The sequence below is a fragment of the Gilliamella sp. Gris3-2 genome (genome assembly GCF_001690345.1).
Lineage (GTDB): Bacteria > Pseudomonadota > Gammaproteobacteria > Enterobacterales > Orbaceae > Gilliamella > Gilliamella bombi.
Window position 1 is genome coordinate 1 of record NZ_LZHB01000049.1, and the last position, 52,686, is coordinate 52,686.

Here is a 52,686-nt window from a genome sequence, read left to right on the forward strand (position 1 = left end):
GTATAGGAAATATGACGGAAGCATATAATCTACCTCCCTTAGATAATTTTTTTAATTTTTTTAATGAATTGAAAAATGTTAAGAAAATAGATTACTATGTTTCTTTATTTATTACCAAATTCCCACAGTTTTATATGGAGGATAAAAAATGGGATTATATCTTATCAATTTTAAATATCAGTCCAAAAGCGAAATCAGAAAGAAATTTTTACATTGAAATAAAAAAGATTTTAAATCGTAATGAATGCATTCCAGACAATTACTTAGATAAATTTATAGCTTCTTTTGAAAAAATGTATAATAAAGCTAAAAATGATTTTTACAAAAATGATTATAAGGAAATACTTTTGAAGTTAAGTAAATTAAAATGAATCTTATAAATTATATATTTATATTGGAATCAGAAAGATGGATAGACCTGTAATTGCTATGATATTTAAGTCTTCAGTTGAAGTCAAAGCTAAAGAAATCAGAATTCCAGGGAAATGTGGCGGCGATAAATGAGAAAATTATATTTCCTAAAATACGGTGATCCTCGCCAAAATATTAGACAGTGCCCGCCTCTATCATTTTTCGTTTTGGTAATATTGTTGTTCATATTATTCAGGTGATACCCAGCCATTGGCTGAATGACGGCGTATCCGATTATAATAGATTTCAATATATTCAAATAGTGCTTTATTAGCCAGTTTCCTCGTTTTGTAGTAATAGTCATGAATAATGTGTGTTTTGAGTGTATGAAAAAAACTTTCAACAACCGCATTATCAAAGCACTTTCCTCTTCGACTCATGCTTTGCCTTAGCCCATATTGTAACAATAATTGCTTGAAATCAGCACTGCAATATTGGCTTCCTTGGTCACTATGAATGAGTACATTTTTAGGAAATTGACGCCGAAATAAGGCTTGTTTTAATGTATTACACACTAAATGGCGGTCTATGTAGTGTGGAATGACCACACCTGTTCAAACAACAAAATTAAGGGGTAGCTATTTGTTAAATTCTACCTCAGGCAAATAGCTTAACAAGGCGTTAGTTTTGTTTTCTTATATATATTCCTTACAGTAGCTTCTCAAATTACTGTAAACAACGCTAGTAAATCCTACAAATAAAGACTATTACACCTTATGATATCAATTTGCATTTAAATTAAGTTTTTATTCAAATAAGCAAGCATCCTAGAAAGAGCTTACCAAATTATGATAGAATCACGTCCCATGATGCAAAATAATGTATTTGTTATAGCAATCATGAAATAAATAGCAAGCAAACAAAACACCATTATCATGAATAAACATGTAATTCCGATCTTGTCGATAATGTAATGAATACTAATAATAGAGTTATTAAATACCATAAAAAAATGAAAATTACTTTAGTAAGTAAAATAGACGAGAATTTAGTAGAGTTCAAATCTGATTTAGGATGTGGTGTTGCGATTTGGGACAATAGTAAATCATTATCAAACACATATTATAATATTGAATTAGAAATCGATGATTTTTTTGAGTGGGGTAAGAATATAACTCTTGAAAAAATACCTGGGTATGGCTTTTATTTAATTAATAACAACATGTTTTTCAAGGCTAAAGTGATATCTTGTGAAGATACAGGTATTTTAGTTTTGTCACTAGGAAGAGATATTATTTTTATAGAAACATCTGGCACATGCGAAATAAACAGCTATGTATCATTTTTTACAACTTCGGATAATGTTATGTTATTCTCGATAGAACTGTAATATTTGAAAATTGGATACTATAAACTAATTCTGCTATCCATTTCTGCATACTTTACCTGACTCAAGCAAAAAATTATGTTGGATGGCAACAAATTTTTCAGACAATATAAAAATCTACGAATGATTTTGAAAAGTTATTTTGTTCCATGCTGTGTAGCAATAAAAAATGAAAGATAAAGACAAATATTCTATAGAATTGCTCCGCTTAAAAGAGTCTGAAAAAAAATTATTTTCTGCTAAATACTACTTCAAAAAATCAAATCTGTATTTTGATCAATTATTATTTGCTCTTAAAATTCTGTCAGAACAAGGAACAGCACTAAGGTTTGTAAGAGATGAAGATTTTGACGACAAAGAGTTAGATAATTTAATTCCTATTGTCATAGAAATATCAATAGGCGGCAATATAGATCATATTCCAATAGCTAGAGATATATTATTCAAATATAGACATAATAATATTGTAAAGAAAACACTACCAAAAATGGTTTTAAAATATCTCGATTCTTCTGATGATTTCATATATAGAAGAATTGCAGAATTGCTATTAGAATTGAATTACAAAGAGTTAAAAAACTCTTTTATTAACAAATGTAAAAAGAGTGAGAATAAAGATATAGTTGAGATATATAACGATTTTTATGAAAAATATAAATGAAGTTATTCTCATAAAGGAAAACCAATGGCAGGGTTAAAGAATTCTAATTGATGCTTTGCAAAAATTTGATAATTCATATTATAGATTTTGAAAAGAAATAACAAACGCAACTGAAACAGGCAATTTTATTAATTATGTGGATATCTGAAAAGCTACTGTAAATACCAAATTTTTAGCACAAAACTCACGTAGAAAATTACACTGCCTGTTATCGTGTTTAAATTCAATAGGCGTCATATTATAAATATCTTGTTGCTTTATTAGATTACATTTTAATTCTTCTACTAAACTAACATTAATTTTCATTACCGCCAAACTTTTCTGATTATTAATAAACTAACCCAATATTCATCTAACTAATATCAGCCTTTATTTCCCACTATTACAATTAGTCGGTATAATGCCAGCAATTTTATTGTTAAGTGGATTATGCATGAAAACGCTATTTGCCAGTACATCTCGCGGGCTTGAAGAGTTATTAAAAAAAGAGTTAGAACAAATTGGTGCAATTAATTGTAAAATTGCACAAGGTGGTGTTTATTTTGATGCCGATGACAAAACGCTATATCAATCATTATTATGGTCGCGTTTGGCATCTCGCATTTTACTACCTATTGCCGAGTTCGACATCTATAGCGATTTGGATCTGTACTCTTGTGTGTTTAATATTAAATGGCCAGATATTTTTGCTGTTGATAACTCTTTCGTGATTAATTTTGTTGGCGTAAACGAATTTATCCGTAATAGTCAATATGGTGCGCTAAAGATCAAAGATGCTATTGTTGATCACTTTTTGCGTCATACTAATGAACGTCCTAATGTAGCAAAACAAGATCCCGATATTCGACTTCATGCTTATTTAAATAAAAACCGTGTCACACTATCTTTAGATCTAAGTGGTAATAGTTTACATGAGCGTGGTTATCGAGAGCAAACAGGGAAAGCCCCACTAAAAGAAAGCCTAGCGGCAGCTATTATTATGCGTTCTGGTTGGAAAATAACTGAGCCATTGCTCGATCCGATGTGTGGTTCAGGTACATTACTAATTGAAGCGGCAATGATCGCATCACAAATCCCACCCGGTTTACATCGTAAACAGTGGGGATTTTTTGCTTGGAAAGGCTTTAACCCGACACTGTGGAACGAATTGCTTTTCACTGCAAAGCATAACGTATCCAAAACAAACACACCATTTATCGGTTATGATAATAATGCGACGGTACTTGAACGAGCTAAACAAAATGCTCTTCAAGCAGGTGTGGGGGATTTAATTACATTTTCGATGCAAGATGTGACACAACTGACCAATCCATTGCCAACTGAAACGGTAGGCATGATCATCAGTAATCCACCTTATGGAGAACGCTTAGAAAGCGAACCTGCGCTTATAGCTTTGCATACGGCACTTGGTCGACAAATCAAACAAAATTTTGGTGGATGGCGTTTATCATTATTTAGCGGTGCACCACAATTGTTAGATTGCTTACAAATGAGAGCAGAAAGACAATTCAAAGCAAAAAATGGCCCTCTTGACTGTATACAAAAAAATTATGTCATTGCTAAGCGTAACACTGAAGAAGCAATCACAAATTTTACTATGCCTGCGGCTGATTTTGCTAACCGATTACGCAAAAATAAACAAAAGTTAGAAAAATGGGCTGCTCAAGAACAACTGGAATGTTATCGACTTTATGATGCAGATTTGCCTGAATACAATGTCGCTATCGATCGTTATAAAGATAAAATAGTGATGCAAGAATACGCAGCACCGAAAAACATCGATCCACAAAAAACTCGCCAACGACTTTTTGATATTATTAACGCCACCATGTCAGTGCTTAAGCTTACCGCCGATCAGTTAGTATTAAAAACAAGAGAAAAGCAAAAAGGCAAACAGCAATACCAAAAGCTAGGACAAAAACAGGACTATTTTTTAGTCCATGAATACCCGATTAATCAGCGCAAAACCGCATTTTGGGTTAATGTGACCGATTATTTAGATACAGGATTGTTTTTAGATCATCGCTTAGCACGAAAAATGATTGGTGAAATGAGTGCAGGAAAAGACTTTCTAAACCTATTTGCCTATACAGGTAGTGCAACGGTTTATGCTGGACTTGGCGGAGCAAAATCAACCACCACGGTCGATATGTCTCGCACCTATTTGGAATGGGCAGATCGTAATTTAAAACAAAATGGTTTAACAGGTAAAAAGCATCGATTAATTCAGGCGGATTGTTTGCTCTATTTATCTCAAGCTGATGAGCAATTCGATTTAATTTTTATCGATCCGCCGACATTTTCAAACTCGAAACGGATGAACGATACCTTTGATGTTCAGCGTGATCACTTAAAATTGATGGCCGATTTAAAACGCTTGTTACGCCCTAATGGAACAATTATCTTTTCGAATAATAAGCGTGGTTTTAAAATGGATAGTATCGGTATGCAAAACCTAGGGGTAACCTATCAAGAAATTACCAATAAAACGCTATCGCTTGATTTTAAACGCAATAAACAAATTCACTGCTGTTTTATTGTAAAACATCAATAAACACAAACCGCCATAAGGCGGTTAATTTATTAAAATTATGACAAAATAAAACATTCAACAAAATTAAACCATTTCAGCTGGGTTTGATTTGCTAAATAATATATAAGCAGTAATCACTAATAATAAAATTCAATCTTGTAAAAAAGTTTCAGGTAACTATACGTTTTAGTATATTTTTCTCTTACCACCTTCCAGAAGAGTGATCTTAATCACAAAAATAAAAAATAGACCCATTTTAACAATGTGATACTCATCACACTTATCAATTTTTTTTAATGAATTGAATAACTAAATCCTTCTACAATAACAGCATGATGATTATACAATCAATAAGGAAAGTTTTATATTATGACAAGTTCAAACATCAAATTAAAAGTTCAAAATTTTGGACGATTTTTAAGTAATATGGTCATGCCAAATATCGGCGCATTTATTGCTTGGGGATTTATTACCGCTATTTTTATTCCAACGGGCTGGTACCCAAACGAAACCATTGCCAAGTTAGTTAGCCCGATGATCACTTACTTATTACCACTGTTGATTGGTTATACTGGCGGTAAATTAGTTCACGGTGAACGAGGCGCCGTTGTCGGTGCAATTACGACAATGGGGGTCATTGTTGGTGCAGATATTCCGATGTTCTTAGGTGCTATGATAGTCGGACCACTTGGTGGCTGGGTAATAAAACAATTTGATAAAACCATAGACGGAAAAGTCAAAAGTGGCTTTGAAATGTTAGTCAATAATTTTTCAGCTGGTATTATTGGCATGCTACTTGCGTTGCTTTCTTTTTTTGCAATTGGACCTTCTGTCGTTGTTGCATCAAGTAAATTAACTCTTGCTGTTAATTTCCTAGTTGAGCATAACTTACTACCTTTAACTTCAATTATTATTGAACCTGCCAAGATTCTTTTCTTAAATAATGCAATTAACCACGGTATATTCTCACCATTAGGTATTCAACAAGCGGCAGAGCATTCTCAATCTATTTTCTTTTTAATCGAAGCAAATCCTGGCCCTGGATTAGGTTTATTACTTGCTTATATGTTGCTTGGTAAAGGTTCTGCAAAAAGTTCAGCCAGTGGTGCAGCAATCATTCATTTCTTTGGGGGAATTCATGAAATTTATTTCCCATATGTATTAATGAACCCTCGCCTTATTATTGCAGTGATTTTAGGTGGAATGACCGGAGTATTTACTTTAACACTATTTGGTGCCGGTTTAAGTTCACCAGCATCGCCAGGATCAATCATCGCCGTTCTTGCGGTCACTCCAAAATCATCAATGTTTGGCGTAATTATTTCTGTCATTGCAGCAACAATGGTTACTTTTATCGTTTCCGCTATTTTATTAAAAACCACCAAAGAAGCAGATAAAAGCCTTGAAGAGGCAAAATCGAATATTTCTGAAATGAAAAATGAATCAAAAGGAATTGTAAATGGTACACTTGATCTTACTAAAGTTAAAAAAATTATAGTGGCTTGTGACGCAGGAATGGGCTCAAGTGCTATGGGCGCAGGAGTATTACGCAAAAAAGTTCAAGATGCAGATTTGGATATTTTTGTCACTAATGTAGCAATTAATAATCTGCCTGATGATGTTGACATTGTTATTACACATAAAGACTTAACCGATCGAGCAAAACAACACGCACCAAATGCACATCATATTTCATTAACTAACTTTTTAGATAGTCAATTATATAGCCAACTCGTGGCGGATCTTTTAAGCTCTCAAGCAAATAATGAAGCAAGTGAAACAGTGCCTATAAGCAATCAATCGACTGATAATATTCCTCTATTTAAATTATCACAACAAAATATCTTTTTAGGGTTAACCGCTAAAAATAAAGAAGAAGCAATTCGTTTTGCAGGGCAAAAATTGGTTGATAATGGTTATGTCACACCAACTTACATTGAAGCAATGCTAGAGCGTGAAAAATTAACATCAACTTATTTAGGAGAATCAATAGCCGTTCCACATGGCACTATTGAATCAAAAGACGATGTTATTAAAACTGGTATCGTATTTTGCCAATACCCTGCTGGGGTTCAATTTGGTGATGAAGAAGATGATAAAGCAAAAATTGTGATTGGTATTGCTGCTCACAATAATGAACATCTTGATGTCATAGCAAAACTGACTAATGCATTAGATGATGAAACTATTATTGCAAAATTAGCAACGACAAATAATATTGAAGAAGTTTTAGCAATACTAAGCTAAGTTAAATTAAGTTAACCTATTTCTATTTCCCGCCTTATACGGGAAATAGAGTGAAATATTTAAAATTAAATTATAAAGTTAAGGATTATTATTATGCAAGCACTACACTTTGGCGCAGGTAACATTGGGCGAGGTTTTATCGGCAAATTACTATCCGATGCTGGTGTACAAGTTACATTTGCGGATGTCAATCAGGAAATTATTGATGCCATCGCCACTCGTCATGAATATCAGGTAAATGTTGTTGGCGAGCAATCTACCACTGAAATAGTTAAAAATGTTGATGGAATTAATAGCACCTCTAATGAAGTGATCGATTATATTGCCAGCGTTGATTTACTCACCACTGCCGTTGGTCCACAAATTTTAGCGCGTATTGCTCCAACGATTGCCCAAGGAATTATTGCAAGACATAATCGAGGTAACAGTAAGCCACTTAATATTATTGCTTGTGAAAACATGGTACGAGGTACCAGCCAATTTAAACAAGAAATCTTTAAAGCGCTACCAGAAGAAATTCAGCAATGGACAAACACCCATATCGGTTTTGTCGATTCTGCGGTGGATCGTATTGTACCACCTGCAACATCAAAAACAGGCGATATACTAGAAGTGACTGTTGAGACTTTCTCGGAATGGATTGTTGATGAAACACAATTTGTAGGCATTATTCCAACCATTAAAGGCATGCAACCCGTTGATAATTTAATGGCTTTTGTGGAACGTAAGTTATTTACACTTAATACTGGTCACGCAATAACTGCTTATTTAGGATTTTATAATGGTATTGGCACAATACGTGATGCAATTCTAGATGAACGTATTCGTTTAATTGTACGCGGAGCCATGGAAGAGAGCGGGTTAGTACTTATCAAACGTTACAATTTTGATGAGCAAAAACACATGGCATATATTGAAAAAATATTATCCCGCTTTGAAAATCCTTATTTACAGGATGATACTGCACGTGTTGGGCGTCAGCCAATTCGTAAATTAGGTGCAGACGATCGTTTAATAAAACCATTACTTGGCACCTTTGAATATCAAGTTAAAAACACTAACTTACTAATTGGAGTTGCTGCTGCGCTTAACTATCGTAATAATGATGATGAGCAAGCAGTTAAACTAAAAAAACTCATTACTGAAAAAGGCGTTAAACAAGCTTTTTGTGAAATCTCTAGTATTGACGTTAATAATTCTATTGTTATGAAGGTTGAAGAAATTTATACTGCAATGCAAGATCATCAATTTGTCTAATTCTCAATGCCAGAATCGATATTACAAGAAGATATAATATTAGAAAAACTCAACCAGCAAGCTGATATTCACAGCTTGCTAAAAGTTGCCATTAAATTAATTAATGATAATGTCAACAAATTGATTCTTAAAGTCTTCCGAAAAGAGCCTCACGCCATTAAATTTGTTATTCCCTCATTGGTGGGTAAAAATGGACCTCTCAATGATACCTCAGTGTGCCTAAAACTGCTTTATGTGTTGGGTATTATTTCTCGTGAGGATTACGAAGATATAGAGCTACTGATTGCTGTTTTGGACGAACTAGAGCTAGACGACAAACAATACACTTATTTAGATGATGAAATTTTAGGTCCTATTAGCTTATTACATGATATGGTATTACCACCAAGCTGGGAATCGCAACACGAAAAAGTAAAACAATCAGGTATTGTCGATACTTTAAAATCTTCCATTTACCAAAATCGCTATCAACAAATGATACGCTCGGCACTCATCATCGCTATCACAGAGTTAACGGTTCGAATCATTAATAAACAAAAGATTGACTATTTTCCATAATAATATTGATTGTATATTTTGTTGATACGTTAAATTTACTCTGCTCGTCACTTATATCTATTTAAAGAAATGATTCGCAATTTAAAAAAAATAATTTAACGAGTAAAAACATCGATTAATTTAGGCGGATTGTTTTGCTCTATTTATCTTAAGCTGATGAACAATTCAATTTAATGTTTATCTTTCCGCCCACATTTTCAAACTCGAAACGCATGAATAATACCTTTGATGTTCAGCGTGATCACTTAAAATTGATGGCCGATTTAAAACGCTTGTTACGCCCTAATGGAACAATTATCTTTTCGAATAATAAGCGTGGTTTTAAAATGGATAGTATCGGTATGCAAAACCTAGGGGTAACCTATCAAGAAATTACCAATAAAACGCTATCGCTTGATTTTAAACGCAATAAACAAATTCACTGCTGTTTTATTGTAAAACATCAATAGACGTAGCTGGAAAACAGCTAGGTAGAGTATTAATTTTATTAATGTTTTTTTAACAACACCAAAAACAAAAAATTAAATAAAATCAATACTCTACCTGAACGATTTTATAGAAATACGAAAAATAAAACAAAATAGCTAATCCATCCGAATATCAATATAGAAATGATCACTGAAGTTTATAACACCCGAAACCTGTAATTCTAAATATTTAAAAAGAATTCATTTGGATATTCACCTAATTTTATTTAATTTTTCAACAAAACTTAATCATCCTACCTAACAACTAACACCGAAGTTTTAGCACCACGAACCACCCCAGAAGCATTAGATCCTAAAAGATGAGTTGAGATATTAGGACGACGTGAGCCTAGAATAATTAAATCGGGTTGAATTTCTTCCGCTAAACGGAGAATCTCATCCCTTGGATTACCAAATGCAATAGAAAAGGATACATTTTCACGCGGTAAATCAATCGAGTCAATAAGTTTATGCAAGTCTTTTTCCGTTTGTACTGTAGCTTTATCCTTAAATTCGTCAAAACCAAATGAGTAAACATTCACAATGGCTGAAGCGACTGGTAATGTATGAAAAAAGATAACTTGGGCATTAGACAGTTTGGCTAAGCACTCTACATGTGGAATGACTTTTTTAGTTAATTCATCTTCAAGCACATCGATAGGAACTAAAATTTTTTTGTACATAACTCCCTCCTTGCTTTGTTATAGATTAGATTATATATTCAGCGAAACTAAAACAGGTTTTACCTAGCTAGTATGATACTAATTTTAAATGTAATCCTTAATTGTTTTTATTCGTTTTATGATGGAGATCAACATGAATTGCATTATTTATCGTTCTGATGTCAAACCGACACTAGAACAAGCCACCACCCTTTATCGTCATTGTTCATTAGGCAAACGTCGTCCACTTACCGATACCTTACGCTTTCAAGCTATGTTAGATAATGCGAATTTGGTGGTAACTGCTTGGCATGATGATAAATTGATTGGCATTGCGCGTTGTTTAACGGATTTTGTTTATATCACCTATTTGGCAGATCTCGCGGTGGATGAAAATTATCAACGACAAGGCATCGGAAAGCAATTAGTTAGAGAAGTAAAAAATAATACAGGCAAATCATGTTCAATTACTCTGCTAGCAGCGCCACAAGCAGTTGATTATTATGGCCATATCGGTTTTAATGCGCATCCTTCAGCTTGGATTTTAAGAGATAATTAAAATGAGAATCATATTAGCATCAACATCTGTATCCCGTAAAAAAGTGCTCGAAAAATTAGCTATCCCTTTTGAATGTGTACCGCCTGTATGCGATGAAACCCCGCTAGTCGGCGAATCAGCTCAGCAATTGGTGGTTCGACTAGCAAAACTTAAAGCCCAATCATTAGCGACGCAGTTTGCTGATAGTTTAATTATTGGCTCTGATCAAGTTGGTGTGTTAGACGGTAATATTGTTTGCAAACCGCATACAATTGATAATGCCCGTAAACAGCTTCGACAAAGCAGCGGTAAAGCTTTCTATTTTTATACTGGTATGACAGTAATTAATACCAAAACACAACAACAAACCACTATTTGCGAACCATTTAAGGTGACTTTTCGGCATTTAACTGATTCAGAAATTGATGCTTACATTAGCAAAGAGAAGCCACTACAATGTGCTGGCAGTTTTAAATGTGATGAACTGGGCATCACCCTGTTTGATAAACTTGAAGGTGATGATATTAATTCATTAGTTGGGTTGCCATTATTAAAACTCAATAAAATTATGATCGAAATGGGTTGTAATCCACTTTTAATATAACAATTCAGTTAATAAATAAACCCATTAATCAATAAATCGTCCAGCTGACATTTTCATAACTTTTTGGCTATAACGGGCAACATCATGATCATGAGTGACAATTAATAACGCTGTACCTTGTTGATGAATTTCAGACAGTAATCGCATGATTTCAGTTGCGCTTTCTTCATCAAGATCACTGGTTGGCTCATCAGCAATAATGATTTGTGGTTTACAAATCAGTGCTCGCAATATCGCAATACGGCGCATTTCACCACCTGACATATGGGCTGGATATGCATCTTGCAAATAGCTTATTTTAGCTTTTTTAAGCAGACTTTTGGCTTCATTTAGGGAATTTTGATTTGCTCGCTTGGTTAAATAAAAAGGCAGTCGAATATTATCAATTACTGTTAAATTAGGCAGTAAACTGCTACCTTGAGGAATATAACCAATATGCTGATTACGAAAGGCGGATACTTGCTGATCATTAAGCTCAAACAAATTTGTATTATTAATAGTGATTTTTCCTTGTGTTGGCGTAAGTAAACCAGCAATCATATTTAGTAAAGTGGTTTTACCACTGCCTGATTTTCCCATAATGCAAATAAAGTCATCTTTTGCCATTGAAAAACTAACATTATTCACAGCTGAAAAGGTTTGTTGCCCTCTTATGTAATCTTTACGTAGATTTTTAACATTCAGTAACATTATTCGCCCTCTCTAAGGGTGCTATAAGTATCAAATTTAGTCATTGATAAGGCACTATAGGAACTTGATAAAGGTCCTATAATTAGCGTAAGAATAAAAACAACAATTGCATATAATAATGCATCAAATAGTGAGATATTTACACACGGCAAACCAATAGATTGGCAGATCAATAAGCTAAATGCATAAAGTAATACCGAGGCGATAACAATGCCACTAATTCCACCTAATGCACTAATAATTAAAGATTCACGAAGCAACATTTTGACTAAATCACGCCGTGAAGCGCCTAATATTCGTAATAAGCTAATTTCACGCTTGCGTTCATTTAAGCTTGAAGAAAATATCACAAAAATCACAATAATAGCTAAAACCCAAAAAATAGCCGATAGGCTATATACAATAGTTGAAAAGCTAGTTAACCATTTTGATATATTACTTAACATACCTTTGGTCATAATAAAATCAATATTATAGTCAATGGCGTATCTGGGCATAATTTGATTAACAATATCTTTAGGTTGATAATCTGAATTGACCTTAATGAAAATCGACGAGGCATAATCAGCAAAATGGTCGACATCCCCTTCAATTAATTTTGCATTTTTCATTAATGATTGGGCTGCCGACATAGTCATAAAGACAGAGGTATCAAATCCCATCCCTGTGCTATCCATTTTAGCAATAATTTTAAAAGGATGATTAAAAAATAAGATTTCATCGCCCACATCAGAACTAATTTTAGAACCAACAACGACTTGATTATCAGTCAATGGCTCTGAAAGTTGTGATTGTAACCAAGGCTTAATTATAAAATCAGTATGCTGTTCAAAACCAATTAATTGGACTTTAGACGAACAACATCCTGCATTTAATGAAGCAATAAATAGCTGAGGTGAAATGGCCTCAATACCTTTGATACCTTTTATTTTATCAATCAAATCTACTTTTAAATAAAAAGTACTCGGTTCACCACGCAATAAGGCAACTTCCATATTTTTTTCGTAACCATTAGGCACAATAAGAATATCAGCACCTAACCTGTTAGCCATGCCTGAAATACCAAGGCTGAGATTTTTCATCAGTATACTTCCACCAAACAGCGTTGCCGAAAAAAGCGTAATGATGATAATCAAACAGCAACTTCTAAACGGTCGCCGCTGAATATTTCGCCATGCTAAATTTGCCATGGTGATCGGTTTTTCGCACATATTGACTTCCCTGCTTGTTGGATTTAAATGTTATACCTATATCTGGTAAAGATAAGTGTGGTCTTTGTTTGCTAACAAAACTCTATCAATTTTTCGTTGTTTTATTTAAGTAATAGATGTTAATAACAGCGGCAATAAATAATAAACCTGATAATAAAACTAAGGCCGGTTTAGATCCCATATTGCATCGCATCATTTCATTACCGCAAACACCAATTAGAATTGTTGGTATAGCCGCTACTAATAAAGAAATACACGCAAGTGCCATACTTAATCCCATTCGCACAAAAGCAGTACGGCTAGTTAGTAGCAATGCACCAATGGCTATCACTAAACAACCAATGCCAATTTCAGCTCTTGCTGTCCAAAAACATTTCATGATTTTTCCTGTGCCACTATGTATATGTCCGTTATGTGCTACCTCGCTACTAGCGTGATTCAATGTATCAATGGGCATGGTTACAACATCTGGAAGAGGACAAACTGGCAATATATATAATGGAAATAAGATAATTAATACTCCAATAATAATAAAGATACTTGATGAAATAAGACGGTTTTTCATATATAACAACCTTCAGTTGATTAATTATCAATTACACGTGCAACCTTGCCGTGCTCCAGTACTACGGTAGTTTGTGCATGTTTTGACACTTCTAGTGAGTGAGTAACTACAATAATGGTACTGCCTTCTTTGTGCAGTTCATGTAATAAATTCATGACCATCGCTTCGTTGCTTTCATCTAAATTACCAGTTGGCTCATCAGCCAAAATCAGTTTTGGATAGTTAATCAATGCTCTAGCAATACAAACACGTTGCTGTTCACCACCTGATAACTGCCTAGGTAAATGTTTAGCTCGAGCAGCAAGCCCAACACGTTCAAGTGCTTGCATAGCCTCTTTTTCGTCAACCATACTATGATAATATTGAGCAAGCATGACGTTTTCTAGTGCGGTTAAATACGATACTAAATGAAATTGTTGAAAGATTAGACCTATCTTATCTCGACGTATTTCGGTTAATTCTGACAAAGAAAGCTGAGTAATATCTTGCCCGTCTAAAATAACTGAACCAAGTGAAGGTTTATCCATACAGCCTATGATATTCATCAAAGTTGTTTTACCACTACCAGAAGGTCCCATAATCGATAACCATTTACCTTCTTCGACTGTTAAATTCACTTCAGAAAGTGCATGAAGAGAACCATAAATTTTAGACACATTTTTTACTTCGAGCATATTCATACTTTATATCCTATTCACCGCGTAATACTAACGCAGGCTCTACTTCAAGAGCTCGTTTTACCGGAATTAAACACGCAATTACCGTTACTATCACTGAGATAATGATAGTGGTTGGGATCAGATAAAACTCAATAATAATTGAACGTCCAAACACATTGGTACTAATAATTTGAGCAAAGATAAGCCCGCATATCGCCCCAATAATGCCACCAATAACACCTAAAACTAATCCTTCAGCTAAAAACTCTTCTGCAATACTTTTATTGTTGGCTCCTATCGCTTTTTTAAGACCAATTTCTTTACGACGCTCCATTACCACTGTCATCATAGTGGTAGCTACACAAATCATGGTAAGAACGAGTACAACAAAAGTAACTAAATAGAGTAACGAGGACAGTTTGCCTAATACAGATGCTTCTGACTTTGTCACCCATTTAATTAAATGAGGTTCTACTGTTGTCATTTGTTTTTTTATTTTTTCAATGTACTGTTTTAATTCTGTTTCCGTGGCGGCAATGCTTACTTCAACAACTTCGGCTTGCTCGCTTTCTTCAAGTAATTCTTCTAAATCGTGCAGATCAACAAAAATAAAGTTATCTTCGGAACGTCCAGTTTTAACAATACCTGTAACGGTGAGTTCTTCATCAAAACGAGAATCTTGTTTAGATTTGCCGGAAATCGGCATAGTGCTACCAATGTTTAATTTAGCAAAGTTAGCAATATCAGTACCAATCATTATTTCATGTGAATTTTGTGGTATTGAACCTTCAATAGACCAATAAGGACTGGTTTTTACAACTTGTTTAAAGTCGGTCCCCACAATAGTATAAGGTTGCTGATTACTACGAATTGAATTATAACGAAATGGGGTAACACCAAGTAATTTATCTTCTGGTAAAAAGGTAACCGCTTTATTAACCTCTGTCATTGCTACCGTTGATTGATTATTGGCAGGTAGTAGTAGAAGATTGGCACCATAAGAACGGAATTCTTGTCCCATTTGCCGTGGTATATCATAACAAAGTGTGATCATACCAAGAAGAACCGTTGCTCCAATAGCAACGCCAAGCAAGGCGATGGCAATGCGAGAACGGCGTCGGATAAGTGAACTTAACACGGTTTTAATTATAAAGCGCCTATTTTTATTGATCATGAGACTTACCTTTCACCTTATCGACCATGTAACACATCAGTTGGACGCAAAAACATCATAATACGCAATGCTGGTAAACTACCTAAAAAGGTAATTAAAATCACCATAATTAGGGCTAAAGGAATAATTATCATCTTAGGCTCAACAAAAGAACCAAACACTGTATGACCAATAATTTGCGCAAAACCAAAACCAATAAAGTAACCAAAAACTCCACCAAGTAAGGCAATAATAAAGATTTCAGTTAATATTAGCATTGCAACAGCTGTATTAGTTGCACCAAGCGCTTTTAATAGGCCAATTTCGGTACTGCGCTCTATAACGTTAGCAGTAACCAAATTCGAAATAGCAAGCGCCGAACAAATCAATGATAAGATAGTTAGTAATAACATTAGTAATTGTGTTTTTTGTAAAATGGAGCCTTCTGACTCAGCAACTTGCATAATAGCTTTCACACGCACATCAGGCATTAACTCTTCTAGCTGGTATGCAATTGAGCTAATATAAGCAGTACAATACCATGTATCCCATTCTGTTCTAGATAAACTGTTTGGATCTTGCGCTGCTTTACGAGCTAATTCGTTTTCTGGAGTGGTTAATGCACTAACCTCAACACGTTCAACTAGTCCTTTTTTATCGGCAAGATCTTGTGCAACTGGTAAAGAGACATAAATTTGCGTATCTTCAGCACCACCACTATGAAAAATATTGTTAATAGTTAATGTAAACTTTTTGTTTGTTTTCGTTGAAATTATATCTATCGTATCGCCTAGCTTTAGATTCCACTGTTTGGCTACAGATTCACCCACCATAGCTCCTTGCAAATTATCATCGGTCATGGTGTTTCCTTCAATTGTCCACCATGATTTCATGGCTAACATGCCCGTATCAACCTGATCACCTGTTGGAATATTAAGATGTTTATTAAACCAAGTACCTACCACCGTAATTGGCTTATCATGAAATGTCGCTTGAGTTGTTAGAAAAGGTGCAAAATCAACAATATTATAAGCCCAAAAAATCATCTTAATTCTAACAAGTTCTTCTTCTTTAATATATTGCACAGCTTGCCCACTATCATTGTTATCAAGCTGGTACATTTCATTAATGACAGCACTACCACGAGGAACGATATTGAGATTAGCACCATAGGCTTTTAGCTCTTGATTCACCTTATCACCTACGTCAAACATTACATTTAGCATAGCAGTAGCAAGCGAAACACCCAATGCAACCGTTAAGGCAATAAGAAAAAGTTTCTTTTTTTGGCGAATTAAAACACTTAATAACATTCTACAAAACATACAATATTCCTTTTAATACGCTTTTATTTGAAACGACTTTTTTCTGCTTCAAGGTTAGCTGGACGAATCACCATATTGCCGTCAATAATTTCGTATTTAAGTGGAACTGGGTTACATCCTCCTGAAAATCCAATCGTTGCAATGTTCATTACTACATCGCACAAAATACAAACGACTTGATCACCGCGTTGGTAGTAACCACTTGCACCACAAATATCGCAAGCATCAAAACCTACACCATAAGCATTATCGCTTTTTTTAATAACAATAAAGCGAACTAAAGTTCCATCTGTTGCCTGATAACCATAACGATGTAAATTACCGTCGTTCACTTTATCGAGAGGGATAACAATTAAGCCATCAGCATTAGTCAATATAGGCTCTGCCGGTGTAAGTTCTACGCCTTTTTCAAAAATGTAACGTGCGCGCGTCACAGTATATGCGGTTATTGCTGTACCAGCCATAATCATTAGGGCAGATCTTCTATCGCTACGTAATTGTGCTTTAAGTTTACGAATTTGAGCAGGGTTATTACCCACTAACGAAGTTGTTTTTGATTTGATATACAAAACATTGGCTAGACAAAGCACAATTGCCATGAAAATAAAGATAAAGAAATTAACATGACCAAGAATAAAAATAATCAACTCCATCATCCATGGTTGGGATGAGATAAAACGCCTAACAATCAAAATTTGTAGAATATTAATACTATTTTGAATAGTGAAAATAATAATTGACAGTGAAGTAATAGCAAAAATAAATTTTGTCGATAATCGTCCACATATACGGAAAGTAAATAGCCCAGTTAACAAGATTATAAGTAAAGCAAATCCATAACCAACCCATTTAAACAAGTAATCATTATTAAAAATAGAGTCCATTCCGACAGAAAATTCGAATGGATAGAGCATTAAATTAGGTAAAGACTGTGCACTTATCAAACCAATACTTAGCACAAATAACATTGTAAAAAAGAATTTACCAGTTCGATTATGGGTGGATTTTTGCAAGCAAATAGCAACAATCAACGGTATAGCAATAATAACCCAAGGTATGATCACTCCAAGATCATAATATTCACGAACAGCAAACCCTGTGTTGCGTTTTAAAATGGCATAAATCAATGCAGCAATAAAGCCCAATACAAAACCAAACAAAATAATTTTTTTAATATGATGAGGCGTGGATCTTATAATTGCAGCGCTCAGTAATGCCATCATCATTGCTGGAACGAAAGTATTATCGGTAATATTGATAAGGTATTGAAGCATATTCATTGCCTAACTATTGCAAATATTATTGGTGAGCATAATGCTCACCAATAACTGATTATTAATTATTTAATATAATTAGTTATTTTAAAATCATTACCATGCGCGTGGAATGTAATCAAAGTCCCAAGAGACTTCGATAGGTTTGCTCCAAAATCGTCCTTCCACACCTGTTTCTTTATCAACATGTAGTAAATAACCTTGTTTTTCTGGATTTTCAATCATAAATGTTACTTTATATTTACCAGCACCATCTAGTTTTATATTATTACCATAGTGAGGACCATCAGATGCATTCATTGGCATAAAGTTACCTTCAATCACTTTATCACTGCCTTGCTTTTGAATTTTATATTTTACAGTTAAGTAAGGAACAAAATCACCTACGCCATAACCTAAGTTATTACCTTCGGCTGCCGAAATATCTGCTTCAATATGCAAGTCTGATTTTGAAGCTGGTAAACCACCCATACCAGCAGGTTCCATATCAACAGGTTGGAAATAAACAGCACCAATATGTAATGGGCCAACAGTAACTTCATCACCAATAGGGAATTCTTCAAAACCTTTTTGTTCACCTGGCGCTGGTGCAGCGGCATGAGCAAATGAAGATAGTGCTAGTATTGAAGCAATACCTGCTGATAAGACTAATTTTTTCATTGAAAACTCCTTCACTTTGTTTTTAAAGACTTTTAATAATTATTTCTAATTATTTAATATTATGAATTTTTTTATAATTTGTAATTTTTATGACTACGTTCAAATGTGTAATACATAACCGAAAATACCACAATTAACACCATAATTATTTGTGGAATTAATGTTTCGAGCGTTGGATAAATACCTAAAATTTCAACAGAATGAACAAAATCAACTGGAGTAACTGAAATAATATCCGCTTCTTGTAACTCTTTCATTCCTCCGCCTGCAAAAGCAATGGCCATAACGTACATCAATACACTAGTACCAATAAAAAATGGCTTAAGAGGTAATTTGAGCGAACCAAAACGGATCACCATAAAAATTACCGCCAAAACTATTGTTCCAACAGCAAGCCCATACCAAACCTTATCCATATGATCTTGTGTATCAGCTAACATAGCTTGGTAAAACAAAATTGTTTCAGCTCCTTCTCGAAAAACAGCTAAAAAGGCAGCAAATCCTAAGGCAAAGCGACTACCAGATGACACTGCAGTTTGTACCTTTTCTTCAACATAGCTTTTCCAAGCCTCAGCTTCTGCCTTTGAAAACATCCAATTACTAATAAAAAATAGTACAACTGTTGCCAAGAGCATAGCAATTCCTTCAATAATTTCTTGATTTGCGCCGCTAATATCAAACACAGTATGAAGAGCAATTGCCGCTAAAATACTGGCAAAAATAGCTACAAGTGAGCTCATATAAACTACTTTTACCATGGCAAGATGTCCAGAACGAACCAAATAAGCTGAAATTGCCGCAATCACTAAAATCGCTTCCAGTCCTTCCCTAAAAATGATAATAAACGAAGCTAACAGAATGCTCCAACCGCTCTCTTGCTTACCATCTAGTTCGTTAGCATCTTCATGTAACATTTTTAAAATAGTATCAATTTCATTTCTAACGACTTTGTTCGATGCCCCATCGGTCATTAAACGTTTAATTTTGGCAAATTGATATTCGGTATCGGTTCCCCGTTTACCCGAAATATAAGACATAACCGCACGCTCAACCCCATGCTTTTCATAAAAGCCGAAATAGGCATTATTGACTTGCGCTTTAGCACGCTCAGCATCTTTCATAAAATAAATATCATAAGCGTCATTTAAAATCACATCCATTTCATCAACAATGGCATTCCAACTTTCATATTTTTTTTCCGCAGCATAAGATGATTGAGCAAAAGTCATTAAGCTCACAATAAGAAGTAAAACAAGTGTCAAAAATCGTTTCATATTGTGTTGTTACCTGTTATTTTCCTAATAAGAGCATACCAAGTGGCTTACTGCCTTCGGGCAATTGTAGTTCTTGGCTTATGACTTCGGGTTTGATGGAGTGAATATAACGAGCACTTAATTTTAAGGCTGCTGCTGCTAAATAAGCATTTTGACTCATGCCACCAACAGCTGTGTAACTAAAATTAGTGATCTGTTCTGGATTGATATCAGTAAATGCACTAGCGTCTGACACAAAAATCAACGAATAAGCAGCTCGCCTAGTAAAATTTTGCAAACCAATATCAGCACGAATATCTTTATTATTAATTTCTTTTAGATAATGACCTTCCCATTCATATAAAAAAGTTCCCTTTTCGCTAGCGACATAAATTCTTACATAAGGAGAATTGCCATTAGCCATGGGCACTGTCCAACCATTTTTACCTCGGTTTAAGCCACTTGCGGCCCAAAGTACGGTTGAAAGTTCGTTATCAGAAACTTGACCAGCAGGGAACCCCCCTCCTGATGTTGAAGATCGTTTTTTTAAACTTTCAAATAAACTCATACCATCTTTAGTTTGCGGTGTTGGTAATGTGATATCGGCATAACAAAAAGAGTGTGAAAACAAAGATACAAATAAAATAACAACTATTTTCCGTATAAACCACGGCATAGCAACCTCGGACATTATCGCAATAATTTCATCAATATCTTATTGCGAATAGAATTAATTATCAACCTCAAATAATAACAATTATCATTTAAGGTACTATGGCGCTATAATTATTATTCATACAATACATACCCAATTTCGAATTTCAAAACCACAAATCAAACATTATCAACCGATATTTTTATTTTTTTATCCATTAAGTATATACTTAGGCAAAATTGATTTTTGAATATATTGAGTAACAATATCTTATGCCATTATCGACATTAATTGTTTTGCCACTTTTTATTATTACAATTGTTTTTGCCTCACTCTTTAAACAGACAAAATGGCAAATGCTAACCATAACTTTACTAACGATCTTTATTGTAATGGAGCTAACTTCTATCTATTTTAGTGGTGGCTTTATTGATTATCAGTTTTATGTAAATTTAAACATTAATGACATAATCGAAGGGCTATTTATTTTTAAATTACAAGCAGTCTTAGTTATCGTTGTCTTTTTTTCCCTTATTTTTTTGCTATCAAAACTCGCAGATTTATGCAAACGTAAATGTCATTTAGTATTTCGTCTGTTACTAGCCTTTGTGGCAATAGTATCCATCAGTTACAATAATGGTCCATTCAGTCGCTTATACGAAATCTATCAAGTTACAAGCGCACCTCGTGAGCCATTTGAGCAGGCGTTACAATCACTTAATATGACTCACTATACCAATAAATATCAGCTTGTTAGCCATCAAGGTAAAAATATTATTGTTTTATCTTTAGAATCATTTGAACAAGGCTTTTTCGATTTTGAGGATATTACCCCTAATTTACAAAAACTTCGCCAAGATTATACCTTTTTTGCTAATATGCCCATGAGTCCAGGAAGCTCATGGACTACCGCATCAATGTACACTTATATGACCGGCATGCCCTTTCTAATTGGTGGCTACACAACATCACCACTAATGCACGCAAACAAGACCAATCTAGTTAGCCTAGGCGATATACTTAATCAAGCAGGCTATCAAACCCGTTATGTAATGGCTAGTCCTGATTTTGCTGGTATTGGTCACACAGCAGAACTGTTTGGTATGCAAGTCATTTCTGAAAAAAACTATGTCGGCCAATATCCACCAGCACCTTTTGGGCTGTATGACAAGGACATTTTTGATGTAGCGCAAAAACAAATTACTGAAATGCGCAAAACAAAAAAACCTTTTGCCTTATTTATTTCAACTGTTTCAACTCATGCACCAAATGGTTTTGATGATGAAAGAATGAAATCGGTTATTTCACCAAAATCAGATAATATGTCTTTCGTTGCTGCTTCACTAGATCATAATTTGGGAATTTTTATCCAACATCTAAAAGAAGAAGGTGTATTAGAAGATACTGTATTTTATATTTTTCCAGATCATTTAATGATGGGAGCAGGCACACCAACAATCAATCGTCTTTCAGAAAAAGAACGCAAACTTTATTTATTAACAAATGCACATACGCAAGATCTACAAAAAAACACTGATCAAACTATTTATCAGATTGACTTACCTCGTTTAATTTTAAATGGAGCCCAAGTCAAAACTAACGCTAAATTTTTGACTGACTATTTAACTGAACCTAATTTTGATAAAAAACAGTTTATTGAACAAAATAAATCTAATATTGCAACGCTTAATAATTCAGCACAAGTATTTAAATAGGCACGAAAAATGACGTTTGATACATTAATTTTTGTCTCTACAATTAGCTTTTTAGGTATGATCTCACCTGGGCCTGATTTCTTTTTGGTGTTAAAAAATAGCTTAAGCTATAACCGCAAGATAGCATTGCTCACTTGTCTAGGCGTCATCATCGCCATCTTAGTTCATATGAGCTATTGTATTGCGGGTATTGCAGTACTTATCACCACAACTCCACTTCTTTATAACGCCTTACGCTATGCGGGTGCCACTTACTTAATATGGCTTGGCATAAAGGCACTGCTCGCTCAAAAACCAAATACCACCTATATTGGTAAGCCACAACTCATGCAGCCAATTTCAGAAAAATCAGCCTTTATGCAAGGTTTTTTATGTAATTTACTTAATCCTAAAGCAACGTTATTTTTTTTAGCTACCTTTACTCAAGTGCTTAATGCAGAATCATCAACACTTGATAAGCTAATCGTTGCGTTTATTATTTGGATTGAAGGTGTTTTTTGGTGGCCTTTTGTCGTCTTTATTTTTCAAAGGCAAAGTGTACAACGACGTTACTTTAAAATTCAATTTATAATTGATAAATTACTAGGAGGCATTTTAATTACACTAGGAATTAAAGTTGCCCTAGGTTTTTAGATTATTAAAAAGTAATTAGTAAATATTAAGTCTAAAATGCATACTTTTTTGAATATTTAAACATTAATTGTTAAACTAAAACCTGTTCATCTTTTATAATCGCCTTGTCCTTAATTTCCGATTATAAATATACTGATAACACGTTTTATTCAATAGGCTAATTAAATGGATAAATTATTACAATATGGTCGAGAGCTTCTTGAATTGGAGATATACGAAGCAAAAAAATTACCAGATAGATTAGGCAAAGATTTTGTTAACGCATGCAAACTTATTTTAACCGCCAAAGGTAAAGTCGTTGTTTCGGGTATTGGAAAATCAGGGCATATAGGGAAAAAGATTGCCGCTTCGTTAGCTAGTACAGGAAGTCCTGCTTTTTTTATGCATCCATCGGAAGCCCTGCATGGCGACTTAGGAATGATAACTCAAAACGACGTAGCTATATTAATTTCATACTCGGGTCGAGCTAAGGAATTTAATTTAATTTTACCTATTCTTACCGAAATGCAGGTGCCTGTTATTGCTATCACTGGAGGGTTGGATTCACCACTTGCTAAATCAGCCCAAGCAATTCTTGATATTTCAATTGAAAAAGAAGCTTGTCCTATGGGACTTGCGCCAACCTCTAGTTCAACTAATACATTATTAATGGGGGATGCGCTAGCAATTGCAGTAATGCGAGCACGAGGCTTTAAAGAAGAAGATTTTGCACGCTCCCACCCTGCAGGTAGTTTAGGGGCTAAATTACTCAATCATGTCAAAGATGTAATGCGAACAGGTGATCGTATTCCTAAAATACCACAAACTGCAACCGTATTTGATGCCATGCTAGAATTAAGCCGTACAGGAGTAGGGCTAGTTGCAATCTGCCAAGATAATAATAAAATAGTTGGTGTATTTACCGATGGTGATTTACGTCGCTTATTATTAAAAAATGGTACATTACAAGATAACATTATGGACGTTATGACCAGCTTGGGACATCGCATTCCTGAAAGTTGGAAGGCTGTCGAAGCACTAAAATTATTTACTGATCATAATATTACTGCCGCTCCGGTTGTTAATAACAACAATGAATTAGTAGGGGTTTTAAACATCCATGATTTGCATCAAGCTGGTATTAGCTAAAAGTATTGGTAAATACCTATTGCCAAAAGGTACTATCTATTGAGATAATTACCGACCTAAATTTTTGTCGTTAGACGGAGATCCAAGAAAAGTTACACAATGATAAAGCGAATGATCATATAAATCAAAGCAAGTTGACATTGTGTTGTATATTTTAACCAAAATTAACAGATGATGAAACAACAATGGCAGAAAAGCGAAATATCTTTCTAATTGGCCCAATGGGGGCAGGAAAAAGCACTATAGGCCGACAAATTGCACAACAGTTAGGCATGGATTTTTTTGACTCAGATCAAGAGATTGAAAAACGTACTGGAGCCGATATTGCATGGATTTTTGACCTAGAAGGAGAAGAGGGATTCCGAGCCAGAGAAGAAAAAGTCATTAACGAATTGACTGAAAAACAAGGTGTAGTTCTTGCAACTGGTGGGGGTTCAGTCTTATCTAAAGAGACACGAAATAGATTATCCGCTCGAGGAATCGTTGTCTATCTTGAAACAACCATTGAAAAACAGATGGCAAGAACACAAAAAGATAAACGCCGCCCATTACTACAAGGAAGCAACACACCACGTGAGCTTTACGAAGAGCTAGCTGGAGAGCGCGAACCGCTTTACGAAGAGATTGCTGATATTACAATTAAAACCGATGAACAAAGCGCCAAAGGTGTTGCTAATTATATTATTGATAAAATAGAGCAAATTTAAGTCGTGTATTTTAGAAATAATAGCTAATCATTAAGTAATAAATCTTTTGATAGGTTAAGGAGTAAGTATGCGTGTAGATAAAGATGACCGTTATATATCAGAACAACCCAATAAGGATTCTGCGCATTCATTCAGATTACTTAGTTTTCTTCAAGATCTTCCAAAGAAAAAATTAATTATTTTTGGTTCAGCAATTATTATTCTTTTATTGCTTGGTTTGATTATTTTTAATTCTTCTCGTAAAAAAGAAGGAACACCATTAACACCACCTGTGGTTAATGGAGTGGCTTCAACAGAAGAAAACAATAATACAATCACTGATGAACAAAATAGTGTTGGAATTGGTGGAAATCAACCTAAAAGTAATGAACTGGTGACAGATACATCAAACAGTACATTAAATAAATTTAATACACAACAACAGCAACTTGAATCCTTTTCAGATACAAGTGATGGCTTAAACCTATCAATAAATGACTCAAATGGAGATTCTAAAGCAAATCATCATTCTGCGGCAACATTTAATGGTATGGTTAAATCAAATAAAATTAATACGAAAAAAAACACATCGAACTCTGTTAATCGTAAAACTGAAAATAATGATTTAGGGAAAAATATTAAGATAAAAAATGATCAGTATGTCATCCAGCTTAGTGCCTCTAAATCACTTGAAGGTCTAAAAAAATTTGTAAAACAAAACGATATAACAGATTACCATATTTATGAAACCAAACATAAATCTGGTTCAATGTTTATTTTAATAAAAGGCAACTATTCATCAGTAGATGAGGCACATAAAGCAATCAAGTCTTTGCCAAATGCACTACAGAAAGACAAACCATGGGTTAAATCTGGTGCAATGATTAATAAAGAAAAAGTAGCAAAATAACCAAGGATATCGTTTATTTATCCGATCAACGACAAATAGGAGTATCCGTTGAAGAAGCAACGAGCCTTTTTAAAATGGGCTGGAGGAAAATATGAGCTTGTGGACACAATTAAACGGTATCTACCAGAGGGCGATCAGCTAATAGAACCTTTTGTTGGAGCTGGTTCTGTTTTTTTAAATACTAACTATAAAAGTTATATCTTAGCGGATATCAACCATGACTTAATTTCATTATTTACATTATTAAAATCAAGTCCAGATCAATTTATCCGTGACCTTAGATTACTATTTGTTGCTCAAAACAATCACCCAGATGCGTTTTATCAACTGCGTGATGTATTTAATGGAAGTAAAGATCAGTACATCAGATCGCTTTTATTTGTCTATTTAAATCGACATTGTTATAACGGCTTATGTCGTTATAACAACAATGGACTATTTAACGTACCATTTGGACGCTATAAGACAATTTATTTTCCTGAAAAAGAACTTTACTTTTTTGCAGAAAAAGCTCAAAGAGCACAATTTTTTTGCGCACCTTACCACGAAGTAATGAAGAAAGCGGCAAAAAATTCAGTAATTTATTGTGATCCCCCCTATATACCCCCAAATGAATCAGCTGGATTTACGGCTTATTACTCAAATATATTTGGATTTGAAGAGCACAAAAACTTGTCAGAATTAGCTGAAACTATGGCGTATAAAAAAAACATACCCGTGCTTGTGTCTAATCATTATACTGATTACACAATGAACCTTTATAATAATGCAAGCGAACTTTATCGAACAGAAATGAGACGATCAATTAGCTGTGCCGGTAAAGGAAGAAAAAAAATTGACGAGATTCTAGCATTATACAAAAAGTCTTAGATAGCTAAATATAAAGCGAGTTATTAGAGGTAAGTTATGAAAGAATACATTATTGCTCCATCAATATTATCAGCTGATTTCGCTCGCCTTGGTGAAGATACACAAAAAGTGCTAGATGCAGGAGCTGATGTAATACATTTTGATGTCATGGACAACCATTTTGTACCTAATCTCACAATGGGAGCAATGTTTTGTAAAGCTTTACGAAACTATGGTATTAATGCTCCCATTGATGTGCATTTGATGGTATCACCTGTTGAAGAGATAATTACCTCATTTGCCAAAGCTGGGGCAACCAATATATCTATTCATCCAGAAGCTACTGTCCATTTGGATCGTTCATTACAGTTAATTAAAGATCATGGCTGCACAGCTGGTATTGTATTTAATCCAGCTACACCGCTTGATTATTTAGATTACGTCATGGATAAAATTGATATTATTTTATTAATGAGTGTTAACCCAGGTTTTGGAGGTCAATCTTTTATACCTTCAACAATTAAGAAATTACAACAAGCTAAACAGCGCATTATTGAATCTGGACGCAATATTCGTTTAGAAATTGATGGCGGCGTAAAAATTGACAATATTGCCGAAATAGCTAGAGCTGGTGCCGATATGTTTGTTGCTGGTTCAGCTATATTTAGCCAACCCGATTATAAAACAGTTATTGACGCCATGCGTAAAGAATTAGCAGGAGTTGAACATGAATAAACTAGAAAATATTCAAGCAGTAGCTTTTGATTTAGATGGTACATTAGTTGACAGCGTACCAGGACTAGCATTAGCAACACAAAATATGTTAGCAGACTTGAATCTACCTACAATCAGCAACGAGAAAATCAAAAACTTTGTAGGCAATGGTATTGATATTATGCTAGAACGAGTATTCAAAGCAATTGAAGTCGATCCATCAACAGAACTATTTGCCAAAGCTAAAGATCTATTTAATCAACACTATGATAAAGTCATCGATGCAGAAACAAAACTGTTTCCCAATGTTAAAAAGACCTTAAAAGTACTTCACGATAATAATTATCCACTAGCATTAGTAACCAATAAACCGGCACAGTTTTTGCCTGCTTTGCTGACTTCTTTAGGTATAAAAGAGTACTTTTCATTAGTGCTTGGTGGAGGGGATGTGATCAAATTAAAACCACACCCTGCCCCTTTATACCAAGTAATGGCTAAATTTGGATTATTCTGTGATCAGTTACTTTTTGTTGGTGATTCAAAAAATGATATTACTGCAGCCCAAAATGCTAACTGCCCAACTGTTGCATTAAGCTATGGTTATAACTATGGCATATCGATTGCCACTAGCAACCCTGATTTCTTATTTGACGATTTTAAAGACATATTAACATTATTACCTCAGCCAAAAGCTAAGGCAAAAAAATAATTAGCATAGATTAGGAATAAATTATGAGCAAACCGATTGTATTTAGTGGCGCTCAGCCATCAGGAGAACTAACACTTGGCAACTACTTAGGTGCTTTAAAAAATTGGGTGGCTCTGCAAGATGAATATGATTGCATTTATTGTATCGTCAATCAACATGCAATTACCGTACGCCAAGATCCGAACAAATTACGTAAAGCCACATTAGACACACTCGCTCTATATTTAGCTTGTGGTATTGATCCGCAAAAAAGTACCATTTTTGTACAATCACAAGTGCCTGCGCATGCAGAACTCGGCTGGGCATTAAACTGTTACACCTACTTTGGTGAACTTAGCCGTATGACTCAATTTAAAGATAAATCATCTCGTCATTCTGAAAACATCAATGCGGGATTGTTTGATTACCCAGTACTGATGGCTGCGGATATTTTGCTCTATCAAGCAAACTTAGTACCAGTAGGTGACGACCAAAAACAACATCTTGAACTATCACGCGACATTGCTATGCGATTTAATGCGCTTTACGGTGACATATTTACTATTCCTGAGCCCTTTATTTCGAAAGTGGGTGCTCGCGTCATGTCACTACAAGAACCCACTAAAAAAATGTCTAAATCAGACGAAAATCGCAATAACGTAATTGGTTTACTCGAAAATCCAAAAGATATCGAGAAAAAAATAAAACGTGCAATGACCGATTCAGATGAGCCACCTGTGGTACGTTACGATCTAAAAAATAAAGCTGGTGTTTCAAACCTACTTGACATTTTAACTGGCGTGACAGGTAAGCCTATCAGCGAACTTGAAAAAGAGTTCGAAGGCAAAATGTATGGCCACCTTAAAACCGAAGTAGCAACACAAGTCATTGATATGCTAACTACACTTCAAGCGAAGTATCATCAGTATCGAGATGATGAAAGTTATCTAATTTCAATAATGCAAGAAGGGGCAGAAAAAGCACGCTCAAAAGCCGCACCAACTTTGAAAAAAGTTTATGATGCAATCGGTTTTGTATAATTGAAAAATTAATAACTGATTGTTACTAAAAATAAAACAGTATGCAATGGCTTTAATATACAAGGAAAATGGGTAACAATTAAAGCCATTTAAATATACAGGTTAGTTATGAAGATTATTATTCTTGGTGCAGGACAAACAGGTAGTGCGCTTGCAGAATATCTTGTTACAGAAAAACAAAATGATGTCACGGTGATTGATGAAAATTATGATAAATTACAATCACTACAAGAACGTTTTGATTTACAGGTGATTTGCGGAAAATCATCATACCCACAAGTTTTAGAAAGTGCTGGTGCTGAATCAGCTGATATGCTTGTTGCTGTAACTAACTCTGATGAAGTCAACATGATGGCCTGCCAAATTGGGCATGTCATGTTCAATATTCCACAAAAAGTTGCACGCATTAGATCACCTGAATACAATAACGAAAACTACCCTCTTTTCAATAAAGATTGTATTAATATCAATCATATCATTGCTCCAGAAAACCTTATCACCAACCATATTAGTCAATTAGTACAATATCCTGGTTCGCTACAATTTGCATCCTTTTACGACAATCGTGTCTGTTTGGTTGCCGTTACCGCTTATTATGGCGGTGCTTTAGTAGGTAGTGAATTATCAGAACTCAAAGAACATTTACCACATGTTGAAGCTCGAGTAGTAGCTATTTACCGCAAAAACCGTTTTATCCGACCGCTTGGTTCAACACTTATAGAAGCGGGCGATATGGTCTACTTTATAACTCCCCCCGTTAATATCAAAGCGGTGACCAGTGAGTTACAAAGGTTAGAAAAACCATATAAACGAATAATTATCAGTGGCGGTGGTGGTGTCGCTGTCGCTCTAGCAAAACGTTTAGAAAATAACTATCAAGTCAAATTAATTGAGCGAAATGCCGAACGAGCAGAATTAATTGCCGAGCAACTTGTTAATACAACAGTATTACATGGGGAATCATCGGATCAAGAATTGCTCTCACAAGAACAAGTTGAACTTACTGATCTATTTATCGCTGTTACCAGTGATGATGAATCCAACATCATGTCCTCCATGTTAGCCAAAAGAATGGGAGCGAAAAAAGTAATTGTATTAATTCAACGCCAAGCCTACCTTGAACTAATTAATGATAGTGTGATTGATATTGCGATTTCCCCACAACACGCCACAATATCTGAGCTATTAAGCCATGTTAGACAAACTGGGGTTGTTAAAGTTGTTTCATTAAGACAAGGAGAATCCGAAATTGTCGAAATTATTGCCAATGGTAATGGTGAAACATCAAGACTGGTTGGCAAAAATATTAATGGCCTAAAACTCCCATCGGGTGCAACCATTGGAGCTGTAGTGCGTGGAGAAGATGTTATTATCGTTAATACTGATTTAACCATTGAAGACAATGATCATCTAATCATCTTCTTACCAGATAGAAAAGCAATTACTGATATTGAAAGATTATTACAATAGCTTGTTAAAAATAGATAATCAGTTCATAATAAAAAAATCATTTTGACTCGGGGTGTTTTTTGTCTAAACAAAAAACTGAGATTTCACCCGTTGAACCTGATCTGGATTATACCAGCGTAGGGAAGTCTAAGCCATAAAAGCCTTAAATTGGCAAATTCTTCCCGACATTTATAAATTAATAAATCAGTAAGAAAGGAAGAAATATGTCAGCAGCCAAATCATTCCAAATTACCCAAACCGCTCCTTTTATCAATTATATAAAACAACACCGCCCACTAGTGCATTGCATTACTAATGATGTAGTCCAAAACTTTACCGCCAATGTACTACTTGCTATTGGTGCATCTCCAGCAATGGTAATTGCCGAACAAGAAGTTGCTGAATTTGTCAACATTGCCGATAGCTTACTGATTAATATTGGCACTATTCACAGCAACACAGCCCAAAGTATGCTATTAGCGGCCGCCAAGGCACAGCAAACACAAACCCCATGGGTACTCGATCCTGTTGCTGTAGGAGCAGCACTTAATTATCGAACTGAAATTGCACATCAATTATTATCATTTAATCCCGCAGTAATACGAGGTAATGCTTCAGAAATATTAGCACTAAATGGTCAAAAATCTTTCTCAAAAGGACCCGACGGTCAAGACACAACTCAATCAGCTTTAAACGCTGCCCAAGAGCTTGCGCAAAAATATCAAACTATTGTCGCAATGACGGGCGATGTTGACTACATAACTAACGGAAACAGCACATATAGTATAACTGGAGGTGATATTGCTTTAACAAAAGTAACAGGTACAGGATGTTCATTATCTGCAATGGTAGCGGCTTTCATAGCTAATTCTCCTGACCCATTATCAGCCACTGCCTGTGCATGTTTTATGATGAAAAAAGCTGGTGAGCTAGCTAATAAACAACAAGGATTAGGAACTTTCTCGATATCACTATTAGATCAACTCTCAACATTTAACCCATCGCTTTAATAAGGAAATCAAATGAAAAAACGACTGGATTTAACCCTCTATTTAGTCCTTGATCCATTATTATGCGGTGGCATTAATGGCATGGTAAACACCACAAAGATTGCTGTTTCAAATGGTGTGACTGCAATACAGTTAAGATCTGAACGTGAGTTTAGCGGTAAAGATTGGTACTACGCTGCCTTAGCATTAAAAGAAGCATTAAACGACACCTCTGTTCCACTATTTATAAATGATCATGTAGATATTGCTTTAGCGGTTGATGCCGATGGTGTCCATATTGGACAAAGTGATTTGCCTGTTGATGTAGCTCGACAACTTATCGGCAAAGATAAATGGTTAGGTCTTTCGGTAACTAACCAACAACAACTTAAAGCAGTTCCTTGGCAGCAGGTTAATTATATTGGCATAGGGCCTATCTTCCCAACCATAACCAAAAAAAATGCAACGGTAGCAATAGGAACAGAACAATTAACTGAATTAGTCAAACTAAAACAGTGCCCAGCTGTTGCCATTGGTGGTATTGATGAAAACAATATAACTAATATTATTCAAACGGGCATTGACGGGGTTGCTGTAGTTTCGGCTATTTGTGGCAAAAAAGATATTCAACAAGCAACATTATCGCTTATCAACAAAATCAAACAAGTTAAATAGGAAATACTATCATGACAACAATTGCATTAACCATTGCAGGATCTGATCCTAGCGGTGGTGCAGGTATTCAAGCCGATCTAAAAACTTTTTCTGCACTTGGTGCATATGGTATGTCAGTTATCACTGCCCTAACAGCACAAAGCACGCAAGGAGTTGATGCGGTATTAGCTATATCGCCCGAATTTATTGAAGCCCAATTTAATACACTTTATCAAGATATTCAAATTGATAGCGTAAAAATGGGTATGCTAATGAATAAAGAAATAGTTGCAACCGTTCACCACCTTCTTAAAACAAACCCTATTCCTACTATCGTGTTAGATACTGTAATGGTTGCTAAAAGTGGACATCCCCTTTTAAAGTCTGATGCCGTAACAGCTATTCGTGAGCTTTTATTACCCTTAGCCACAATTATTACTCCCAATCTACCAGAAGCAGCAGCGCTACTCGATTGTGATGAAGCTAAAACCGAAGATGAAATGCAAAAGCAAGGGCGTGAATTACTCAAGTTAGGCTGTAAAGCGGTATTAATGAAAGGAGGACATTTGCCTAGCAATGAAAGCCCTGATTATTTGATCACACACAATAATATAATAAGAATGACCTTTCCACGCATCCAAACTAAAAATACTCACGGAACGGGGTGCACATTATCAGCAGCTATTGCAGCATTATTACCTAAAAATAATTTAGAAGAAGCAGTCGCCCAAGCAAAAAATTATCTACAAGGCGCAATTAGCCATGCCGATGATTTAAATATAGGGAAAGGAATTGGACCAACGCATCATTTTTACCGCTGGTGGTAATTGTTCAAAATATTAATGGGATTTACGTTACTAACTATTGCATATAACAACAAATCCCATACGCAACTAATGCAGATCTTTTGCTTCACTCGTACTACAACTGAGCGTTCCTCGCTTTCCTTGCTCGTCTTCAAAATAATCAGCCCAACAACTTTTCATTGATAAATCAATTTGTTTTATCAACTCAACTCTAGTTCCATTATAAGAACAACTAACATAATAAGGTTCAACATCTGTCTTATAATTAACTTCCCATATTAACTCATGTTTCTTACCATCAACCGTTCCTTTTGCTGGTTTTAAAGCCGCCATTCTAGAAGGCTTATCGTAATAAACAATCATACTAAAAAAGGATGCCTCCTTACTATTTATATCATTAAAAACTTCCCACCCATCAGGCATATTTACAACTTCTTCTTTAATATTAAATTTTTGTGGACAATCAATCTGATAAGCATTAACAAAAAAAACTGCACTACACCAAGCCATAATAGCCACAGTAACACTCAATATTTTACCTTTCATAATATATCCTTATAACAATAGCCTATTAATAAACAGATAAAAGCATTCTAGCATTCCCCAAAATATGCCAATACCTTAAACAAAGTTTTATTAGTTCTGTTTTAATTTGAAATTTCAACAAATTAAAATAGAAAAGATGCTTCAAAATAGCCTAGTGCCGTCAAATATAGATGTAGTTATTACACAATCCTAACAAACTCATAACCAGCCTCATTAACAGCAGTAATCGCAGCTTCTTGCGAAATAGAACTATTTTCGATATCAACCTCGTGTTTGGTTAAATCAACGGTCACTTTTGCATTTGGATCAATATCATTAATTGCTTTTGTTATTGCTTTAACACAGTGTTGACAACTCATATTATCGACTATTAATTTCATGAAAACCTCTCTATTTCTAATGCATTTTTAATAAATAACAGGTCTATTTATAACACTAATTTTATTTGATTACATTTAATTTTTTTTACAAACATGATAAAATTCACTCACTTTTTATACTTATAACAAAATATTATGATGAAAAAAATAAAATATTCTTTACTGCTAATTTGCAGTTTAATCCTTGTTGGATGTTCTGAACCTAGCTCTATCGACCGTTGGATTGACAATCCTACTGCTAACGAAATAAAAGTCACTATTGATGGTAAAGAACTAACTATCCCGGCCAAATCAGGTGTTAATTATACATTTGAATATGGCAAACATACCTTATCGTACAATAATGACGACTTCAATTTTGTCGTAAAACCAGCTCAATTTGGAGAATCAGGTTTTATTAACCCAACTCAAAGCAACTATTATTTATACACTGTCATCTATTCAACGTCTGAGTTGAATGATGAACAATACGAAAAGATCTTAAGAGAAAACAGAGAAATCAATAACATCCCAGCCATTATTGATGGTAAAGAGCAAGAAATAGAAATGCCAGCAAAATTAATCAATGATGTATTTATTGAACACAGCCAATATCGTTGGGATTATTCTTATGATCAACCTTTCCCAGAAGAAATAACCCAAGACCTAAGATTAAAGAAAAACCAATCTTATCAACAACGTTTTAGAAAATTATATCGTGAAAGCGACTTTATTGAATTCTTAAAAGAAGATGAACAAGAAGACATTAGCTTCCCTTACAACCCTAAAAAGTTCAGCGAGATAAGCCAATATGTTATTCCTAAGATTGACTTAAATAACATAAAATGCGAAGCCGGTCGCCAATATATGGAAGGCCTGTTAAATGATTGGAATCATCTTATGACATTAAAAGGTAGTGATTTTACAAAACCATACGACAATTTGGCATCAAATGATGCAATGGCTAAAAGCTATGGTGCAGAAGACAAATGTACAGAAGAAAACGATCCTGAGAAAACTTATAGAAAAGAATTGAGGCAATTCGTTGATGCTCTCAGAAATACTCGCGATGTTAACTTTTATGTAATTAAATAGCATTGCCTTAGTCATTTCCAAAAATAAAAAAGAGGTTGTTAAACAGCCTCTTTTAACAGGAAAAGATAATTTCAAATGGATTTTATGCACCAACAAACGAACAAGCTGTTTTCCCATTTTTATTTCAAGAAAAGTACTAAAATTTTTATTCTACTATTTACATCTTGCAAAAAGATAATTATGATACGCGCCATTATTAACCGCAAAGGAGAATTGATTATGATTTATTTAACTAACCTTTGCAGGCTTATCGCAAAATAATTAAGTAATTACCTATCCAATCTTTTACTTCAATTCATTCTGCTAATTTTAGCCTGCCGATATAACTTATACCCAATGATTAAAGACAACTTTATATTAATAAAATAATGTTTGAAAAGAATAAATTTATTGTGATCTAATCACTATTAAAGAGTTAGGTGTTAAGTAAAATTTTAAGTAAGCTTTCACCTTCAACATATCTTTCTTGCATATGATTTTTTCAAAACAATAGTCTTTATACATCCTCAGGGTAAACCAAAAACAATAATACTTATTAAATGGATTGATATATGGACAATTCTATACAGATGCTATCTGACAAAGTGTCATATATAGCATCAAAAAATACATGGATCGAAGGTTTAGCTATTGAGCAATTACTAACAACTGCAAATTTACCAAATATGGTTAAAGTTGTTGGTATGCCAGATCTTCATCCAGGAAAAGACTATCCTATTGGGGCGGCTTATTTAAGTCGTGAAATCATTTACCCTGCTTTAATTGGCAGTGATATTGGTTGTGGTATGGGATTTTGGCAAACAGAAATTAATATTGCCAAACTAAGCGTAGATAAACTAGAACGGCAAATCGGCAATATTGATCAACCAGATATACGGCACAAATATAATCTTGGCACAATTGGCGGTGGTAACCATTTTGCTGAATTACAAAAGGTTAGTAAGATTTTTGATGAACAGTTATTTAATCATTATCAACTTAATGCTAAAAAATTATTTTTATTAGTACATAGTGGTTCAAGAGGATTAGGACATCAAATTTTACAAAATCAAATATCATGCTTTGGTTATCAAGGTCTGCCTGAAAATAGTTCAGAAGCATTAAACTATCTAACTAAACATGACAACGCCGTGGCGTTTGCAACATTAAATCGCCAAACTGTTGCTGAAAGATTAATGAAAAATCTGAATACTCAAGGGACAGAAGTGTTAAATGTGTGCCATAACTTTCTGGAAAAGTAACGTTTTCGAAACAAAACTATTGGTTACATCGTAAAGGAGCCTCTTCAGCTACGGATGAACTAGTGATTGTGCCAGGATCGCGAGGGGATTATAGCTATTTAGTCGAACCAATAAAGAGTGAAGACCTACTTATGTCATTAGCTCATGGCGCAGGGCGTAAATGGCGACGAACCGATTGTAAAGGTAAGTTAGATAATCGTTATTCAATGCAAGAGTTAAAAAGAACTAAATTAGGTACTCGCATAATTTGTGAAGATAGTCGCTTAATTTATGAAGAAGCCCCACAAGCATATAAATCAATCGATAGTGTGATTGAGTCTATGCAACAAGTCAATATTGTTAAAGTCATTGCACAGCTTACGCCAATATTGAACTATAAAACACAAGGAGGTCATTAATGGCATTACTCTTTTTTTCATCTGCCAGAGGACCTGCCGAGTGCACTTTAGCTGTTTCCAAAGCAGTAACAAAATTCTTAGATGAGGCAAGACAATTATCGGTAACAACCGAAATTGTCGAAAACGTATTGGGTGATAACCCCAATACATTTCGATCAGTCCTTATTTCGGTTGAAGGTTTACAAAGTGAACAATTAATTCAACGTTGGCTTGGAACCATACAATGGATTTGTCAAAGTCCGTATCGACCGACGCATAAACGTAAGAATTGGTTTATCGGTATTACTTGCCTAAAAAATCCCTCACAAATAATAGATAGTAGCATTGAATTTACGACTATGAAGTCATCAGGTGCAGGTGGCCAGCATGTCAATAAAACCGAATCAGCAGTAAGAGCAACACATCTTGCGACGGGGATTAGTGTTAAAGTACAAACAGAACGAAGTCAACATGCCAATAAACGGTTAGCTAAATTATTACTAGCCCATAAACTTGCCGAATACGAAGCAAATACACATCAACAACATAAGACCACGCGCCAACAATTTCATTACTCGGTGCCAAGAGGTAATAGTAGTTTAGTATTTTACGGTGAAAAATTTAGCGAAAAAAGACACTAACCATGTTACTAATATAATAGTTTTATTATTTATATGAATAATAAAACTTTATTTACCAACACTATAAATAAAAAGCATTTAAAACATTAATATATACTTCATGTTACATAGTAATAAATAATTAAACATAATTTATATGGAATATTGATACTTTATAAATCCCAAATGTATCAATATCCTATTTTTATCATTATAATTATCTTTCAGCCTATATGCTCACTTAATATATCGCATTAATTATTAAAGGAAATAAATCAATAATGTTACTTAATAACAATCAAAAATTAGGGCTGTTTTGTCTTGTGCTATTTTCGGTTAGTTTCATTATCTTAATGCAAGTGCATTTAATGCCTGCAGTAATTGCAGGCTTATTAACCTATACGTTAACACAAAAATTAGATGATTTTTTATCACAAAAAATGCTACGTTTTAGCCATAGGTCAAAATTAATTTCGGTATTGGTACTTACCACTTTAATTATTGGCATTTTTATTGGTGGCTTTTGGTATTTATTTGCTTGGTTTGTTGATATGGCCAAGCATCCAACCGAAACATTAACAAATTTGAAATTACTGGTCAACAATGTAATCAGCAGTCTACCAACAAGTATTACCCATTATTTACCTGATGATCTAGATGAAGTTAAATCAACTATAATGATTTACCTTAAAGATCATGTGTTTTATCTACAATCTATTATTAAAAAAGTGTTTCATGATTTAATTATATTAATTGTAGGAATGATCATTGGATTAATTCTGGGTTATAAAGAAAATCAACGCAACGCTGATCATAATCAAATTACACAAAGACCATTGACTAAAGCCTTGAAAACCAGCCTAAACCGATTAGTAGTGGTTTTCCAATATGTAGCTATCTCTCAAGTTGTGATTGCATTATTTAATACCGTAATGACGGCGATTTTACTATTTATTATTCTGCCCGTGTTTGGTATTCATTTGCCATTTAGTAAAAGTTTAGTGCTAGCAACATTTATTTTTGGTCTAATTCCAATTATTGGAAACCTGATTGTCAATACAATAATCTTTTTTGTCGCATTTACCGTATCATTTTCTGTTTCAATAATAATTATTGTTTATTTAATTTTAATCCATAAAATGGAATATGTACTTAATGCTAAAATTGTCGGCACAAAAATCCATGCTGGTATCTGTGAATTACTAATTGCGATGCTATTTTTAGAAACTCTTTTTGGTGTCATTGGTTTAATTTTTGCGCCTATTTTTTATGCGTTTATAAAATTATCACTAAAAGAATTACGAATTATTTAAATCTATTCAAATTAAGATTTGTATAAATTGATAGTTATCTGATTGTTATAAAATAGATTTTCATAGTAAAAAATAAGTTAATTTATTACCACATAGTCAAAACTTTAAAATCACCAAAATTGTTCAGATAAACCATTAATTTTATTGAAGCTTATGTTTAATGTTTTTAAATAAATCAAACATTTATAGACTGACTATTTTTTATTACACCGATTTTGGATTAAAAAAAGCGCTTTTGTTATTTAATAACCGCTGCTTAATAACAAAAGCGCACATACGTTGTCTGCTTCAGCCCCTCTGCAACTCAAAAATGGAGAGATAAACAGCTAAGGTGTACTGCAAATAACATGATCACGCAAGGTTGCCACGTCGTCATCCTTGCCACACATACCTAGGTCCCCCCCCCCATGTGTACTGCTAAGAAGCCATTTTTTTCCTCCGAACAAGGGATACTGGTCAAATAAGCAGAACCTACAAAGCCCGCATCGGGGATAAAGAATGTGTCTATCATTCCCCACTCTGTGAAAAATCCTGCTCCTATTCGTCGTTGATAAAACCGATTACCTGACGACAGCTTAGCATCAATAGTTACTGCATTTTTGCACTTAGAATGGGAAGGATCAGAAGAATAAGGATTATGATCCACACAGACAGCGTTAGTCAAATCTTTTATTTGTGGCATACGATAACCCAAACTGCTACACCATGTAGTTTGGTTAAAAGCGGTATCTCTTCTATCTCCTCGATTGACGAACCACTGCCTCAACTCAAACCCATATCTTACTACCTCATTACCATCACTATCTTTACCCACTAACTCAAACTTCTGCGGTAACTTTGGTACAGTAATTCGGCTAGGATTCGGATTATCCCATTGATTTCCTGCCACTGGACCTGTTAGCTTAACACGGGGAAAAACTTTTCCCTTGTCTTCATCAGGAATCCACCTATCATTAGCTACAACATTTGTCACTGTTGCAGTAATTCCCTCATGTGTGACAGGTAACCATGTCAATTCATTTACATCTATTCCTGTTATGAGTAAATCAAAATATAAATTATGTGCACCTGTGGTCGGGAAATTTAGATTGTATGATTCAGGATCAATTGATTGAACTAAAAAGCCCTTATGAGGATTCCATATATCAACTGGGCTTGCAGGTAACTGGCTGTCAGCTTTCATTAGATTCGGTCTTACATAGTCAATAAGCACCGTCGAAGATAAAATTATTGCATCACTACGATGATTATTTACACGACCACTTTTACTAGTTAATGCGTGTAAATTCCATGAAGATGACAATAATAACAGCCCCAGCACCAATGAGCTTTTTTGGAACAATTTCGATAATATGTTGAGAGATAATTTGGAAGATACAAATAAGTTTCGTGCAAGAACGCATTGAATAGGATTATTTGATAAATTCAAGACATAGGTTTGCCAGTGCTTATGCCTTGTGCCTAAAATGATAATACATTACGTTCCTCGTGTCAAGTAATATTTTGTTTTATTTAGATTTTTATAATTATTCGCTTATTTAATAAGCTTGTTTTCCTACAACGATAAAAGTATAACCATTAAAAAAATGGTTGGCTAGTTTTTTGGCGGACTTTTTTGTAAAGAAATGTAAAGATGAAAACGATTGGCTTTAGAGATAGGTGAATTTTATAATTAAAATAGGGTATTAGCTTTAGGACATATTGGCTTTTGCGGAATGATTAATATTGCTAATAACATCTAAAACACAAACACACCCAACAGCCAAGTTTAGCGTGCTAGCTTTACTTGGTTATCGGTATATTTTGGCGCTCTGATAAGGCAAGCATATTAGCATTGTGGTGCTATAAGTGTGTTTTTTACTTTAAAATCGTTCAGGTAGACTATTGATTTTATTGAAGTTTTTATTTGTATTTTTAAATAAAATCAAACACTTATAGGCTAGTTTTTTATTACATTGAATTTGGCTTTTTAATAAAAGCGCTTTTGTTATTTGATAATAGCTATTAATGACAACTTGTTAATAACAGCCAGTTAATAGCAAAAGCGCAAGCTTTTAAGTCGTATCGGTCGGGGTGCTATTTTGATTTTCTGCCATTAAAGCGCTAGGTTCACAGACTTTGCCTGCTCAGCGCCCCAACTTACGCGGGGGCTTGATTCTTTGTTATATTATCCTCTCAAGCACCGTAACCCCCTTCCGCGCCCTAAGGATTAAGAACTAAACGCTAAAAACTAAGGTGCGGTGCAAACAGCGTAAGTGCTGTAGCTAGCGCTGTCGTTGTAGACGTAGCCGAAGTACGAGTAGACAGTGAACTGGTAGCTACCTGTAGCGTCGCTCGTCCAGTAGTTGTTGTAGACGAAGCCCGCATCAGTGTAGTTGTCCATGGAGCCCCACTCCGTGAAAAATCCAGCACCTATGTGACGCTGGTAATTATTATCTGATGAACTAGGTGCTGCGCCTGAAATAGGAGGACTAGCTCTTCTGACCGCATTGGTTAAATCACTTACCGCAGGCATCCGATAACCCAAACTATTACACCATGCTGTTTGAGCTGAAACGGTACCATATTCATCACCCCGATGGACGAACCACTGCTTTAACTTAAAACCATACCGAACCTCATTACCACTACTATCCCTTCCCACCAACTCGAAGGTCTGTGGCAAAACTGGACGTGTAAGTAAACCAGGATTACTTGAGCTTATCTGACTACTACTTGCCTTAGGACCATTTAACGTTACCCGTGTGTTTGAACCAACCCTACTCACCGTTGCTCCCAAACTACCTCTTGTGTTAACTGTCCAACTCAACTGACTTGCATCTACCCCAGCAATAAGCAAATCAAAATACAATCCATCTGCTCCTGTAGTAGGAAAGTTTCTGTCGTAAGATGATGGGTTTGTTGACTGAACTAAAAAGCCCTTGTAAGGATTCCATATGTTAGCTGGGCCGGCATAGCGGCCTGTGCCATAATGAAGATTTGGCCTGACCGCACAAATAACGGGCGGTGATGGCAAAGTGATATAATACTCCGCTGTTCCTCCACTAAAAGTACTACTTCTTGGCTCACCATACTGCGTAGCTAAATTCCCTCCAGTACTACTTAAAGTTACCTTATAAGGTGCATTACATAGACTTAATGTATCACTACGATTAACCGTGCTACCGTTTTTATCCTTTATTGCTAACGATATACTCCCTGTTGCAGTAACACCATTTGTACCCTGACCATCTCCATCATCATCTCTCCATTTACCTTGTGCCACTAAGTCATTTATATTTATTGAGTTGCTTGATGGCGGGACTATCATTTCAATATCAGCCAAGGTATCCCCTACATTAGGTAACTCGATTGGCGCTGTCGGTGATGAAGAATTATTTTGCAATGTGAATGTTCGACCATCTGATAACTTAATACCTAATAAGTCCTCTGTTTTAGTCACTTTAGTAACACCGCCATCAAAAGTTAAATAAGGTGCAGTACCCTGAATGTAATTAAAAGTAGTAGCCGATAATGCCTGCGATTCTAAAGAGTACGGCAATAACAACAACGGCACTAATGCCAATGGGATTTTTAAAAATAATTTTGTGGATAATTTCGATGATATAAATAAGTTTCGGGTAAAAACTCGTCGAATAGGGTTATTTGATAAATTTAAGACGTAGGTTAGCCAGTGCTTTGTGCTTTGTGCTTTGTGCTTTGTGCTTTGTGCTTTGTGCTTTGTGCTTTGTGCCAAAAATGATACTGCATTACGTTCCTCGTGTCAAGTAATATTTTGTTTTATTTGGATTTTTTATAATTATTCGCTTATTTTCCTATAGCAATAAGAGTATAGCCGTTTAAAAAATAGTTGGCTAGTTTTTTAGCGGACTTTTTTGTAAAGAAATGTAAACAAATTTAAAGAAACATAAAGATAGAAACGATTCAGTTATAAAAATAGGTGAATTTTTTAACTAAATTATGATGTCTGATTTCAGACTTTTTGACTTTTACGGAATGGTTAATATTGCTGATAACATCTAAAACACAAACACGCCCAACAGCCAAGTTTGGCGTGCTAGCTTTACTTGGTTATCGGTATATTTTGATGCTGTGATAAGGCAGGCATATTAGCATTGTGGTGCTATAAGTGTGTTTTGCTCTAAAAATGTTCAGGTAGACTATTGATTTTATTGAAGTTTTTATTTGCATTTTTAAATAAAATCAACCGTTTATAGGCTGTTTTTTATTATATTGAATTTGGCTTTTTAATAAAAGCGCTTTTGTTATTTGATAACAGTGGTTTAATAACCGTTGTTTAATAATAAAAGCTCTAGGCTAAAAGTCATTGCTTGTTCAGCGTCCCAACTAACTCACAGGCTGCATGCTTGGTTATATTACCTCTATTTACACCATAAACGCCCATACCCTATTCATAAGGTGTGGCGCAAATAACAGGAAATTGGAACATATCCTGACCATCAGCAATAAGACCAGCAATAAAATCTTTACCCATACCCATAAAATCCATAACCATGCCTTCAGCCGTAACCGCATAGAAGTCACTCGTCCATAAATATTGCAAGGCGGAAGGTTTTTCGCCGTAATCGCCCACACGACCCCATTCAGTAAAAAATCCAGCACCAATTCGTCGTTGATAAAAATTACCTGCTGAAGAAGGTTTAGCACCATCTGCATCGCATGGAAACGGCATCATCGGCCACGAAATACCGCATTTCGCATTGGTTAAATCGCTTATCCGTGACATTTTATAACCCAAACTATCACACCATGTTGATTGTTTTACAAAACCAAACATATGATAATAGTCCAAACCACGACTAACGAACCACTGCTTTAACACAAATCCATACTTCACCTCATTACCAAGGCTATCTGTTCCCACCAACTCAAATGTCTGTGGTAAAGATGGAACTTTCAGTCGGCTAGGAGAATCTGAATCTAGCTGACTAGGACTTGCACTAGGACCATTTAATGTTACCCGCGTAACATAATAATCTTCCTGATATCTCTCAGGAATCCAAATATCACTATCACTTAATTGGATTGGTCTCCTCCAACTTACCGTTGCTTTTATATCCCCTTTCGTCTCAACATGCCAAGTCAACTGACTTGCATCTCCACCTTCAATACCTAAATCAAAATATAAACCATCTAAACCCGTAGTTGGAAAATTAAGTCCATAATCGGATGAATTAGTTGCCTGAACAAGAAAACCTTCTTTAGAATCCCATATGTTAGGTGGACCTGCGAAGTCCATCCCCCAACCATCAGTAATACTACCATATCTTAGATTTGGTCTTACGTATCGCACAAAGTAACAACTGCCAGATGAATTCGGTTTGATGTAATATAGCACTGTACTATCATCAAAAGCACTTCTATTTGGCACTCCATACTGAGTTGTTAAACTACCTTCTGTGCTACTTAATATTATTTTATAAGGCGCTTTACAAATATCTAGTGTATCGCTACGATTAACAGCATTACCATCTTTGTCAGCAAAATAAACCGACAAACTTCCCGTTGCCGTAACTTTGTCATCACCATCTCCATCATCATCTCCCCAATTACCTCGAGTAATTAAATCATTTAAACTAATTGAATTTGTCCCCTGTGGCACCGCCATGTGTATATCATTAAAAGCACTTCCATTAATTAAGGTTATCGGATTTGTCGGACTCGATAAATTAGTTGATGGTCTGATGGTACTACCATCAGGCAACTCAATAGCTAATAACGTGTCAGTCGTTGTTGCTTTTATTCGTCCTCCTTCAAACGTAAAGTACGGCGCACTACCATGAATGACCTTAGATGTACTTACCATTAATGCCTGTAAGCTAAATGAATATGGTAATAGCGACATCAATAGCAAAGACAACGGAATTGGAAATTTGGGGATAAATTTTAATCGTGAAACAAATACAAATGAATCGACAGATTTATTTGATAAAATAAAATTTTTTAAGTTTTTTTTAAGATTTAAATGGTTAAAAAGATTTAAGACATAGACCTTCCAGTGCTGAAGTCTAAAATAATACTGCATTACGATCCATCCATTAAATAATTCTTTATATTTATACTTACTTATTCATTAAATAAGCTTATCTTCCATAATAGATAGAATTATAACTATTAAAAAAAAACTAGCTAGTTTTTTAGCAATTTTTTTGTAAAGAAATGTAAAGATAAGCAGAATGATTAATATTGCTGATAACATCTAAAACACAAACACGCCAAACAGCCCAGTTTGGCGTGCTGAACTTACTTCGTTATCAGCACTTTTTGATGCTGCGATAAGGCAAGCATATTAGCATTGTGAAGCTATAAGTGTGTTTTTTGTTCTAAAATCGCTCAGGTAGACTATTGATTTTATTTAAGTTTTTATTTGAATTTTTAAATAAAATAAAACAATTATAGGCTAGTTATTTTTTTATTACATTGAATTTGGCTTTTTAAGAAAAACGCTTTTGTTATTTAATAACCGTTGTTTAATAACAAAAGCGCAAGGCTTAGAGCCTTGCGCCTGTTCAGCGTTCCCAACTAACTCACAGGCTTCATTCTTGGTTATATTACCTCTATTTACACCATAAACGCCCGTGCCCTAAGTTTTAAGAAATAAGAGTTAAGGTGTCCTGCAAATAACACCAAGGGGGGGGGACATAGACATATCATCAGCAACATCTAAACCAGTATCCATAATTACGCCTCCATCCATGACCATATATAACTCACTCGTCCATAACTGCTGCAGGGGGGAGGGGGTTTCGCCGTAATCGCCCACAACACCCCATTCAGTAAAAAATCCAGCACCAATTTGTCGTTGATAAAAATCACCTTCAGAAGATGGTGTAGCACCATCTACGCCATTTTTACATGGGAAATTATTACTATCTACACCACACTTCGCATTGGTTAAATCGCTTATCCGTGACATTTTATAACCTAAACTATCACACCATGTTGATTGTTCAGAAAAACCAGCTATATGATAATAGTCCAAACCACGACTAACGAACCACTGCTTTAACACAAAGCCATACTTCACCGCATTGCCACGACCATCTGTTCCCACCAATTCAAATGTCTGTGGCAAAGATGGAACTTTCAGTCGGCTAGGAAAATCTGAATTTCGCTGACTAGGACTTGCACTAGGACCATGTAATGTTACCCGCGTAACATAATAATCAGGGTTATATTTCTGATGCGGAGGAATCCAAATATCACTATCTCCTAATTGGATTGGCCTCGTCCAACTCACCGTTGCTTTTATATCCCCTTCCGTTTCAACATACCAAGTCAACTGACTTGCATCTTCTCCTTCTATATCTAAATCAAAATATAAACCATCTAAGCCCGTAGTTGGAAAATTAAGTTCATAATCGGGTAAATTAGTTGCCTGAACAAGAAAACCTTTATCAGGATCCCATATGTTAGGTGGGCCTGCGTGATTATTCCCCCAAAAACCATCATGGCTATTACCAAATCTTAGATTCGGCCTTACATAGTTGACAAACATAGATGAAGGCAAAATTATTGCATCGCTACGATTATTATGCATTCGACTAGTTTTGCTAGTTAATGCCTGCAAATTCAATGAATGCAGTATTAATAACAGTACCAACAAGATTTTTTGGGTTAATTTTGATAATGATTTGGAAGATATAAATGAGCTTCGTATAAAAACTCGTCGAATAGGATTATTTGATAAATTTAAGACATAGGTTTGCCAGTGCCTTGTGCCTTGTGCCTAAAATGATAATGCATTACGTTCCTCGTGTCAAGTAATATTTTGTTTTATTTGAATTTTTATAATTATTCGCTTATTTAATAAGCTTGTTTTCCTACAGCGATGAAAGTATAACCATTTATAAAATAGTTGGCTAGTTTTTTGGCGGACTTTTTTGTAAAGAAATGTAAAGATGAAAACGATTCGGTTTTATAGATAGGTTAATTTTATAATTAAAATAGGGTGTTAGCTTTAGGACTTTTTGATTTTTACGGAATGATTAATATTGGTGATAACATCTAAAACGCAAACACGCCAAACAGCCCAGTTTGACGTGCTAGCTTTACTTTGTTATCGGTATATTTTGGCGCTCTGATAAGGCAGGCTTATTAACATTGAGGTGCCAAAAGCGTGTTTCTTACTCTAAAATCGTTCAGGTAGGATATTGATTTTATTTAATTTTTTGTTTTATTGAAATTAATTCGCTATAAAGTATCTTTGGGAATTTTATATTTTGTTTAAAGCCTATTTGAATGCATTTAAATATTACATGCCAGCTTTAGTTTGTTCATAATAAAAAATTCTTACTTGAGATGCTGATTTTCTTAGTTGTCAGCACATTTTGATATTGGAATGTACCAACAACTAGGCAATGTTCTGCTTTATAGACTTTATTTAGCATAGAATTAAAGTTTGACCTATTTACCAATACAAAACGAACTGAATATACGGCCTAATAAATCATCAGAAGTAAATTCTCCTGTGATTTCGCTTAAGGATTCTTGCGCTAATCTTAGCTCTTCAGCAAGCAATTCACCAGCATGGAAGGTGACTAGTTGGTGTTTACCATTATTTAAGTGCTCGGCTGCCTTTTCAAGTGCTTGAAGGTGGCGACGACGTGCTAAAAATCCACCTTCAGTGCTGCTAGTAAAGCCCATGGCCTGTTTTAGGTGTTCGCGCAATAAGGTAACGCCTTCGCCTGTTCGTGCCGAAAGTTGAATGAGTGAGTAGCCGTTTACTTCGCTATATCCTAGCTTTTCGCCTGTTAAATCGGCTTTATTACGAATTACGGTTACTGGCATATTTTTAGGTAAGCGTTCAATAAATTCAGGCCATAGCTTTTCTGGGTTGGTTTCTGTTGTGGTTGTGCTGTCAACCATAAATAATACACGATCAGCTTGCTCAATTTCTTGCCAAGCACGTTCTATACCAATTCGTTCCACTTCGTCACTAGCTTCTCGTAAACCTGCGGTATCAATAATGTGTAGTGGCATGCCATCAATATGGATATGTTCACGCAGTACATCACGCGTGGTGCCTGCGATATCGGTCACAATGGCAGCTTCACGCCCAGCTAATGCATTTAGTAAGCTTGATTTTCCTGCATTAGGACGCCCTGCTATGACTACTTTCATGCCTTCTCGTAACAGTGATCCTTGTTTAGCTTCTTGGCGAACTTCGCTTAAACGAGTTATGACTTGGTTAAGCTGTGCTTCTATTTTGCCGTCAGATAAAAAGTCAATTTCTTCTTCAGGAAAATCGATTGCTGCCTCGGTAAATATGCGTAAATGAATTAAGGATTCAACCAAGGCATTCACTTTTTTAGAAAATACTCCTTGCAAAGATGATATTGCCGATTTTGCCGCTTGTTCTGAGCTAGCATCAATCAAATCAGCAATAGCTTCGGCTTGAGCCAGATCTAGCTTGTCATTTAAAAATGCACGCTCTGAAAACTCTCCCGGCTTTGCAATGCGGATGTTAGGAAGTTCTAATATACGCTTTAAAAGTAGATCCAAAATAACTGGACCACCGTGCCCTTGTAATTCAAGTACATCTTCGCCTGTAAAAGAGTGTGGATTTGGGAAAAACAGCGCAATACCTTCATCTAAGATTGAACCATCAGTAGCTAAAAAAGGAAGATAATGCGCATACCTTGGTTTGGGTATTTGCCCTAATACTGCCTGAGCCACGGCTTGGGCTTGGGGTCCAGAAATGCGCAATATACCTACGCCACCACGACCTGGTGGTGTTGCTTGTGCAACAATTGTGTCTGATTTCATATTTATCTGTAGCTGATTTAAATTTCAATAATTAATGATATCATGGACGCAGGGCAAAAACAGTAGTTACCCGTGCTTTTGCCGTGATGCGCCAATAATTCTAGTTAGATGGTTGACTGGGTAATTGGTTTTCAGGGGGGGTACTATCGCTTGGATGGTCGAATAACCAAGAATTTGCTAGTGCTAGGGGTTCTCTTATTAATGCGATATATTTATCTCTTTTAGTCAAATCTAATGGCGCCGCTAAGCCTGATACTTCGTTAATTCCTGAACGTTTAGCAAGCATTAGCGATCGCAATAAATGAAAATCATTGGTTACCACAACCGTTTTGCCTAAAGGTAATATACGATTTGCATAGATAAATTGTTGGGCTGTTCGGGTTGATTTGTCTTCTTGATAAATTCGATTAGCATCGATCCCTTTTTCAATTAAATATTGAGCCATTACACTAGCTTCAGTTGCAGATTCGTTTTTTCCCTGTCCGCCACAAACAACAACTTTGGTTTGTGGGTTATTTTGTAAATAATTTATGGCAATATTTAAACGCTCGGCTAAGGTTGAAGAAGCTATGGCTGGTGTGTTAATCACTTGGGCTCCCAATACGACCAAGGTATCGGCATTTTTTATTGGTTTTTGCAACGAAGATATATAAATCGCAATGTTAGCAATAATGAAATAGGCTAATATTAAGGCTATACCATACTTTATTGATTTTGTTATCATCCATTTTTTCCTTTATTTTTTATAACAATTTTCAAAATGATCGTTAATTAATCCCATGGACTGCATAAAAGCATAACAGATGGTAGAACCAACAAATGTAAAACCTTTGTTTTTTAGCGCTTTTGACATTTTTTCTGATATATCAGTACTTACGGGAACTTCGCTTTTATCATTAAAATGGTTAATAATTGGTTTATTATCAACAAACGACCAGATAAATGGCGAGAAATCTTCACCATTTTTTTGCATGTTTAAATAAGCATGAGCATTTTTTACAATGCTATTTAGCTTTAAACGATTACGAATTAGTCCTTTATTTTTTAAAAGATGTTCAATATCTTCAGGCGTTAGCTGAATAATTTTGTGTGGGTCAAAATTAAAAAAGCAACGTCGATATTCATCTCGTTTTTTTAGAACAGTGATCCACGATAATCCCGCTTGTTGCCCTTCAAGGCAAATTTTTTCAAATAGTTTAAGGCTATCATATTGGGGGTTGCCCCATTCGTTATCGTGGTAATGAATGTATATTGGGTCATCCAAAACCCAACTACAGCGTACTTTGTTGCTATTTGTCATCAAATTTTATCCAATTTATCCATTATTGATTATGCTTTATCGTGATTTATATTTTTTAAGCTTCGATTAGTTGAATTATAAATCAAATAAGTAGTTTTGTTACATACATTAAATTTTTTTATGATGAAAAAAAAGCCTTTTTTTTGTGGCAGAATGAATCTCACGTTTTTAACTTAAATCAATAAAAGATAGATTTTTTATTTTCTAACTTAATTTAATAATAAGGTTTTTCCATGAGTCAGTCTGTAATCAACGCGGAATGGCAGCCTAGTGCTCGACCATTAAATCGGCAGGATTTTAAAACGTTAGTTTTATCCTCTTTGGGTGGTACGTTAGAATTTTATGATTTTGTTATTTATGCGCTTTACATCGATACCATTGTAAAACCACTATTTTTACCGCATTTTTTATCGCCATTAACGTTAGATTTATTTGCATGGGGTATTTTTGCTGCTGGTTATTTGGTTCGTCCTGTTGGCGGCATTATTATGGCGCACTTTGGTGATAAAGTGGGACGTAAAAGAATGTTTACCTTAAGCGTGGCTATGATGGCATTACCTACATTTATCATTGGTGTTTTACCAACTTATGAAGTGATTGGTATTTTTGCACCTCTGTTATTATTAGTAATGCGTATGCTTCAAGGTGCTGCTATTGGTGGTGAAATGCCAGGAGCTTGGGTGTTCATTGCTGAGCATGTGCCAAAGCAACGTTATGGCTTAGGTATCGGTACGTTAACTTCAGGTATTACTGGCGGTATTTTACTTGGCTTTATTGTGACTATCATTATTGATCTTTGTTTTACCACCGTAAATATTTTAGATTATGCTTGGCGTATTCCGTTTATTATTGGTGGTATTTTTGGCGTTATTTCGGTTTATTTACGTCGATTTTTATCTGAAACACCTATCTTTAAAGAGTTAGCGGCACGCAAAGCAATTGAAAAGAATATTCCTGTCGTTACCGTGCTTCAAAAACATAAAACAGCTTGCCTAATTGTGGCTCTTTTGACTTGGTCGTTGTCGACGGCAATTATGGTGGGTATTTTGATTACACCGGGTCGTATTGTAGGTGGCATGTACCATTTTGCTAATCTTGATTGGCGTATTGGTGGTTGTATTGCTGCACTAACTTTGACTATCGGTTGCGTTATTTTTGGTTGGTTAGAAGATAAAATAGGTACAACCAAAACAATGCTAATTAACTGGGGCGGACTTGCTATTATGAGCATTGTATTTTATAGCTCTTTGTCGCCAGATATGTCCTTAACTAAACTTTATTCGCTTTGGGCTGTATTTGGGCTATTTATTGGTTCTGTTGCAATGACTGCAATAGTTGGTACAAGAGCTTTCCCTCCTGCGATTCGTTATTCGGGTTTGTCATTTTCGTATAATTTAGCCTATGCGCTATTTAGTGCATTTACACCAACATTAACCATTTATCTATTAAGCCCTGAACATTTATTAGGTCAATATAGTTATCTTGGTGCTGGTATTTACATCTCTTTTGTAGCGTTAATTGCGGTTGGGGTCGGTTTCTTTCCTTTAGCTAAAAATGGCTGGCAAAGTGATGCAAATCATTAATCGATAAAAGCCTAAATAATAAAAACATTAATTATAAAAATATTAGGGCGTGTTGATCTTTCGTGATTATTCTTTAGACGGCATGATGTGAGTTATAATAATTCTGCAAAAAACAACCATAACTCGATTCATCATGCCAAGAACTGATCCTCGCCAAAATATTAGACAGTGCCCACCTCTATTCATAAAGTTTTCTACTTATTCTTTGGTTTCGTAAATACGGTTTAATTTGAAACTCCATTGACAGAACTAATCTAAGCTCATCTTTCAGGCAGCTTATTGAACTTTGATATCAAACGAGGGTTATCTGTACAGCAGGAAAGTTGTGCCTAAAACAGGGAAATGGCAATAAATAGTAACTTATCTAGAGGTATTTAGATCTAAATATAAGCCCAAATGCCTCAAAAAAGCGCGGTTAAAAATTTAGTTTGAGTGAAGCTTTACTGTACAAAGGTCTCAATAAAAATCAAAGTAGTTTATACATATAGTAATTTATCAGTACCTGATTTTCTCTGGATATTTTGTTAGCCCGCTTTATTTTAAAACCCCATTTTTTGAAAATTGGCATGGCCACTTTTGAAGCATCTACACTTAATTGTGTAAGCTTTTTCTGGTGGGCCAAGTCAAGCACATGGTCATAGAGTTTTCTAGCTATGCCACGCTTTTGAAAGTCAGGATGCACATACAGACAGTCTATGTAACCATCATCTCCAAGTTCAACAAACCCCGTAAGGCTTGAGCCAAAGATAGCCATCCAAGGCTGAGTGTTATTTAAACGTTCTAACCACTTCTGATAATCTGGTGGTGTTGAGCACCATGCTTCTTGCTGTGCTTTGCTGTAAATATCGGTATCAATAGCATGAATAGACGAATGAAACAAATCGCATATTTCAGAGGCATAGAGTGAAGAGTATGGTTTTACTTCGATTTTAGATGCAGCATTACCCAATTTGTTTCCTATTTTCATTATGATTTGCTCTAGCAAGACTTTGCACTTCAATATCGCCAACATTGACAAGGCTGGCTTCCGTACTAATAGCTTCGTGAGTTATCCACATCAATAGCTAAGTCTACTTTGCGCCATGTTCTGCTTTCTTACTTTACATTTACCAAAGACTTTAAGGTCTGTCGAGTCAATAACGAAATATCGAATAGCCCTCTTGTTTTATTGCTATATTGGGTGTAAATTGTCTTTGAACTTTTACCTATATTAGTGTAACATCCATTGGCTTGAAAGCCAATTCAAAAAAACCTTGCAGTGCAGGTAACGGCATAGAGAAAGTCCCCTCCATCATCAAGGCAGTTTCAATCGCGGTATTAGAGTACTGGAAGCCTCTGATCCTCGCCAAAATATTAGACAGTGCCTGCCTCTATCATTTTTTCGTTTTGGTAATATTGTTGTTCATATTGTTCAGGTGATACCCAGCCATTGGCTGAATGACGGCGTATCCGATTATAATAGATTTCAATATATTCAAATAGTGCTTTATTA

47 protein-coding genes, 5 pseudogenes and 1 riboswitch are annotated in these 52,686 nt (G+C 35.0%); of the genes and pseudogenes, 28 read left to right on the forward strand and 24 right to left on the reverse strand.

The genetic code is table 11. From position 1 onward, the window contains the following. Positions 1 to 371 (forward strand): annotated as a pseudogene (locus A9G32_RS07030) (hypothetical protein); the annotation flags it as partial. Positions 372 to 599: 228 nt separating this feature from the next. On the opposite strand, the pseudogene A9G32_RS07035 reads toward A9G32_RS07030, so the two are convergent. Further along, positions 600 to 947, reverse strand: a pseudogene (locus tag A9G32_RS07035) (DDE-type integrase/transposase/recombinase); the annotation flags it as partial. A gap of 377 nt (positions 948 to 1,324) precedes the next feature. Here A9G32_RS07035 and A9G32_RS07040 point away from each other — a divergent pair. From A9G32_RS07040 to rlmL, 7 genes and pseudogenes are all read left to right on the forward strand, one after another. Next, complete coding sequence (locus tag A9G32_RS07040) at positions 1,325 to 1,741, forward strand: hypothetical protein (protein ID WP_065589504.1); 417 nt, start codon at positions 1,325 to 1,327, stop codon at positions 1,739 to 1,741. A gap of 166 nt (positions 1,742 to 1,907) precedes the next feature. Further along, a complete protein-coding gene (locus A9G32_RS07045) occupies positions 1,908 to 2,399 on the forward strand; it encodes a hypothetical protein (RefSeq protein ID WP_065589503.1) in 492 nt (163 codons plus the stop codon). A gap of 433 nt (positions 2,400 to 2,832) precedes the next feature. Then, entirely contained in the window at positions 2,833 to 4,953 is a 2,121-nt protein-coding gene (rlmKL, locus tag A9G32_RS07050; protein WP_065589502.1) for a bifunctional 23S rRNA (guanine(2069)-N(7))-methyltransferase RlmK/23S rRNA (guanine(2445)-N(2))-methyltransferase RlmL, read from the forward strand. A 348-nt stretch (positions 4,954 to 5,301) separates the two neighbouring features. After that, on the forward strand, positions 5,302 to 7,179 hold the full coding sequence (locus A9G32_RS07055) for a PTS mannitol transporter subunit IICBA (RefSeq protein WP_065589501.1): 1,878 nt from the start codon (positions 5,302 to 5,304) through the stop codon (positions 7,177 to 7,179). Between the two features lie 93 nt (positions 7,180 to 7,272). Continuing rightward, a complete protein-coding gene (locus tag A9G32_RS07060; RefSeq protein ID WP_065589500.1) occupies positions 7,273 to 8,436 on the forward strand; it encodes a mannitol-1-phosphate 5-dehydrogenase in 1,164 nt (387 codons plus the stop codon). A 6-nt stretch (positions 8,437 to 8,442) separates the two neighbouring features. Next, entirely contained in the window at positions 8,443 to 8,994 is a 552-nt protein-coding gene (locus A9G32_RS07065) for an MltR family transcriptional regulator (RefSeq protein ID WP_065589499.1), read from the forward strand. Between the two features lie 152 nt (positions 8,995 to 9,146). After that, positions 9,147 to 9,443: pseudogene (rlmL, locus tag A9G32_RS07070) on the forward strand (bifunctional 23S rRNA (guanine(2069)-N(7))-methyltransferase RlmK/23S rRNA (guanine(2445)-N(2))-methyltransferase RlmL); the annotation flags it as partial. A 272-nt stretch (positions 9,444 to 9,715) separates the two neighbouring features. On the opposite strand, the gene A9G32_RS07075 reads toward rlmL, so the two are convergent. Continuing rightward, positions 9,716 to 10,144, reverse strand: coding sequence for a universal stress protein (locus tag A9G32_RS07075; protein WP_065589497.1), 429 nt, complete (start codon positions 10,142 to 10,144; stop codon positions 9,716 to 9,718). A gap of 133 nt (positions 10,145 to 10,277) precedes the next feature. Between A9G32_RS07075 and A9G32_RS07080 the strand changes: the two genes are divergently transcribed. Continuing rightward, entirely contained in the window at positions 10,278 to 10,682 is a 405-nt protein-coding gene (locus tag A9G32_RS07080; RefSeq protein WP_065589496.1) for a GNAT family N-acetyltransferase, read from the forward strand. 1 nt (position 10,683) lies between these two features. Further along, a complete protein-coding gene (locus A9G32_RS07085) occupies positions 10,684 to 11,265 on the forward strand; it encodes a Maf family protein (RefSeq protein ID WP_065561311.1) in 582 nt (193 codons plus the stop codon). 24 nt (positions 11,266 to 11,289) lie between these two features. Here the strand turns inward: A9G32_RS07085 and A9G32_RS07090 are convergent, their stop codons facing one another. The 10 genes from A9G32_RS07090 to A9G32_RS07135 all read right to left on the reverse strand — a co-directional run bounded on the left by A9G32_RS07090 (position 11,290) and on the right by A9G32_RS07135 (position 20,731). Continuing rightward, positions 11,290 to 11,955, reverse strand: a complete 666-nt coding sequence (locus A9G32_RS07090) for an ABC transporter ATP-binding protein (RefSeq protein ID WP_065589495.1) — start codon at positions 11,953 to 11,955, stop codon at positions 11,290 to 11,292. After that, positions 11,955 to 13,166 (reverse strand): ABC transporter permease, encoded by a 1,212-nt coding sequence (locus A9G32_RS07095; protein ID WP_065589494.1) that lies wholly within the window; start codon positions 13,164 to 13,166, stop codon positions 11,955 to 11,957. Before A9G32_RS07095 ends, A9G32_RS07090 begins: the two co-directional genes overlap by 1 nt. Before the next feature lie 85 nt (positions 13,167 to 13,251). Continuing rightward, on the reverse strand, positions 13,252 to 13,731 hold the full coding sequence (locus A9G32_RS07100; RefSeq protein ID WP_065589493.1) for a DUF4418 family protein: 480 nt from the start codon (positions 13,729 to 13,731) through the stop codon (positions 13,252 to 13,254). Between the two features lie 20 nt (positions 13,732 to 13,751). Further along, the gene (locus tag A9G32_RS07105; RefSeq protein WP_065561315.1) at positions 13,752 to 14,411 is read right to left on the reverse strand and encodes an ABC transporter ATP-binding protein; all 660 of its coding nucleotides are present in this window, start codon (positions 14,409 to 14,411) and stop codon (positions 13,752 to 13,754) included. A gap of 10 nt (positions 14,412 to 14,421) precedes the next feature. Then, positions 14,422 to 15,564 (reverse strand): ABC transporter permease, encoded by a 1,143-nt coding sequence (locus A9G32_RS07110; RefSeq protein WP_065574908.1) that lies wholly within the window; start codon positions 15,562 to 15,564, stop codon positions 14,422 to 14,424. A 17-nt stretch (positions 15,565 to 15,581) separates the two neighbouring features. Beyond that, positions 15,582 to 16,868, reverse strand: a complete 1,287-nt coding sequence (locus tag A9G32_RS07115; RefSeq protein ID WP_065589492.1) for an ABC transporter permease — start codon at positions 16,866 to 16,868, stop codon at positions 15,582 to 15,584. A 23-nt stretch (positions 16,869 to 16,891) separates the two neighbouring features. Beyond that, positions 16,892 to 18,142 carry a Fe-S-containing protein gene (locus A9G32_RS07120; protein WP_065589491.1) on the reverse strand — a complete coding sequence of 417 codons (1,251 nt, stop codon included), beginning with the start codon at positions 18,140 to 18,142 and terminating at the stop codon, positions 16,892 to 16,894. A gap of 96 nt (positions 18,143 to 18,238) precedes the next feature. Beyond that, on the reverse strand, positions 18,239 to 18,802 hold the full coding sequence (locus A9G32_RS07125) for an iron transporter (protein WP_065589490.1): 564 nt from the start codon (positions 18,800 to 18,802) through the stop codon (positions 18,239 to 18,241). A 71-nt stretch (positions 18,803 to 18,873) separates the two neighbouring features. Next, complete coding sequence (locus A9G32_RS07130) at positions 18,874 to 20,076, reverse strand: FTR1 family iron permease (RefSeq protein WP_065589489.1); 1,203 nt, start codon at positions 20,074 to 20,076, stop codon at positions 18,874 to 18,876. 16 nt (positions 20,077 to 20,092) lie between these two features. Beyond that, positions 20,093 to 20,731, reverse strand: a complete 639-nt coding sequence (locus A9G32_RS07135) for a nitroreductase family protein (RefSeq protein ID WP_065639630.1) — start codon at positions 20,729 to 20,731, stop codon at positions 20,093 to 20,095. A gap of 251 nt (positions 20,732 to 20,982) precedes the next feature. Between A9G32_RS07135 and A9G32_RS07140 the strand changes: the two genes are divergently transcribed. The 13 genes from A9G32_RS07140 to thiD all read left to right on the forward strand — a co-directional run bounded on the left by A9G32_RS07140 (position 20,983) and on the right by thiD (position 32,992). Further along, complete coding sequence (locus A9G32_RS07140) at positions 20,983 to 22,425, forward strand: LTA synthase family protein (RefSeq protein WP_065589487.1); 1,443 nt, start codon at positions 20,983 to 20,985, stop codon at positions 22,423 to 22,425. Positions 22,426 to 22,434: 9 nt separating this feature from the next. After that, a complete protein-coding gene (locus tag A9G32_RS07145; protein ID WP_065589486.1) occupies positions 22,435 to 23,058 on the forward strand; it encodes a LysE family translocator in 624 nt (207 codons plus the stop codon). A 165-nt stretch (positions 23,059 to 23,223) separates the two neighbouring features. Further along, positions 23,224 to 24,186, forward strand: coding sequence for an arabinose-5-phosphate isomerase GutQ (gene gutQ, locus A9G32_RS07150; protein ID WP_065589485.1), 963 nt, complete (start codon positions 23,224 to 23,226; stop codon positions 24,184 to 24,186). Between the two features lie 185 nt (positions 24,187 to 24,371). Next, on the forward strand, positions 24,372 to 24,893 hold the full coding sequence (gene aroK / locus A9G32_RS07155; protein WP_034912252.1) for a shikimate kinase AroK: 522 nt from the start codon (positions 24,372 to 24,374) through the stop codon (positions 24,891 to 24,893). A gap of 67 nt (positions 24,894 to 24,960) precedes the next feature. Beyond that, positions 24,961 to 25,782: an SPOR domain-containing protein gene (locus tag A9G32_RS07160; RefSeq protein WP_065589484.1), complete on the forward strand. Its 822-nt coding sequence runs from the start codon at positions 24,961 to 24,963 to the stop codon at positions 25,780 to 25,782. Positions 25,783 to 25,830: 48 nt separating this feature from the next. Next, positions 25,831 to 26,652 (forward strand): Dam family site-specific DNA-(adenine-N6)-methyltransferase, encoded by an 822-nt coding sequence (locus A9G32_RS07165; protein WP_065589483.1) that lies wholly within the window; start codon positions 25,831 to 25,833, stop codon positions 26,650 to 26,652. Positions 26,653 to 26,688: 36 nt separating this feature from the next. After that, a complete protein-coding gene (gene rpe / locus A9G32_RS07170) occupies positions 26,689 to 27,366 on the forward strand; it encodes a ribulose-phosphate 3-epimerase (RefSeq protein ID WP_065589482.1) in 678 nt (225 codons plus the stop codon). Next, a complete protein-coding gene (locus A9G32_RS07175; protein ID WP_065589481.1) occupies positions 27,359 to 28,054 on the forward strand; it encodes a phosphoglycolate phosphatase in 696 nt (231 codons plus the stop codon). Before rpe ends, A9G32_RS07175 begins: the two co-directional genes overlap by 8 nt. 23 nt (positions 28,055 to 28,077) lie before the next feature. Continuing rightward, complete coding sequence (gene trpS / locus A9G32_RS07180) at positions 28,078 to 29,073, forward strand: tryptophan--tRNA ligase (protein ID WP_065589480.1); 996 nt, start codon at positions 28,078 to 28,080, stop codon at positions 29,071 to 29,073. A gap of 108 nt (positions 29,074 to 29,181) precedes the next feature. Continuing rightward, positions 29,182 to 30,543 carry a Trk system potassium transporter TrkA gene (trkA, locus tag A9G32_RS07185; protein ID WP_065589479.1) on the forward strand — a complete coding sequence of 454 codons (1,362 nt, stop codon included), beginning with the start codon at positions 29,182 to 29,184 and terminating at the stop codon, positions 30,541 to 30,543. A 38-nt stretch (positions 30,544 to 30,581) separates the two neighbouring features. After that, positions 30,582 to 30,683, forward strand: a riboswitch (TPP riboswitch). 63 nt (positions 30,684 to 30,746) lie between these two features. Further along, entirely contained in the window at positions 30,747 to 31,532 is a 786-nt protein-coding gene (gene thiM, locus A9G32_RS07190; RefSeq protein ID WP_065589478.1) for a hydroxyethylthiazole kinase, read from the forward strand. A gap of 12 nt (positions 31,533 to 31,544) precedes the next feature. Further along, on the forward strand, positions 31,545 to 32,186 hold the full coding sequence (gene thiE, locus A9G32_RS07195) for a thiamine phosphate synthase (RefSeq protein ID WP_065589477.1): 642 nt from the start codon (positions 31,545 to 31,547) through the stop codon (positions 32,184 to 32,186). An 11-nt stretch (positions 32,187 to 32,197) separates the two neighbouring features. Next, complete coding sequence (gene thiD / locus A9G32_RS07200; RefSeq protein ID WP_065589476.1) at positions 32,198 to 32,992, forward strand: bifunctional hydroxymethylpyrimidine kinase/phosphomethylpyrimidine kinase; 795 nt, start codon at positions 32,198 to 32,200, stop codon at positions 32,990 to 32,992. Between the two features lie 66 nt (positions 32,993 to 33,058). Here the strand turns inward: thiD and A9G32_RS07205 are convergent, their stop codons facing one another. Both A9G32_RS07205 and A9G32_RS07210 read right to left on the reverse strand, forming a co-directional pair. After that, positions 33,059 to 33,517, reverse strand: coding sequence for an STY0301 family protein (locus A9G32_RS07205; protein WP_065589475.1), 459 nt, complete (start codon positions 33,515 to 33,517; stop codon positions 33,059 to 33,061). Between the two features lie 179 nt (positions 33,518 to 33,696). Beyond that, positions 33,697 to 33,897, reverse strand: coding sequence for a heavy-metal-associated domain-containing protein (locus A9G32_RS07210; protein WP_034912296.1), 201 nt, complete (start codon positions 33,895 to 33,897; stop codon positions 33,697 to 33,699). Between the two features lie 135 nt (positions 33,898 to 34,032). Here A9G32_RS07210 and A9G32_RS07215 point away from each other — a divergent pair, with 135 nt between their 5' ends. The 4 genes and pseudogenes from A9G32_RS07215 to A9G32_RS07230 all read left to right on the forward strand — a co-directional run bounded on the left by A9G32_RS07215 (position 34,033) and on the right by A9G32_RS07230 (position 38,522). After that, complete coding sequence (locus A9G32_RS07215; RefSeq protein ID WP_065589474.1) at positions 34,033 to 34,971, forward strand: hypothetical protein; 939 nt, start codon at positions 34,033 to 34,035, stop codon at positions 34,969 to 34,971. Between the two features lie 551 nt (positions 34,972 to 35,522). Next, positions 35,523 to 36,610 (forward strand): annotated as a pseudogene (locus tag A9G32_RS13635) (RNA ligase RtcB family protein). Then, complete coding sequence (gene prfH, locus A9G32_RS07225) at positions 36,610 to 37,230, forward strand: peptide chain release factor H (RefSeq protein ID WP_065589473.1); 621 nt, start codon at positions 36,610 to 36,612, stop codon at positions 37,228 to 37,230. Before A9G32_RS13635 ends, prfH begins: the two are co-directional and overlap by 1 nt. Before the next feature lie 260 nt (positions 37,231 to 37,490). Beyond that, the gene (locus tag A9G32_RS07230; protein WP_065589472.1) at positions 37,491 to 38,522 is read left to right on the forward strand and encodes an AI-2E family transporter; all 1,032 of its coding nucleotides are present in this window, start codon (positions 37,491 to 37,493) and stop codon (positions 38,520 to 38,522) included. A gap of 391 nt (positions 38,523 to 38,913) precedes the next feature. On the opposite strand, the gene A9G32_RS07235 is transcribed toward A9G32_RS07230, so the two are convergent. The 7 genes from A9G32_RS07235 to A9G32_RS07265 form a co-directional block, all read right to left on the reverse strand. Continuing rightward, entirely contained in the window at positions 38,914 to 39,825 is a 912-nt protein-coding gene (locus A9G32_RS07235) for a hypothetical protein (RefSeq protein ID WP_065589471.1), read from the reverse strand. A 927-nt stretch (positions 39,826 to 40,752) separates the two neighbouring features. Continuing rightward, the gene (locus tag A9G32_RS07240; protein WP_065639634.1) at positions 40,753 to 42,258 is read right to left on the reverse strand and encodes a hypothetical protein; all 1,506 of its coding nucleotides are present in this window, start codon (positions 42,256 to 42,258) and stop codon (positions 40,753 to 40,755) included. 672 nt (positions 42,259 to 42,930) lie between these two features. After that, on the reverse strand, positions 42,931 to 44,568 hold the full coding sequence (locus A9G32_RS07245; RefSeq protein ID WP_065589469.1) for a hypothetical protein: 1,638 nt from the start codon (positions 44,566 to 44,568) through the stop codon (positions 42,931 to 42,933). Positions 44,569 to 45,147: 579 nt separating this feature from the next. Beyond that, entirely contained in the window at positions 45,148 to 46,083 is a 936-nt protein-coding gene (locus A9G32_RS07250; RefSeq protein WP_065589468.1) for a hypothetical protein, read from the reverse strand. An 866-nt stretch (positions 46,084 to 46,949) separates the two neighbouring features. Beyond that, positions 46,950 to 48,311, reverse strand: coding sequence for a tRNA uridine-5-carboxymethylaminomethyl(34) synthesis GTPase MnmE (gene mnmE, locus A9G32_RS07255; RefSeq protein ID WP_065589467.1), 1,362 nt, complete (start codon positions 48,309 to 48,311; stop codon positions 46,950 to 46,952). A gap of 100 nt (positions 48,312 to 48,411) precedes the next feature. Then, positions 48,412 to 49,035 carry a YdcF family protein gene (locus A9G32_RS07260; protein WP_065589466.1) on the reverse strand — a complete coding sequence of 208 codons (624 nt, stop codon included), beginning with the start codon at positions 49,033 to 49,035 and terminating at the stop codon, positions 48,412 to 48,414. A gap of 12 nt (positions 49,036 to 49,047) precedes the next feature. Then, positions 49,048 to 49,611 (reverse strand): DNA-3-methyladenine glycosylase I, encoded by a 564-nt coding sequence (locus tag A9G32_RS07265; RefSeq protein ID WP_065589465.1) that lies wholly within the window; start codon positions 49,609 to 49,611, stop codon positions 49,048 to 49,050. A 233-nt stretch (positions 49,612 to 49,844) separates the two neighbouring features. Here A9G32_RS07265 and A9G32_RS07270 point away from each other — a divergent pair, with 233 nt between their 5' ends. Further along, positions 49,845 to 51,194 (forward strand): MFS transporter, encoded by a 1,350-nt coding sequence (locus A9G32_RS07270; RefSeq protein ID WP_065589464.1) that lies wholly within the window; start codon positions 49,845 to 49,847, stop codon positions 51,192 to 51,194. A 466-nt stretch (positions 51,195 to 51,660) separates the two neighbouring features. On the opposite strand, the gene A9G32_RS07275 is transcribed toward A9G32_RS07270, so the two are convergent. The 3 genes and pseudogenes from A9G32_RS07275 to A9G32_RS12810 all read right to left on the reverse strand — a co-directional run. Then, positions 51,661 to 52,161: a GNAT family N-acetyltransferase gene (locus tag A9G32_RS07275; RefSeq protein WP_176701332.1), complete on the reverse strand. Its 501-nt coding sequence runs from the start codon at positions 52,159 to 52,161 to the stop codon at positions 51,661 to 51,663. 25 nt (positions 52,162 to 52,186) lie between these two features. Beyond that, positions 52,187 to 52,537, reverse strand: a pseudogene (locus A9G32_RS13385) (transposase); the annotation flags it as partial. A gap of 10 nt (positions 52,538 to 52,547) precedes the next feature. Beyond that, positions 52,548 to 52,686, reverse strand: a 139-nt coding sequence (locus A9G32_RS12810; RefSeq protein ID WP_141672886.1) for an IS3 family transposase, incomplete at its 5' end; no start/stop codon positions are given.

What these genes read in the sequence shown, in the direction of transcription:
- A9G32_RS07045 (WP_065589503.1), top strand. Translation starts at nt 1,908, where the DNA reads ATGAAAGATAAAGACAAATATTCTATAGAATTGCTCCGCTTAAAAGAG.
- A9G32_RS07040 (WP_065589504.1), top strand. Translation starts at nt 1,325, where the DNA reads ATGAATACTAATAATAGAGTTATTAAATACCATAAAAAAATGAAAATT.
- A9G32_RS07215 (WP_065589474.1), top strand. Translation starts at nt 34,033, where the DNA reads ATGATGAAAAAAATAAAATATTCTTTACTGCTAATTTGCAGTTTAATC.
- A9G32_RS07080 (WP_065589496.1), top strand. Translation starts at nt 10,278, where the DNA reads ATGAATTGCATTATTTATCGTTCTGATGTCAAACCGACACTAGAACAA.
- A9G32_RS07140 (WP_065589487.1), top strand. Translation starts at nt 20,983, where the DNA reads ATGCCATTATCGACATTAATTGTTTTGCCACTTTTTATTATTACAATT.
- trpS (WP_065589480.1), top strand. Translation starts at nt 28,078, where the DNA reads ATGAGCAAACCGATTGTATTTAGTGGCGCTCAGCCATCAGGAGAACTA.
- A9G32_RS07270 (WP_065589464.1), top strand. Translation starts at nt 49,845, where the DNA reads ATGAGTCAGTCTGTAATCAACGCGGAATGGCAGCCTAGTGCTCGACCA.
- A9G32_RS07105 (WP_065561315.1), bottom strand. Translation starts at nt 14,411, where the DNA reads ATGAATATGCTCGAAGTAAAAAATGTGTCTAAAATTTATGGTTCTCTT.
- A9G32_RS07245 (WP_065589469.1), bottom strand. Translation starts at nt 44,568, where the DNA reads ATGCAGTATTATTTTAGACTTCAGCACTGGAAGGTCTATGTCTTAAAT.
- A9G32_RS07210 (WP_034912296.1), bottom strand. Translation starts at nt 33,897, where the DNA reads ATGAAATTAATAGTCGATAATATGAGTTGTCAACACTGTGTTAAAGCA.
- A9G32_RS07115 (WP_065589492.1), bottom strand. Translation starts at nt 16,868, where the DNA reads ATGTTTTGTAGAATGTTATTAAGTGTTTTAATTCGCCAAAAAAAGAAA.
- A9G32_RS07130 (WP_065589489.1), bottom strand. Translation starts at nt 20,076, where the DNA reads ATGAAACGATTTTTGACACTTGTTTTACTTCTTATTGTGAGCTTAATG.
- A9G32_RS07260 (WP_065589466.1), bottom strand. Translation starts at nt 49,035, where the DNA reads ATGATAACAAAATCAATAAAGTATGGTATAGCCTTAATATTAGCCTAT.
- prfH (WP_065589473.1), top strand. Translation starts at nt 36,610, where the DNA reads ATGGCATTACTCTTTTTTTCATCTGCCAGAGGACCTGCCGAGTGCACT.
- rpe (WP_065589482.1), top strand. Translation starts at nt 26,689, where the DNA reads ATGAAAGAATACATTATTGCTCCATCAATATTATCAGCTGATTTCGCT.
- A9G32_RS07275 (WP_176701332.1), bottom strand. Translation starts at nt 52,161, where the DNA reads ATGAAAATAGGAAACAAATTGGGTAATGCTGCATCTAAAATCGAAGTA.
- A9G32_RS07110 (WP_065574908.1), bottom strand. Translation starts at nt 15,564, where the DNA reads ATGATCAATAAAAATAGGCGCTTTATAATTAAAACCGTGTTAAGTTCA.
- rlmKL (WP_065589502.1), top strand. Translation starts at nt 2,833, where the DNA reads ATGAAAACGCTATTTGCCAGTACATCTCGCGGGCTTGAAGAGTTATTA.
- gutQ (WP_065589485.1), top strand. Translation starts at nt 23,224, where the DNA reads ATGGATAAATTATTACAATATGGTCGAGAGCTTCTTGAATTGGAGATA.
- A9G32_RS07095 (WP_065589494.1), bottom strand. Translation starts at nt 13,166, where the DNA reads ATGTGCGAAAAACCGATCACCATGGCAAATTTAGCATGGCGAAATATT.
- A9G32_RS07055 (WP_065589501.1), top strand. Translation starts at nt 5,302, where the DNA reads ATGACAAGTTCAAACATCAAATTAAAAGTTCAAAATTTTGGACGATTT.
- A9G32_RS07175 (WP_065589481.1), top strand. Translation starts at nt 27,359, where the DNA reads ATGAATAAACTAGAAAATATTCAAGCAGTAGCTTTTGATTTAGATGGT.
- thiM (WP_065589478.1), top strand. Translation starts at nt 30,747, where the DNA reads ATGTCAGCAGCCAAATCATTCCAAATTACCCAAACCGCTCCTTTTATC.
- A9G32_RS07265 (WP_065589465.1), bottom strand. Translation starts at nt 49,611, where the DNA reads ATGACAAATAGCAACAAAGTACGCTGTAGTTGGGTTTTGGATGACCCA.
- A9G32_RS07060 (WP_065589500.1), top strand. Translation starts at nt 7,273, where the DNA reads ATGCAAGCACTACACTTTGGCGCAGGTAACATTGGGCGAGGTTTTATC.
- A9G32_RS07100 (WP_065589493.1), bottom strand. Translation starts at nt 13,731, where the DNA reads ATGAAAAACCGTCTTATTTCATCAAGTATCTTTATTATTATTGGAGTA.
- A9G32_RS07135 (WP_065639630.1), bottom strand. Translation starts at nt 20,731, where the DNA reads ATGCCGTGGTTTATACGGAAAATAGTTGTTATTTTATTTGTATCTTTG.
- A9G32_RS07065 (WP_065589499.1), top strand. Translation starts at nt 8,443, where the DNA reads ATGCCAGAATCGATATTACAAGAAGATATAATATTAGAAAAACTCAAC.
- thiE (WP_065589477.1), top strand. Translation starts at nt 31,545, where the DNA reads ATGAAAAAACGACTGGATTTAACCCTCTATTTAGTCCTTGATCCATTA.
- A9G32_RS07075 (WP_065589497.1), bottom strand. Translation starts at nt 10,144, where the DNA reads ATGTACAAAAAAATTTTAGTTCCTATCGATGTGCTTGAAGATGAATTA.
- A9G32_RS07085 (WP_065561311.1), top strand. Translation starts at nt 10,684, where the DNA reads ATGAGAATCATATTAGCATCAACATCTGTATCCCGTAAAAAAGTGCTC.
- A9G32_RS07205 (WP_065589475.1), bottom strand. Translation starts at nt 33,517, where the DNA reads ATGAAAGGTAAAATATTGAGTGTTACTGTGGCTATTATGGCTTGGTGT.
- A9G32_RS07230 (WP_065589472.1), top strand. Translation starts at nt 37,491, where the DNA reads ATGTTACTTAATAACAATCAAAAATTAGGGCTGTTTTGTCTTGTGCTA.
- A9G32_RS07125 (WP_065589490.1), bottom strand. Translation starts at nt 18,802, where the DNA reads ATGAAAAAATTAGTCTTATCAGCAGGTATTGCTTCAATACTAGCACTA.
- A9G32_RS07090 (WP_065589495.1), bottom strand. Translation starts at nt 11,955, where the DNA reads ATGTTACTGAATGTTAAAAATCTACGTAAAGATTACATAAGAGGGCAA.
- mnmE (WP_065589467.1), bottom strand. Translation starts at nt 48,311, where the DNA reads ATGAAATCAGACACAATTGTTGCACAAGCAACACCACCAGGTCGTGGT.
- A9G32_RS07145 (WP_065589486.1), top strand. Translation starts at nt 22,435, where the DNA reads ATGACGTTTGATACATTAATTTTTGTCTCTACAATTAGCTTTTTAGGT.
- A9G32_RS07120 (WP_065589491.1), bottom strand. Translation starts at nt 18,142, where the DNA reads ATGCTTCAATACCTTATCAATATTACCGATAATACTTTCGTTCCAGCA.
- trkA (WP_065589479.1), top strand. Translation starts at nt 29,182, where the DNA reads ATGAAGATTATTATTCTTGGTGCAGGACAAACAGGTAGTGCGCTTGCA.
- A9G32_RS07160 (WP_065589484.1), top strand. Translation starts at nt 24,961, where the DNA reads ATGCGTGTAGATAAAGATGACCGTTATATATCAGAACAACCCAATAAG.
- aroK (WP_034912252.1), top strand. Translation starts at nt 24,372, where the DNA reads ATGGCAGAAAAGCGAAATATCTTTCTAATTGGCCCAATGGGGGCAGGA.
- thiD (WP_065589476.1), top strand. Translation starts at nt 32,198, where the DNA reads ATGACAACAATTGCATTAACCATTGCAGGATCTGATCCTAGCGGTGGT.
- A9G32_RS07250 (WP_065589468.1), bottom strand. Translation starts at nt 46,083, where the DNA reads ATGCATAATAATCGTAGCGATGCAATAATTTTGCCTTCATCTATGTTT.